49 protein-coding genes, 2 tRNA genes and 1 pseudogene (1 of these 52 cut by a window edge) are annotated in these 57671 nt (G+C 39.9%); 39 read left to right on the top strand and 13 right to left on the bottom strand.

Going from position 1 to position 57671, the window contains the following annotated elements; translation table 11 throughout:
• Positions 1–1901, top strand: the 3' portion of a protein-coding gene (locus tag GA0116959_RS04565; protein ID WP_280513246.1) for an efflux RND transporter permease subunit. It extends 1297 nt beyond the left edge of the window; only the last 1901 of its 3198 coding nucleotides appear in the window; its start codon lies beyond the left edge, outside the window; it ends in the stop codon at positions 1899–1901.
• Positions 1902–1949: 48 nt separating this feature from the next.
• Here GA0116959_RS04565 and GA0116959_RS04560 read toward each other — a convergent pair whose 3' ends face one another.
• Positions 1950–2750, bottom strand: a complete 801-nt coding sequence (locus tag GA0116959_RS04560) for a DUF4198 domain-containing protein (RefSeq protein WP_092718788.1) — start codon at positions 2748–2750, stop codon at positions 1950–1952.
• Between the two features lie 150 nt (positions 2751–2900).
• Between GA0116959_RS04560 and GA0116959_RS04555 the strand changes: the two genes are divergently transcribed.
• The gene (locus tag GA0116959_RS04555) at positions 2901–3866 is read left to right on the top strand and encodes a cation diffusion facilitator family transporter (protein ID WP_092718785.1); all 966 of its coding nucleotides are present in this window, start codon (positions 2901–2903) and stop codon (positions 3864–3866) included.
• Between the two features lie 34 nt (positions 3867–3900).
• On the opposite strand, the gene GA0116959_RS04550 is transcribed toward GA0116959_RS04555, so the two are convergent.
• From GA0116959_RS04550 to GA0116959_RS04530, 5 genes are all read right to left on the bottom strand, one after another.
• Positions 3901–4242 carry a zinc-ribbon domain-containing protein gene (locus tag GA0116959_RS04550; RefSeq protein WP_053579405.1) on the bottom strand — a complete coding sequence of 114 codons (342 nt, stop codon included), beginning with the start codon at positions 4240–4242 and terminating at the stop codon, positions 3901–3903.
• Positions 4243–4378: 136 nt separating this feature from the next.
• Positions 4379–4454 (bottom strand) — tRNA-Glu (locus GA0116959_RS04545).
• 35 nt (positions 4455–4489) lie between these two features.
• A tRNA-Ala gene (locus tag GA0116959_RS04540) sits at positions 4490–4565 on the bottom strand.
• Between the two features lie 57 nt (positions 4566–4622).
• Complete coding sequence (gene gltX, locus GA0116959_RS04535; RefSeq protein ID WP_092718863.1) at positions 4623–6131, bottom strand: glutamate--tRNA ligase; 1509 nt, start codon at positions 6129–6131, stop codon at positions 4623–4625.
• A gap of 125 nt (positions 6132–6256) precedes the next feature.
• Entirely contained in the window at positions 6257–6559 is a 303-nt protein-coding gene (locus GA0116959_RS04530) for a P-loop NTPase family protein (RefSeq protein WP_053579406.1), read from the bottom strand.
• Positions 6560–7065: 506 nt separating this feature from the next.
• Between GA0116959_RS04530 and GA0116959_RS04525 the strand changes: the two genes are divergently transcribed.
• The 9 genes from GA0116959_RS04525 (at position 7066) to GA0116959_RS04485 (ending at position 17530) form a co-directional block, all read left to right on the top strand.
• Positions 7066–8067 (top strand): sulfate ABC transporter substrate-binding protein, encoded by a 1002-nt coding sequence (locus GA0116959_RS04525; RefSeq protein ID WP_092718781.1) that lies wholly within the window; start codon positions 7066–7068, stop codon positions 8065–8067.
• A gap of 234 nt (positions 8068–8301) precedes the next feature.
• Complete coding sequence (locus GA0116959_RS04520; RefSeq protein WP_092718778.1) at positions 8302–9321, top strand: sulfate ABC transporter substrate-binding protein; 1020 nt, start codon at positions 8302–8304, stop codon at positions 9319–9321.
• Positions 9322–9523: 202 nt separating this feature from the next.
• Complete coding sequence (gene rsmH, locus GA0116959_RS04515) at positions 9524–10447, top strand: 16S rRNA (cytosine(1402)-N(4))-methyltransferase RsmH (protein WP_053579409.1); 924 nt, start codon at positions 9524–9526, stop codon at positions 10445–10447.
• Positions 10447–10779: a cell division protein FtsL gene (ftsL, locus tag GA0116959_RS04510; protein WP_053579410.1), complete on the top strand. Its 333-nt coding sequence runs from the start codon at positions 10447–10449 to the stop codon at positions 10777–10779. Before rsmH ends, ftsL begins: the two co-directional genes overlap by 1 nt.
• Positions 10780–10792: 13 nt before the next feature.
• Positions 10793–12616, top strand: coding sequence for a penicillin-binding protein PBP3 (ftsI, locus tag GA0116959_RS04505; protein ID WP_092718775.1), 1824 nt, complete (start codon positions 10793–10795; stop codon positions 12614–12616).
• 10 nt (positions 12617–12626) lie between these two features.
• The gene (locus tag GA0116959_RS04500) at positions 12627–14120 is read left to right on the top strand and encodes a UDP-N-acetylmuramoyl-L-alanyl-D-glutamate--2,6-diaminopimelate ligase (protein WP_092718773.1); all 1494 of its coding nucleotides are present in this window, start codon (positions 12627–12629) and stop codon (positions 14118–14120) included.
• Between the two features lie 12 nt (positions 14121–14132).
• Complete coding sequence (locus tag GA0116959_RS04495; RefSeq protein ID WP_092718771.1) at positions 14133–15539, top strand: UDP-N-acetylmuramoyl-tripeptide--D-alanyl-D-alanine ligase; 1407 nt, start codon at positions 14133–14135, stop codon at positions 15537–15539.
• A complete protein-coding gene (mraY, locus tag GA0116959_RS04490; RefSeq protein WP_053579414.1) occupies positions 15539–16657 on the top strand; it encodes a phospho-N-acetylmuramoyl-pentapeptide-transferase in 1119 nt (372 codons plus the stop codon). The genes GA0116959_RS04495 and mraY overlap by 1 nt, the downstream gene beginning before the upstream one ends.
• A 69-nt stretch (positions 16658–16726) precedes the next feature.
• Positions 16727–17530 (top strand): putative RNA methyltransferase, encoded by an 804-nt coding sequence (locus GA0116959_RS04485; protein ID WP_092718768.1) that lies wholly within the window; start codon positions 16727–16729, stop codon positions 17528–17530.
• A 307-nt stretch (positions 17531–17837) separates the two neighbouring features.
• Here the strand turns inward: GA0116959_RS04485 and ponA are convergent, their stop codons facing one another.
• Complete coding sequence (ponA, locus tag GA0116959_RS04480; RefSeq protein ID WP_092718766.1) at positions 17838–20366, bottom strand: penicillin-binding protein PBP1a; 2529 nt, start codon at positions 20364–20366, stop codon at positions 17838–17840.
• A gap of 165 nt (positions 20367–20531) precedes the next feature.
• Here ponA and GA0116959_RS04475 point away from each other — a divergent pair, with 165 nt between their 5' ends.
• The 17 genes and pseudogenes from GA0116959_RS04475 (at position 20532) to GA0116959_RS04395 (ending at position 41140) form a co-directional block, all read left to right on the top strand.
• Positions 20532–21593: a pilus assembly protein PilM gene (locus GA0116959_RS04475; protein WP_053579417.1), complete on the top strand. Its 1062-nt coding sequence runs from the start codon at positions 20532–20534 to the stop codon at positions 21591–21593.
• Positions 21593–22222, top strand: coding sequence for a PilN domain-containing protein (locus tag GA0116959_RS04470; protein ID WP_053579418.1), 630 nt, complete (start codon positions 21593–21595; stop codon positions 22220–22222). Before GA0116959_RS04475 ends, GA0116959_RS04470 begins: the two co-directional genes overlap by 1 nt.
• Complete coding sequence (locus GA0116959_RS04465; RefSeq protein WP_092718764.1) at positions 22219–22962, top strand: type IV pilus inner membrane component PilO; 744 nt, start codon at positions 22219–22221, stop codon at positions 22960–22962. The genes GA0116959_RS04470 and GA0116959_RS04465 overlap by 4 nt, the downstream gene beginning before the upstream one ends.
• A complete protein-coding gene (locus tag GA0116959_RS04460; protein ID WP_092718761.1) occupies positions 22962–23489 on the top strand; it encodes a pilus assembly protein PilP in 528 nt (175 codons plus the stop codon). Before GA0116959_RS04465 ends, GA0116959_RS04460 begins: the two co-directional genes overlap by 1 nt.
• A gap of 61 nt (positions 23490–23550) precedes the next feature.
• On the top strand, positions 23551–25698 hold the full coding sequence (locus GA0116959_RS04455) for a type IV pilus secretin PilQ (RefSeq protein WP_171256863.1): 2148 nt from the start codon (positions 23551–23553) through the stop codon (positions 25696–25698).
• A 36-nt stretch (positions 25699–25734) separates the two neighbouring features.
• A complete protein-coding gene (gene aroK / locus GA0116959_RS04450) occupies positions 25735–26283 on the top strand; it encodes a shikimate kinase AroK (protein ID WP_053579422.1) in 549 nt (182 codons plus the stop codon).
• A 17-nt stretch (positions 26284–26300) separates the two neighbouring features.
• The gene (gene aroB / locus GA0116959_RS04445) at positions 26301–27386 is read left to right on the top strand and encodes a 3-dehydroquinate synthase (RefSeq protein ID WP_092718757.1); all 1086 of its coding nucleotides are present in this window, start codon (positions 26301–26303) and stop codon (positions 27384–27386) included.
• A gap of 3 nt (positions 27387–27389) precedes the next feature.
• Positions 27390–28259 carry a hypothetical protein gene (locus tag GA0116959_RS04440; RefSeq protein WP_092718753.1) on the top strand — a complete coding sequence of 290 codons (870 nt, stop codon included), beginning with the start codon at positions 27390–27392 and terminating at the stop codon, positions 28257–28259.
• Positions 28260–28698: 439 nt separating this feature from the next.
• Positions 28699–33174, top strand: a complete 4476-nt coding sequence (gene gltB, locus GA0116959_RS04435) for a glutamate synthase large subunit (RefSeq protein WP_171256862.1) — start codon at positions 28699–28701, stop codon at positions 33172–33174.
• Positions 33175–33246: 72 nt separating this feature from the next.
• Positions 33247–34668: an FAD-dependent oxidoreductase gene (locus tag GA0116959_RS04430; protein WP_092718748.1), complete on the top strand. Its 1422-nt coding sequence runs from the start codon at positions 33247–33249 to the stop codon at positions 34666–34668.
• A gap of 276 nt (positions 34669–34944) precedes the next feature.
• On the top strand, positions 34945–35835 hold the full coding sequence (locus tag GA0116959_RS04425; protein WP_244878559.1) for a metal-dependent hydrolase: 891 nt from the start codon (positions 34945–34947) through the stop codon (positions 35833–35835).
• Positions 35836–35980: 145 nt separating this feature from the next.
• Positions 35981–36571, top strand: coding sequence for a LemA family protein (locus GA0116959_RS04420; RefSeq protein ID WP_053579427.1), 591 nt, complete (start codon positions 35981–35983; stop codon positions 36569–36571).
• 28 nt (positions 36572–36599) lie between these two features.
• Positions 36600–37673: a TPM domain-containing protein gene (locus GA0116959_RS04415; protein ID WP_092718743.1), complete on the top strand. Its 1074-nt coding sequence runs from the start codon at positions 36600–36602 to the stop codon at positions 37671–37673.
• On the top strand, positions 37667–38227 hold the full coding sequence (locus GA0116959_RS04410) for a TPM domain-containing protein (protein ID WP_092718742.1): 561 nt from the start codon (positions 37667–37669) through the stop codon (positions 38225–38227). The genes GA0116959_RS04415 and GA0116959_RS04410 overlap by 7 nt, the downstream gene beginning before the upstream one ends.
• A gap of 208 nt (positions 38228–38435) precedes the next feature.
• Complete coding sequence (locus GA0116959_RS04405) at positions 38436–38879, top strand: pilin (protein ID WP_092718737.1); 444 nt, start codon at positions 38436–38438, stop codon at positions 38877–38879.
• A gap of 256 nt (positions 38880–39135) precedes the next feature.
• A pseudogene (locus GA0116959_RS14390) lies at positions 39136–39423 on the top strand (TfpX/TfpZ family type IV pilin accessory protein); the annotation flags it as partial.
• Positions 39424–39493: 70 nt separating this feature from the next.
• Entirely contained in the window at positions 39494–41140 is a 1647-nt protein-coding gene (locus GA0116959_RS04395) for a PglL family O-oligosaccharyltransferase (RefSeq protein ID WP_092718734.1), read from the top strand.
• A 66-nt stretch (positions 41141–41206) separates the two neighbouring features.
• Here GA0116959_RS04395 and bfr read toward each other — a convergent pair whose 3' ends face one another.
• The 6 genes from bfr to gmk form a co-directional block, all read right to left on the bottom strand.
• Positions 41207–41671, bottom strand: coding sequence for a heteropolymeric bacterioferritin subunit Bfr (gene bfr / locus GA0116959_RS04390; RefSeq protein ID WP_092718731.1), 465 nt, complete (start codon positions 41669–41671; stop codon positions 41207–41209).
• Positions 41672–41992: 321 nt separating this feature from the next.
• Positions 41993–42187, bottom strand: a complete 195-nt coding sequence (locus GA0116959_RS04385) for a bacterioferritin-associated ferredoxin (RefSeq protein ID WP_092718728.1) — start codon at positions 42185–42187, stop codon at positions 41993–41995.
• Between the two features lie 354 nt (positions 42188–42541).
• Positions 42542–42928, bottom strand: coding sequence for a RidA family protein (locus GA0116959_RS04380; protein ID WP_092718725.1), 387 nt, complete (start codon positions 42926–42928; stop codon positions 42542–42544).
• Between the two features lie 60 nt (positions 42929–42988).
• A complete protein-coding gene (locus GA0116959_RS04375) occupies positions 42989–45094 on the bottom strand; it encodes a RelA/SpoT family protein (protein WP_092718721.1) in 2106 nt (701 codons plus the stop codon).
• A gap of 232 nt (positions 45095–45326) precedes the next feature.
• Positions 45327–45608 (bottom strand): DNA-directed RNA polymerase subunit omega, encoded by a 282-nt coding sequence (gene rpoZ / locus GA0116959_RS04370; RefSeq protein WP_053579438.1) that lies wholly within the window; start codon positions 45606–45608, stop codon positions 45327–45329.
• 76 nt (positions 45609–45684) lie between these two features.
• Entirely contained in the window at positions 45685–46308 is a 624-nt protein-coding gene (gmk, locus tag GA0116959_RS04365) for a guanylate kinase (RefSeq protein ID WP_092718719.1), read from the bottom strand.
• Between the two features lie 134 nt (positions 46309–46442).
• On the opposite strand from gmk, the gene ispH reads away from it, so the two are divergent.
• From ispH to trmD, 11 genes are all read left to right on the top strand, one after another.
• Complete coding sequence (gene ispH / locus GA0116959_RS04360) at positions 46443–47393, top strand: 4-hydroxy-3-methylbut-2-enyl diphosphate reductase (protein WP_092718716.1); 951 nt, start codon at positions 46443–46445, stop codon at positions 47391–47393.
• Positions 47394–47537: 144 nt separating this feature from the next.
• Positions 47538–48074 (top strand): pilus assembly FimT family protein, encoded by a 537-nt coding sequence (locus GA0116959_RS04355; protein ID WP_244878558.1) that lies wholly within the window; start codon positions 47538–47540, stop codon positions 48072–48074.
• Positions 48074–48616 (top strand): type IV pilus modification protein PilV, encoded by a 543-nt coding sequence (pilV, locus tag GA0116959_RS04350; protein ID WP_092718858.1) that lies wholly within the window; start codon positions 48074–48076, stop codon positions 48614–48616. The genes GA0116959_RS04355 and pilV overlap by 1 nt, the downstream gene beginning before the upstream one ends.
• A gap of 123 nt (positions 48617–48739) precedes the next feature.
• Positions 48740–49672 (top strand): PilW family protein, encoded by a 933-nt coding sequence (locus GA0116959_RS04345; protein WP_244878561.1) that lies wholly within the window; start codon positions 48740–48742, stop codon positions 49670–49672.
• Positions 49672–50508, top strand: a complete 837-nt coding sequence (locus GA0116959_RS04340) for a pilus assembly PilX family protein (RefSeq protein WP_092718712.1) — start codon at positions 49672–49674, stop codon at positions 50506–50508. Before GA0116959_RS04345 ends, GA0116959_RS04340 begins: the two co-directional genes overlap by 1 nt.
• 15 nt (positions 50509–50523) lie before the next feature.
• A complete protein-coding gene (locus GA0116959_RS04335) occupies positions 50524–54666 on the top strand; it encodes a PilC/PilY family type IV pilus protein (RefSeq protein WP_092718709.1) in 4143 nt (1380 codons plus the stop codon).
• Positions 54654–55229, top strand: a complete 576-nt coding sequence (locus GA0116959_RS04330; RefSeq protein ID WP_092718706.1) for a type IV pilin protein — start codon at positions 54654–54656, stop codon at positions 55227–55229. Before GA0116959_RS04335 ends, GA0116959_RS04330 begins: the two co-directional genes overlap by 13 nt.
• Positions 55229–55747, top strand: coding sequence for a type IV pilin protein (locus GA0116959_RS04325; protein ID WP_092718704.1), 519 nt, complete (start codon positions 55229–55231; stop codon positions 55745–55747). Before GA0116959_RS04330 ends, GA0116959_RS04325 begins: the two co-directional genes overlap by 1 nt.
• Before the next feature lie 143 nt (positions 55748–55890).
• Positions 55891–56148: a 30S ribosomal protein S16 gene (rpsP, locus tag GA0116959_RS04320; protein ID WP_004718284.1), complete on the top strand. Its 258-nt coding sequence runs from the start codon at positions 55891–55893 to the stop codon at positions 56146–56148.
• 30 nt (positions 56149–56178) lie between these two features.
• Positions 56179–56727: a ribosome maturation factor RimM gene (gene rimM / locus GA0116959_RS04315; protein WP_092718701.1), complete on the top strand. Its 549-nt coding sequence runs from the start codon at positions 56179–56181 to the stop codon at positions 56725–56727.
• A 57-nt stretch (positions 56728–56784) separates the two neighbouring features.
• Entirely contained in the window at positions 56785–57525 is a 741-nt protein-coding gene (gene trmD, locus GA0116959_RS04310) for a tRNA (guanosine(37)-N1)-methyltransferase TrmD (protein ID WP_092718699.1), read from the top strand.
• The last annotated feature ends 146 nt before the right edge of the window (positions 57526–57671 follow it).

The raw sequence follows: 57671 nt of genomic DNA, 5'->3' as shown, positions 1-57671 counted from the left end.
GTATTATTGTAGATGGTGCCGTGGTTATTGTTGAAAACTGTATTCGTCGCTTGGCTGAAGCACAACATGCGAAAGGTCGCTTATTGACCAAAGCCGAACGTTTTAAAGAAGTCTTTCTCGCGGCCAAACAAGCACGCCGTCCTTTAATTTTCGGGCAGTTAATCATTCTTGTGGTGTATTTGCCTATCTTTGCTTTAACTGGTGTAGAAGCCAAGCTGTTTCATCCTATGGCGATGACAGTGGTGTTGGCCTTGTTCGGTGCAATTATTTTATCTGTAACTTTTGTGCCTGCCGCAGTGGCTTTATTTGTCAATGGTGAAGTCAAAGAAACAGAAAGCCGTTGGATGCTGTGGCTGAAACAAAAATATGAAAAGCTGCTAAATCTGGCCTATGAATTTAAATTTTTCGTGGTCATCTTGGCGCTGTGTATTTTAGTTTTATCAGGTGTGCTTGCCAGCAAAATCGGCAGTGAGTTTTCACCGACCTTAAGTGAAGGTGATTTTGCCGTTCAGCAAATGCGTTCACCCAGTACAGGTTTGGAACAATCTTTACGCATGCAGGAAAATACTGAAAAATTGCTGCTCAAGTCTTTTCCAGAAATTAAAGCGATTTTCGCTCGTACAGGTACAGCAGAAGTGGCGACTGATGTGATGCCCCCCAATATATCTGATGCAGTATTGTTGTTAAAACCGCGTGACCAATGGAACAACCCCAAAGAAACCATTGATGAATTACGTCAGCGTATGATTGCTTTTTTAACCACTTTACCTGGAAACAATAGTGAGTTTTCACAACCCATCGAGCTTCGATTTAATGAACTTATTTCAGGTGTACGAAGTGATGTAGGCGTGAAAATTTTTGGTGATGATATGGTGGTTTTAAATCAACAAGCCACCCGTATTGCACAGCACATTAAAACCATTTCTGGCGCCACTGCTGTCAATGTTGAACAAACCTCAGGTTTGCCCCTGTTAAATATTGAAATAAATAAAGCAGCCGCAGCTCAATATGGTTTATCTGTCAGAGCGATTCAGGATTTGGTTGCCACCAGTGTAGGTGGTCAGAATGTTGGGCAAATTCTGCAAGGCGACCGCCGTTTTGATTTTGTGATTCGTTTGGATGATGCGCAGCGTACTCCTGAATATTTAGCGGTATTGCCGATACAAACGCCAAATGGTGGTCTGATTCAACTTCAAGATGTGGCCAAAGTTGAAAATATTTTAGGCATTAATCAAGTCAGTCGAGAAGATGGTAAGCGTCGTGTGGTGGTCACGGTCAATGTAGAAGGTCGTGATTTGGGTTCATTTGTAACAGAATTACAAACAACCTTGGCAAAACAAGAAATGCCTGCGGGATATTGGTTAGATTATGGGGGGCAGTTTGAAAATCTGAGTTCTGCCAAAGCACGTATGCAGTTGGTGGTGCCTTTGGCGTTAATCACTATTTTTATTTTGCTGATGGCGGTGTTTCATAACATTCAGGAAAGCTTGCTGGTATTCACAGGCGTACCTTTTGCTTTATGTGGGGGCTTGATTGCGCTGTGGCTACGCGATATTCCATTGTCTATGTCCGCAGGAGTGGGTTTTATTGCTTTGTCAGGTGTTGCGGTACTCAACGGTTTGGTGATGCTGACCTTTATTAAAGAGCTACGCCAACAATTGGATGTCTATCAAGCCACATGGCAGGGTGCAATTCTGCGTTTACGTCCAGTCTTGATGACGGCATGTGTGGCATCACTGGGGTTTATTCCCATGGCGATAGCGACAGGTACAGGTGCAGAAGTACAACGACCTTTGGCTACAGTGGTCATCGGTGGAATTGTCTCATCTACTTTACTGACCTTGTTAATTTTACCTGTGATCTATCGTTGGATGAATGAAAAAGTTGGCTTGAAAAATTAAATATTAAGCCGCGCTATACCTGAATATTTTCAGGTATAGCGCATTGGATTAAGATGTTGAATTGTTTACGCCTAAGCTGATGATGGTGTAATACTGATTTTTAGGTACAGCTTTCGGATCTAATTTTTCGCTGACTTCAATTAAATAGCCACCTGCTTGAGGAAACGTGATGGTGCTTGAGCCATTGGCATTGACAGAGATCGATTGTGCTTGTTGATCGGTTGCACCTTGTTTACGCAGTAAAACCTCTGCTTGAACAAGGGGTTTACCTGCTTTGCTCAGTTGAAGTTGGACAGGTTGTCCAACTATGATTTGATTTGGATGGATATTGAAGCTGACTTGAATCGGTGCGGGTGTCGCTGCAACGGGAGAGGTATTTTCTTTACTGAGGTAGCTTTGAATGCTCCACTCACGCACAGTATCTATTTTTTTAGGTAATTTGCCTTTAAAGTCACTTGGAATCACATAATCACGTTCGGCTAATGCGGGTACTTTGTCAGCCGCGACATCTGAAAATATTTTCCACTGTTTATTGTGTTGTACATATTGAATTGGATAAGAAGTTTTGGCATGAAGGGTATACGTCCCTTTTTCAGGCAACTTAAGATCAAATGCCGTGACTGATTCTAAAGTACTTTGCGGTTGAACAGTCACAACAGTTTGATTGGGTTGAATGACATTAAATTGGACATCTTTTAAGGCATATTCACTATTTAAGGCTTCTTCAGCATAACCACTAAATATAGGCATTTGAGTATTTGTGGTGGTGTAATTTAAAGGTGCTATATAAGGTTCATGCGCTTGGCTGTACGAGCAAATGAGTAAAGCAAAAGCTAAATATGGTTTCATCAAGCATGATCCTAAATCAGAGGTTTATATTTTCAAGAAAGAATTACATTGTATAAAAATGAGTATAACGAAGAAATATTTTAATTGATAATAATAATGATTATCAATATTAATTTAAGGCTAAATAGATTGAATAATAAGAGGTAAGTTATGACGCAACATGGACATGATCATAGTCATGCACTGGTCACAGAAGACAATGCAAAAAAACTAACCTTTGCATTGATTTTGACCACATCATTTTTAATTATTGAGGTGATAGCTGGATTTATGACCCAAAGTCTGGCTTTGCTGTCAGATGCTGCACATATGTTTACTGATGCAGCAGCGCTTGCGATTGCTTTGGTTGCAATTAAAATTGGCAAACTACCCGCAGATGATAAGCGCACTTTTGGTTATCAGCGCTTTGAAATTTTGGCCGCATTATTTAATGCTTTGATGTTGTTTTTTGTGGCGATATATATTTTATTTGAAGCTTATCAACGGTTTTCTCATCCACCCGAAATTCAAAGTCTAGGCATGTTAATAGTTGCGTCGATAGGTTTAGTGATTAATCTTATTTCGATGAAAATACTCGTTTCAAGTGCACAAGAGAGTTTAAATATTAAAGGCGCTTATCTAGAAGTCTTGAGTGATGCCTTGGGTTCTGTGGGTGTGATGATTGGTGCAATCGTGATTTATTTTACCCAGTGGTTTTGGGTAGATACCTTAATAGCTGTATTAATTGGGTTTTGGGTATTGCCACGTACTTGGATATTACTCAAACAAAGTATTCATATTTTACTTGAAGGTGTGCCTGAAGAAATTGATATTGAACAACTGCGAAATGATTTGCTGAGTCTAAATGCCGTAGAAAGTATTCATCAACTCAAAGTCTGGGCGATTACTTCAAAAAATGTACATTTAACGGTTCATCTATATGCACCAAATGCCGATCGTAATGCCTTATACCAGCAAGCATGGCAGATGCTCAGTCACTCCCATGGGATTACCGAAATGACACTGCAAATTGAGGAGGAGGAATGTGTGGTACATTCATATCCACATACTGGTCATTGTGAACATGATCATGAACAGTCTTTGCATGATACAAATCAAGATTCACATCAGCACTGACATTATGCACAGTGCTGATGTGAGAGAAGAGTGTTTAAATTTCCCATTCGTGATCACATTCACGACATTTCCATTTCTTTTGTGATTGCATGAAACTTTGCATCGAAATTTTAAAGTCGGGTAGGTCACGCCAAAAAAGAATGCCCGCGACAACACAAATGCTAAAAACAATGACAGTCGCAATTTGTAAATTTTGCCCAGCACCATCTCCAAAGATCCACATGGAAACGCTAATTAAAACCAGCAATAACAGTATAAAAATGGCAGGAATTAAAAAAACCAAGCTTTTGGGTACCACAGGTCGTGGTGCGGGTTGCCCTGTTTGTGCGACGGGCATAATTTTAGGACTTTGGCATTTGGGGCAACGGTATTGCATTACAACTCCAGCATTTTAATTTATGGCTTATTCTAATCTGAATAGAGAAGAAAGCAAAAATACTCAAGTTAAATCCCATGAATAAAAATTCAGGCAATAAAAAAGCCACTAAATAATTTAGTGGCTTTTTTGAATTTGGCGTCCCTACGGGGATTCGAACCCCGGTTACCGCCGTGAAAGGGCGATGTCCTAGGCCTCTAGACGATAGGGACTTATCGAGGCAACACAGGTAAAGCATAAAAAAACTTGGTGGAGTCAAGGAGGATCGAACTCCTGACCTCTACAATGCCATTGTAGCGCTCTACCAACTGAGCTATGACCCCAGTCTGTGTGAGCGCAATATTAGGGGCATTGTGCTTACACGTCAACTATAAATTTAATTATGCATCATCAACTGCATCATTTTTCGGCAATTTTAAGCTTTCATTCAATTTTTCCCACACTTTTGTTTCTTTTTTACTCGGTCCGCCAACAATTTCAAGTGCATGGCGTAAACGAGCAAAGGTTAAATCTGGTCCAAGAGTAACCATCGATTGCATAACAGGCGTTGAACTGGTCGAACCTGCAATGGCAATAAAGAAAGTCGGCATAAAATCACGGAGTTTAATTTCCATTTGGTTGGCTAAATCCATCAGGGTTTGGCTTACCGTGTCGTTATTCCAAGTAAATAAACTTTCTAAACGCCAAATTGCAAATTGTAAACTTTGACGCACTTGTTCTTCGGATAATTTTTTGCTTTCAAATTGTTCTTTGGAAAGTGTCGGAAATTGGTTGAAATAGAAACCTGCCCAATTCACAGCTTCAGACAATAAATTAATTCGTGGTTGAATCGCAGCAGCAATTGCCTCAAGGGTGTTACGATCAGATTTCCAAGCCAAAAGCGTATTGAGTAATTCAGCAGGGGAAAGTGCTTTAATCCACTGACCATTCAACCAATTGAGTTTTTCCACATCAAAAATTGGACCACCAAGTGAGACACGTTGAATGTCGAAATGCTCAATCATGTCGGCCAAAGAGAATTTTTCACTTTCATCAGGCATAGACCAACCCATGCGACCCAAATAATTGAGTAATGCTTCAGGTAATACGCCAATATCCTTGTAGTAATTAATTGAAGTTGGATTTTTACGTTTTGATAATTTTGATTTATCCGGATTGCGAAGCAAAGGCATATGACACAACACTGGCATGTCCCAGCCAAAGTATTGATACAATAATTGATGTTTTGGTGCCGACGGAATCCATTCTTCGCCGCGAATGACATGCGTAATTTGCATCAAATGGTCATCGACCACGTTTGCAAGATGATAGGTTGGCAAGCCGTCTGTTTTTAACAGGATCTGCATATCCACTTGTGCCCATGGAATTTCTACTTCACCACGGAGCAAATCATTAAATTTGCAGCTGCCTTCGGACGGTACTTTCATCCGAATAACATGTGCCTCACCCGCTGCCAAGCGACGTGCTACGTCATCGCTGGATAATTCTAAACCACGTCCATCATAACGCGGGTTTTCACCTCGCGCTTGTTGCTCGACACGCATTTGATCTAATTCTTCTGCACTGGCAAAACAATAGAAAGCATGACCTTTTTCCACTAGATCTAAAGCATATTGTTTGTAAATATCCATACGTTCAGATTGACGATAAGGCGCATGTGGGCCACCAATATCTGGGCCTTCTGACCAATTTAAACCTAACCAACGCAGTGAATCTAAAATCATTTTTTCAGATTCAGGTGTTGAGCGCAGTTGGTCGGTATCCTCAATACGAAGAATAAATTCACCGCCATGTTGTTTGGCAAAACATAAATTGAATAAGGCAATATATGCAGTACCTACATGTGGAAAACCAGTAGGAGAAGGGGCAATACGAGTACGAACAGTCATCATTAATATTTTTCAGAATGTGAATGATGACTATTATAACGAAAAAGCCTAATCACTTAATGCTAAATTCAACATTGGAATGATTAGGCTGAGTTTTAATTTCTAATCATAGAAATTAAATAAATTTATGAGTAATTTTGAGGGAAAAGCGCTTGCACAAAACGGCTAAATTTTTGATTTTGAGCAGCAAAAAAACTTTGTGTTGGTGCTACTTTAATTTCTGTTAGTACTTTTAAATCATTATCTGGACGTAAAGTATTTGCACCTTGCTTTTGTTGCTGTAACACTTTTTCAATCAGGGATGAGCGTTCAGGACTCAGCGTTACTTTGGTATCTGCAGTTTTAATAGCAGCAGTATGGCTTAGTTGGGTCATGAATCCGACCGTCAAACTTAAACTTAATACTTTAACAAACGACATATACTTCATTTTCCACATCCCCCTTTTGGTACTGAAACTGCTAAATATTGTTTTTCTATGCTTACACTACTATTTAACCACATAAAAAAATACAAAAGTAGAATTGAGTCACACTCTTTTACAAAACGATAAAAAAGTAATTTAATTGATAGGCTTTGTACCAGAAGAATATGTAGATAGCGTGAAGATTAAAGAGGGCTAAGATGAATTTTTATAGACAAAATTGCAAAATCAGACGTTGTAATCTGTTCTAAATAAAAAGAATACATCTAAAATATTTACCTAACCAATTGTAATTTAAAGTTTTATTGATTTTATTTCAGTGATTGTATATTTATCGAGGTATTTTATAGAGCGATGGTATCTAAGTGTTTAGATAAAAAAGTGTAAATTTTAGTACTTTAATGAATATCTTTAAAACTGATGAAGAATAAATAAAATAATATAACTATATGATTGTTAAAATAATTTTGTATAAATATAGTGGCATTATTATGACGATAGAGTTGATACAAATGAAAAAAATAATCGCTTCTGGTTTTTTGCTTTTATTGGGGAGTGTGACTTCAGCGAGTTTAGCTGCAAAAGATTTTTTAAATGTTTCCTATGATCCAACGCGTGAATTTTATCAAGAATATAATCAGGCCTTTGGCACTTTCTGGAAACAAAAAACGGGACAAGAAGTGAATTTTAAACAATCACATGGCGGATCTGGAAAACAAGCCCGTTCTGTCATTGATGGTTTACAGGCAGATGTTGTGACTTTGGCTTTGGCCAATGATATTGAAGAAATTGTAAATGCAGGTCTAATTCATAAAAATTGGCAAAAACAATTTCCCAATAATTCTGCACCTTATACTTCAACAGTCGTATTTTTAGTACGTAAGGGTAATCCTAAAAATATTAAAGATTGGAATGATTTAACCAAATCTGGGGTAGAAATTATTACGCCTAATCCAAAAACAGGCGGTGCGCCACGCTGGATTTATCTTTCTGCTTGGGGATATGCGCTTAAACAACCCGGTGGCAATGATGCGAAAGCACGTGAGTTGGTCAAAAAACTTTACGGTAATGTGAAAGTACTCGATTCTGGCGCACGTGGTTCTTTAACCACTTTTGCTGAACGAGGCATAGGCGATGTATTGCTTTCTTGGGAAAATGAAGCTTTGTTGGCAACTCAAGGTTTAGGAAAAGACAAATTTCAGATTATTTATCCTTCTATTTCAATCTTGGCAGAACCATCGGTGGCTATTGTCGATAAAAATGTGGATAAAGATGGTAATCGCAATTTAGCTAAAGGGTATTTGAATTATTTATATTCGCCTAAAGGACAAGATTTAGCGGCACAATATTTTTTCCGTCCTCGTAATGCGCAAATTGCAGCAAAATATGCAGCACAATTTCCAAAAATAAAATTGTTTAGCATTGGTGATGTATTTGGTGGCTGGGCAAAAGCACAGAAAACTCATTTCGTGAATGGTGCCGTATTTGATCAGATTTATGCTGAAAAGAAATAGTACATTGATGAAGTATAAATAAAGGAAGAAATGAATAGCTGATCATCTATTCATTTATTAGACTAAAAATGCTGATCCTCATTGAAATTATTGAAGTATTTCAACCGTATTTTTTCAAAATAAAACAAAGAAAAGATACATGAATTTGAAATTAAACAATTAAAAATGGATGAATTGCGATTTTTAACTTTATTTCATATAGTTAGCTACATGAAATAAAAAGTAGACCTTGTGATGAAAATTCAATTTAAAGCTTTAATCAGTGCAGTGTTACTGACCGGTAGTGTTGCTTTTACTGCGACCACTACCCAAGCGGCTGACCGTGATTTCTTAAATGTGTCCTATGATGCTACCCGTGAATTTTATGATGAATTCAATCAATCTTTTGGTGCATATTGGAAGCAACGTACTGGAAATACAGTAAAGTTTAAACAGTCGCATGGGGGGTCGGGTAAACAAGCGCGTTCTGTGGTCGATGGTTTAAAAGGCGATGTCGTGACTTTGGCTTTAGCCAATGATATTGAGGAAATTGTAAAATCTGGGCAAATTCAGTCTGGTTGGCAAAAAGAATTTCCAAATAATTCAGCGCCATATACATCGACTATCGTGTTTATGGTGCGTAAGGGTAATCCAAAACAGATTAAAGACTGGTCTGATTTAACCAAGCCAGGCGTACAAATTATTACCCCAAATCCTAAAACAGGGGGGTTGCCACGTTGGGTATATTTATCTGCATGGGGATATGCGTTAAAACAGCCGAATGGAAGTGAGGCTAAAGCGCAGGATTTCGTCGGTAAACTGTATCGTAATGTAAAAGTCATGGACTCAGCAGCACGTGCTTCAATGACCACCTTTGCGGAACGTGGTATCGGTGATGTTTTGCTGACGTGGGAAAATGAAGCTTTAGTGACACAAAAAACTTTGGGTAAAAACAAGTTCGATATTATTTATCCATCTATTTCAATTTTAACTGAACCTTCAGTCGCAATTGTTGATAGAACGGTAGAGAAAAATGGTAATAAATGGTTAGCCAAAGGATATATCAACTATTTATATTCACCTTTAGGTCAAGAAATGGCAGCAAAACATTTCTATCGTCCACGTAATCCACAAGTGTTGGCGCAGTATTCTGCCCAATTCCCTAAAATTAAAACCTTTACCATTGACGAGGTATTTGGTGGATGGGCTAAAGCACAGAAAACACATTTTGTGAATGGGGCGATTTTTGATCAGATTTATAATACGCGTAAATAATGCGAGTCCAATACTTTAACAAGCTTTCAATCCGTTAATGCCAGTCAATGCACACATTGACTGGCATTTTTATGCTTTTATAAAAAGTTAAAACGTATTTCCCTATCGAAAGTAATATTTTCCAACAAAAAGTCGTTTGGAGCTTTGTTAAAACAAGGTAATAATGTGCAGTTACATTTTCCATAGTTTTGATTGAACCCTTATGTCGCACATTTCTGTATTACTTCACGAAACTGTTGATGCCTTGTTGGCAGGTCGCAATACAGGAATTTATATAGATGGCACGTTTGGACGTGGTGGGCATACCCGTTTACTGTTATCTAAACTGGATGAAAATGCACGGGTTTATGGGTTTGATAAAGACCCTCAAGCTTTAGAAACGGCAGCAATATTAGAACAAGAAGATTCACGCTTTAAAATTATTCATGCCAGCTTTGCCGATTTAAAACAAGAACTTGAAGCGCGTGATATTGGTTTGGTTGATGGCGTAATGGCAGACTTAGGCGTGTCTTCTCCACAATTGGATCAAGCTGAACGTGGTTTTAGCTTTATGAGAAATGGTCCACTCGATATGCGGATGGATAATTCACAAGGGCCGACTGCAGCTGAATGGTTGGTTCAAATTGAAGAAGAAGCTTTGGCCAATGCTATTTTTCAATATGGTGAAGAACGTTATAGTCGCCGCATCGCAAAAGCCATTAAAGCTGCGGGCTATATTGAAACCACTGCACAATTAGCAGAAATTGTGAAAGTTGCCCATCCGAAATGGGAAAAAAATAAACATGCAGCGACACGAACTTTTCAAGGAATTCGTATTGCCATTAATAAAGAATTAGAAGATATTGAAGCTTTCTTGCCGCAAGCAATAGATGTACTCAAAACAGACGGTCGTTTAGCGGTCATTAGTTTCCATTCGTTAGAAGATCGTTTAATTAAACAATTTATTCAAAAAGAATCTACTTTAGCGGAAGATACCAGTTGGGGCATGCCACAAGAACGGGAAGATACCCGTCGTTTAAAGAAAATTTCCCGAGTACGTGCCAGTGAAGAAGAGATCAAAGCCAATTTTCGTTCACGTAGTGCATGGCTCAGAGTTGCAGAACGCTTAGCTTTAAAAGGCGAATAATGAAAACTGAAGTTGTTGCAAAGAAAACAGAAAAAAAAGCGATGAAAAAAATCATCACTTATATCGTTTTATTGATATTGGTCTTTGTGAGCGCCATTATGGTGGTTTTTCAAGTCTTTGAATACCGTCATGATTACCGTGAACTGAGTTCTTTTACCCGAGAAAAAGATGACTTAAATGCAGAGTGGGGGCGTTTGCTCATCGAGCAACAAACCTTTGGTGCAACAGCGCAAATTGGAACACGTGCTGTGACCCAATTGCGGATGTATTCGCCGCCTGCAGGGCAAACGGTGGTCATTTCTTTACCAATAACTTCAGAAGATAAAAAATAAGGCTAGCGGTCATATGTTGGACAACAGAAATAAACAGCTGCGAAAAAAGCAGCCGTCTACTAGCAACAAAAATACACTGACCCTAGATCGGTGGCGTTTTTATCTGATGTGGAGTGTGGTTTTACTGTGCTTTCTGGCTTTAGTGGGACGGGCATTTTACGTCCAAATTATTAATAAAGATTTTTTACAAAACAAAGCCAATGCCAATATTCTAAGAACTGAAAAAGTTAAAGCGATGCGTGGCGTCATTTATGACCGTCATGGTGTGCCTTTAGCCATTAGTACACCCGTGATGAAAGTTGTGATTGATCCACGGGACTATTTTGATGCGAAAAAACAGTTTGAGGAAATCAGCGCAGAACTGGTGAAAGATCCCAATAACCGTAAGCTTAAACGTCAATTACCCGATAAAAATTTAAATTTAGATGAACTCGCCGATGCCGTTGGCATAGACCGTGCCGATCTGAAAAAGAAAATGAACGACCGTCCGCGCTCACGCTATTTAGTGTTGCAAAAAGAAATACCACCTCAGCAAGCGGACCTCATTGCAAAGCGTGAATTTCAGGGGGTTTATACCGAAAAAAACTATAAGCGTTATTATCCACAGCCTCAACCGAATGCACAAATTATTGGTTTGACCAATAGTGAAGGAATCGGCATTGAAGGCTTGGAAATGCAAATGAATTCGGCATTGGCAGGCAATGATGGTGAACAACAGATTGTTCGAGATAAAAAAGGCAATCGTTTTAAAGACCCTGAAGTGATTAAAGAGGTTGAAGCCGGAGAAAATATTACGTTAAGTATCGACTCTCGTTTGCAGTACATCATGTATCGCGAATTAACAGCGGCAGGGGTGGCCAATAATGCACGTTCAGCAACTGCGATTGCGGTAGATGTGAAGACTGGTGAAATTTTGGCAATGGCCAGTTGGCCGTCTTATAACCCAAATGACAAAAAAAGTTTAAATAATAAAGATGCGATGCGTAACCGTGGTGCGGTTGATTCATTTGAACCTGGTTCCACCATGAAACCTTTGACCATTGCCATGGCATTGGAGAGTGGCAAATATATGCCTAACTCGGTGGTCAATACTTCACCAGGAAGTATGCGGGTGGGTAATCATACCATTCGAGATACCCATAATTATGGTGCATTGACCTTAGGCGGTATTATCCAGAAGTCTTCTAACGTTGGGGTTGCGAAACTGGCTTTGTCTTTGCCTTATGCCACACTACCAACATTCTATAAACGGGTCGGCTTTGGGCAGCGTTCAGCAGTCAAATTCCCAGGTGAAAGTGGTGGTTTAATTTTGCCACCAAGTAAATGGAATGTTTCAGAAGTCGCTACCATGGCCTATGGTTATGGTTTAAATGCGACGGTATTGCAGATGGCAGATGCCTATGCGATGTTGGCGAATAAAGGCTTAAAAATGCCTTTAAGTCTATACAAATTAGAACAGCCACCCAAAGGTGAACAACTGATTGATGCTAAAATTGCTGATCAGGTACTCTTAATGATGGAAACTGCCACTTTACCTGGCGGAACGGCAACACGTGCCACGATTCCAGGTTATCGGGTTGCAGGAAAAACAGGAACAGCGCATAAACTACGTGCAGATCGTAAAGGCTATTCACAAAGTGATTACCGCGCACTCTTTGCAGGGGTTGCACCTGTAAGTGACCCACAACTGGCTATGGTGGTGGTGGTTGAAAATCCAAAAGGCTCCTACTACGGCGGCACAGTGTCTGCACCTGTATTTGCCCGTGTGATGCAAGAATCATTACGTTTAATGAATGTTCCTTTAGATAAACCCTTAGATGCTCCCAAAATTCAGTAATAGGTGATGAATGTCCATGACATTTCAAGATTTTTACCCAGTTGAGCAAGTGGCGAAATGGATGACTTTGCCATTCAGTGGCTTTTGTTTGGACAGCCGTAAAGTTAAAGCAGGGCAAATTTATATTGCCCTGAATAGTTTTTCACAACCTGAAAAAACGATGCAGTTTGCACTGTCAGCTTTGACCAAAGGTGCTTTAGCGGTGGTCAGTGAGGTTGATTTAGGTCTTGATCACAGTGTGGTTGTACCGAATCTTCGTCATTTAATGGGGCAGTGGCAAAAACAATATTTACAGGAAACCGCACCTGTTCAGGCAGCACGGATACTGGCAGTCACAGGCACCAATGGAAAAACCACGATTTCGCGTCTGGTGGCCGAGTTACTGACTTTGCAACAGCAAAAATGTGCGGTCATGGGCACTACAGGTAACGGTATTTTACCGAATTTAGAAACTTCATCGCATACGACGTTAGATGCTTTACATTTACAAACGGCTTTACATGAATATGGCCAACAAGGGGCGCAATTTGTGGCGCTTGAAGCCAGTTCTCATGGTTTGGAGCAAGGTCGTTTAAAAGGCTGTGATATTGAAATTGCAGCCTATAGCAATTTAAGTCGCGATCATTTGGATTATCATGGCACGCTAGACGCTTATGCAGAAGCGAAGTCAGATTTGTTTAAATTTCCAAGTTTAAAAGTGGCGATCATTAATCTAGATGACGAATATGCATCGTTGATGATAAACACTGCTCAAAATAATCCTGCCCAACTTAAAATACTCACTTATTCCACGACACAATCCGCAGATTATCAAGTGTCTAACATTAAATATGGTTTAAGTGGGGCGCAGTTTAAATTAACCGCCGCACACAGTGAGTTTGAGGTGCATAGCCCATTATTGGGGCATTTTAATATTGAAAACTTAGTTGCAAGTTTAGTCAGTGCAGAGCAAGCGGGCTTTGGACTAGTGGATTTAATTGCAACGGTGCCACAATTAAAAGGTGCACCTGGACGTATGCAGGTTATTCCTGATGGCGAGCGTTTGTTTGTGGTCGATTATGCACATACACCTGATGCCTTAATTCAAGTGTTACAGACCTTAAAACGTCATGTCGCCAAAAATTTATGGGCCGTTTTTGGCTGCGGTGGTGATCGTGATCGTGGCAAGCGCCCACTCATGACACAAGCAGCATTAGAGCATGCAGATATTGCCCTAATCACCTCCGATAATCCACGCTCTGAAAATCCAGAACAGATTTTTGCTGACATGAAAGCGGGATTAGATGTTTCCAGTCAGCGTGTGCATGAAATTCATGATCGTCGAGAAGCGATTAAATTTGCTGTTCAAAATGCTCAAGCTGGCGATATTGTGGTGATTGCGGGCAAAGGACATGAGAACTATCAAGAAATTGAAGGAGTGCGACATTGGTTTGATGATGTGATTGAAGTCCAATCCGCTATAGATGCGCAGCATCACAACACAAATTCAGCGTATCAGGCTTAATAGGAAATCATTATGCATACTTCCACCACCAGTACAGCGCCTTTAATGCCATGGACCCTAGAGCAATTACAACAAGCGACTCAAGGCTATTGGCATAACAATAAAATACCTTTAGGTGAAATTAAACGAATTTTGACTGATTCGCGTCATGCCGAACAAGGCGATGCTTTTTTAGCGCTGCAAGGCGAACGTTTTGATGCGCATGATTTTGTGGCACAAGTGGCAATACAGGGTTGTGAAATTGCGATTGTGAGTCATCCTGTGGATGCTGATATTTATCAGTTGGTCGTTGCGGATACACGCTTGGCTTTGGGGCATTTGGGGGCTTATCGCCGTGCTCAAAATTCACAATTAAAAGTGATCGCGCTTACAGGCAGTAGTGGTAAAACCACTACCAAAGAAATGCTGGGCAGCATTTTATCTCGTCTTGCACCGACCTTGATTACGCGTGGCAACTTAAATAATGATTTAGGCGTACCGATGATGTTGCTAGAGCTGCGTGCTGAACATCAATATGCCGTCATGGAATTGGGTGCCAGTCATCAGGGTGAAATTGATTACACCTCGAATTTAGTTCAACCGCATGTGGCAGGCATTATTAATATTGGCACAGCACATTTGGGTGAATTTGGTGGACGCGATGGGATTTGCCGAGCCAAATCTGAAATTTATGCTCATATTGCAAAAAAGGGTATTTCGATTGTTCCTGCAGCTGATGATTTTGCAGAAGTTATTGTAAAAGCGGTACAGACTGAACGAGTTTTAAGTTTTGGAGTAAATGGAGATATTTTCGCCACAGAAATTGAATTGCATCCGCAATCCTCAAGCTTTAATTTAAATACACCAGTAGGCCTGCGTCTGCTAAATTTGCCTTTTGCAGGTGATCATAATATCCAAAATGCTTTGGCTACCACTGCTTTTGCACTCGCGATTGGTGTTGCTCTGGATGACATCGTCACTGGTTTGGAGCAAGCTCAAGGTGCAAAAGGCCGTTTGAATTTTATTCAACAGGATAAATACCTATTCATTGATGATACTTATAATGCCAACCCAACTTCAATGCGAGCAGCAGCAGAAGTACTTGCTCAGCAAGAAGGGATAAAAGTGATGGTCATCGGGGACATCGGAGAGTTGGGTGCAAGTGCGGCGCAGCAACATTATATGTTGGGTCGAGATTTGGTTGCGACAGAGGTTAATTTTGTTGTCGCGGTAGGTGAATTTGCACCAGCGACACAAGAAGGGGCACGTAGTACCCAATATGGTAAAAAAATGCAGGCTTTTTTGACACAAGCACAAGCGCTGCCATTTTTACTGAGTTTAATTGAAACACATCAACCTCAATCCATGAGTTTCCTGTTTAAAGGTTCTCGTTATACCCACATGGAAACATTGATGGCTGATTTGATGGAGAAAATTTAATGCTGTTATGGTTATTTGAACAACTGGCAGGCTATAACAGCTCGTTCCAAGTGGTTCGTTATTTAACATTACGTGCTTTGCTGAGTGTTTTAACAGCTTTGACGATTGGCTTGGTGTTGGGCCCAGTCATGATCCGTAAGTTGCAGGCACTCAAATATGGTCAAGCGGTCAGTTCATTTGCACCTGAAAATCATGCAAAAAAAATGGGCACACCGACCATGGGCGGGATTTTAATTCTACTCTCGATTGGAATTTCAACCTTGCTCTGGGCAGATCTATCCAATCCCTATGTTTGGATTGTGCTAGCAGTGATGGTGATTTTTGGTGCGGTGGGCTGGGCGGATGACTGGATTAAAGTCCGCTATAAAGACAATGCGGGTTTACCGGCCAAGAAGAAATTCTTTTGGACTTCGGTTGCATCGCTAGGTGCGGGTATTGCACTGTATGTGATTGCGACACAACAAACGAATCCTATCCATACCGCGAATATGCTGGATTTATTAATTCCATTCTTTAAGAATTTGAGCATTCCACTTTCCGCGATTCCGCTCGGCATTGGTTTTATCATTTTTACCTATTTGGTGATTAATGGTGCATCGAATGCAGTCAACTTAACCGATGGTTTAGATGGTTTAGCCATTATGCCTGTTGTCTTGGTTGCAGCAGGGTTAGGTGTATTTGCTTATCTTGCAGGTGATGTTCGTTTTGCTGATTATTTGCATATGCCCTATGTTAAATATGCCTCTGAGTTGGTGGTGATTTGTGCAGCTATGATTGGGGCAGGCTTAGCATTCCTTTGGTACAACGCCCATCCAGCACAAGTCTTTATGGGCGATGTTGGCGCATTATCTTTAGGTGCGATGTTGGGGACCATTGCAGTAATGGTTCGTCAAGAAATTGTTTTTGCAATTATGGGCGGAGTATTTGTGGTCGAAGCTATTTCGGTATTTTTGCAAATTGGTTCATTACGGATGCGCAATAAACGAGTCTTCTTGATGGCGCCTTTGCATCATCATTATGAGAAAAAGGGTTGGCGTGAGACTCAAGTGGTCATTCGTTTCTGGATTATTACAATTATGCTGGTAGTTTTAGGCTTATTGACCTTAAAATTGCGTTAAGCAAATATTTTTAAAAAAACTGACATTTGTTTGATCAAATGTCAGTTTTTTTATGTCTGGGAGAAAATGATGAATCTGCTCATATGTCCGGTGTGTCGTGAGGAATTACTCTTAACTGATCAAACATGGCGGTGTGCAAATCAGCATAGTTATGATGTGGCAAAACAGGGTTATGTAAATTTACACGTTGTTCAGCATAAACACAGCAAAAACCCTGGAGATACACCGGAATCAGTACAAGCACGCCGCGCTTTTTTAAGTGCTGGTTTTTATGCACCGCTGCAACAGGCTGTGGTTGAGAAAATTCGTGAGCTTGGTGTAGACCATCTGCTCGATATTGGTTGTGGTGAAGGTTACTATACTCATGCTATGCAGGCTGAAGTGAAACAATGCGTAGGTGTCGATATTGCCAAAAATGCGGTACAGATTGCAGCTAAACTGAACAAGCATATCACTTGGGTCGTCGGTACAGGTGCTACTTTGCCTGTACTTGATGCATCGATTGATTTATGTACCAGCTTATTTAGTCCAATTCCAAAACAAGAAATATTGCGTGTACTCAAACCGAATGCTTATTTAATGGTGGTGACACCTGCAATTGAGCATTTATATGCAATGCGTGAAGTACTTTTTGAAGAAGTTAATCCACATGAGTCACATAAGTTTGTGGAACAACTGCAAAATGAATTTGAATTGCTTGAAGAATATGTGATTGATGCGCCTTTTGTTTTACAACAGGCTGACTTAAAGAACTTGATTGCAATGACGCCGTATGCTTACAAGGCGAAACCAGAACGCCGTCAGGCTCTAGAGCAAAATCAAAAGTTTGCGTTAAAAGGGCAATTTCAAATCTATTTATTCAAAAAGAAATGAGACCAATAGCAATGCCTATCAAATTAATTTAGAGCATTGTTATTAATTTATTTTTAGGCGCTCAAAAATCAGAAACTTAGAAATATATTATAAGTTCTGAAGATTATTCTTCAGTTTTCTGTTTTTTCTCATAATTGTAAAAATGATGCTTGAATTTCTTGATTGCCACACTACCAACACTTCAAATAGTGCTGAGTGATATTTCTGAATATTAACCAATCAAATCAGTTTTAACATAAAAATGCCAGTCTATTTTTAAATGGACTGGCATGATTACAGATGCTGACTTGAATAGACCTGATTTGATTTATAAAACTTGATCAATCAGGTTCTGAAGTGCGTCTGGCTTGTTAGTTGGTGCTTTTTGCATTATTGGAGGTGCAGCATCATTTGGCAGCAAAATTTCCTCTCCGGGTAAGTCATCAAAGTCACGTTCAGGTGCTCGTGTCGGTGCAACAGGAGCAGGACGATAAAGAGGGCGAGCTAAAGGTGGAGATGAGCGATCTTCTGCAACATATTCACCTGTGGTTTCCGTTCGGCGATTGGTCGGTGCTTTGGCATTTTTATCAAAATGTACCCAAGCTGCAGGTGTGCCTTTCAAAGCCTGACCCATAAAATTAGTCCAAATCGGCAAAGCGGCTACGCCACCATATTCACGGCGACCAAGCGTAGTGGGTTGGTCAAATCCAACCCATGTTATGGTGACGAGTTTGCCATTAAAACCAGCAAACCATGCATCTTTAGCATCATTGGTCGTTCCTGTTTTACCACCAATGTCACCACGACCAATTTTAAGTGCAGCTCGACCTGTACCATGTTGAATCACATCACGCAAAATATTTGCCATATCATAGGCAGAACTTGATTTTAAAATACGCTGAGCTTGACGATATTGGCTTTTAGATTCATCCACTTTAATGGGTGCTAATTCTTTTTCAGTTGTTAGGGTAGTGTTGGTTACTTCAAAGACTTCATCGTCTGGTGTTACTGCTTCAGCAGATTCAGGATCTTCATCTTTTTGATTGATACAGGCAATACAGGCATAGTCTGGATTACTTTGATAAATTACTTTGCCATATGCATCTTCAATACGATCAATAAAATGAGGTTGAATGCGATAACCACCATTGGCAAAAGTAGCGTAGCCTGTTGCCATTTGAATAGGCAGAACCTGCGGTGTACCCAATGCAATGGTGAAGTTACGTGGAATCTGATTTTCCTGTAAACCAAAATCCATAAATAATTGACGCGTTCGTTCAATACCGACCGTTTGTAGTAGGCGCACAGAAACAGTGTTACGGGACAAATACAAAGCACGACGTAATGGAATCACTCCCAAATAACGCCCATCCGAGTTTCTTGGTGACCATTTTCCAATGGTAATCGGACTGTCATTGACCATGCTATAAGGTGTCATGCCACGTTCAAGTGCTAAGGCATAGACAAAAGGCTTGATGGTAGAGCCGGGTTGACGCCAGCCCTGTAAGGCACGGTTAAATTTAGATTGATAAAAATTATAACCACCCACAATGGCTTCAATTGCTCCATTATTAGGATTGATCGCAATCAATTGACCTTGAACTTTAGGGACTTGAATCAGTGCCCAAGAGGTTTTATTGTCATTTGGACGTAAGCGAATAATATCTTTGACTTTCACAATTTGAGAGGCACGGCTAGGAGCTCCTCCCACACTGTTTGCATTTCTATATGGGCGGGCCCAAGACATTCCTGACCATGGAACCGTCACGGTAGAGCCATCTTGCATTACGGCTTCAAAAGAGGTGTTATTGACTTTAACCACTTTGGCAGGATAAGTATTGGCATATGCCCCAAATTCATTTAAGGGTTTATCATGCGCTTCAGCCCCTCGCCAGCCGTGGCGACGGTCATAAGCTTCTAAACCCTCTTGAACCGACTGCTCGGCATAGGCTTGGCGTTTGCTATCCACTGTGGTGTAAACTTTATAACCTGAATCGATCGCTTGTTGCCCAAATTTTTCAACCAGTTCTGAACGAACCATTTCTCCAACATAAGGAAATTTATTACTAATTCCTCGGTCGGGCATATCTAGATTAACAGGTTCAGCAATCGCTTTTTGATATTGGCTTTGGTTGATGTACCCCAATTGCAACATACGACCCAAAATCCAGTTACGACGTTCCAAAGCACGCGTGGGATTAACCACGGGGTTGTATTTTGACGGTGCTTTAGGAAGACCAGAAATCATTGCCATTTGAGCAATACTCAGCTCATCTAAGCTTTTGTTGTAATAAATTTTAGCAGCAGCTGCAATGCCATAGGCATTTTTACCCAAGAAAATTTTATTGACATATAAAGTTAAAATTTCTTCTTTACTTAAATTCTGCTCAATTTTTCGTGCCAGAAAGATTTCAGTTAGTTTTCGTTTTAGAGTTCGCTCTGGGCTTAAATAATAATTTTTGGCTACCTGCATCGTAATGGTCGAGCCACCCGTTTGCACACTTGACCCTGTAATCGTTTCGCTGACTGCTCTGCCCAAGCCCTTAAAGCTGATGCCGCTGTGCTCAAAAAAAGAAGAATCTTCAGCAGCTAAAAATGCAGAAATAAAAGGTTTTGGAATTTGTTGATAGTCTACAGGAACCGATAATTTGCCTCCATATTCGGAAATCAACATATTGTCGGCACTATAGACTTGTAAGGGCTTTAATAATGGCGCCTTTTTTAAAGTCGTCATTTTAGGTAACGATGGGGCAATATAGAGATACATGCCATAAAAGCCCATCGGAATTGAGACTAAAATTATAATTATGACCAAAAAAAAGGGGTGAACATGGCCTGAACGAGATAGCTTTTTCATAACAAGTAAGTTTTAATAAGAGCTAATGGCAAACTAATTGACGATCAGTATAGCCTTTACACATACAGATTGTTAGATGAGTTATTGTATCTGTAGAAAATTATAGACCGACAAGGATTAGTAAGTTACTTTTGTTGGGGATAAAAAAATAATAGGAATTATATTGTGCTCAGGTTATATCGTAAGCCAAATAAGGGGTTAGTGGGGGTAGATATTAGTTCTACTTCTGTTAAGTTGCTGGAACTTTCTGTTAAAAGCGGTAACAGGTATTGGGTAGAAAGCTATGCTTTAGTCCCTTTGCCTGAAGGCAGTGTGGTCGAAAAAAATATATTAAATCCAGAGGCGGTTGGAGAAGCATTAGAGCGAGCAATCAATCTTGCCAATATTCAATCAAAATCTGCTGCTATAGCCATTCCTACGTCTATGGTGATTACCAAAACGATTGAAATGGATGCAGATATGACAGATGATGAACGTGAAGTTCAGATTCGTATGGATGCAGAACAATATATTCCTTTTCCTTTAGATGAAGCGAGTCTTGATTTCGAGGTTCTGCCTGAGCGTTTAGCCAACCCAAACCGTGTAAATGTTCTGTTGGTTGCAACGCGTCTTGAAAATGTAGAAGCGCGTTCTGAAGTGTTGGAACTTGCCAATTTAAGTCCAAAAATTGCGGATATAGAAAGCTTTGCAATAGAAAATGCGTATCAAGTATTTTCTGATACTTTGCCTATGGGTGTGAATACAGTAGGCATCTTAGATATTGGTCATACCATGACTACACTGTCTGTGATGCGAAATAATAAAATTATTTATACTCGCGAACAAGTCTTTGGCGGTAAACAGTTAACGCAGGAAATTCAGAATCGTTATGGATTGTCTTTTGAAGAAGCTGGTCGTGCTAAAAAAAGTCGTTCACTTCCCGATGATTATGATGTTGAAGTACTAGAGCCTTATCTTGAAGCAGTAGTTCAACAAGCTGCAAGATCATTACAATTCTTTTTCTCATCTTCACAATTTAACGAAATTGATCATATCTTATTGGCAGGCGGGAATGCGAATATTCCTGGGCTAGCGAAACTTTTACAACAAAAACTGGGATATCGTGTTACCACTGCTAATCCATTCTTGCAAATGGGCTTTTCTCCACAAATTGATATTAAAAAAATAGAAAATGATGCTTCATCGCTGATGGTAGCATGTGGTTTGGCATTGAGGAGTTTTGATTAATGGCAAGAATTAACTTACTCCCTTGGCGCGATGAGCTAAGAGAGAAACGAAAAAAAGAATTTATAGCGATTTGTATTGGGGCAGCTTTAATTGGGGCATTCATCGTTGCATTAACATGGTTTTTCTACAATCATAAACTTGAAGATCAGGAACAAGCCAATCAACTGATTAGCAGTACCAATCAAAATCTTGATGTACAGTTAAAGTCTTTAGAAGGTTTGGAAGCTCAACGTAATGCCATTATCGAGCGTATGAAGCTTATTCAGGGATTACAAAGCCAAAGACCCATTGCAGTGCGCTTAATTGATGAGATGGCACGCGTAACACCAAGTAATTTATATATTACTAAGTTTGTCCGTGTAGGCGATAAATTTACCATTGAAGGTAAAGCTGAAAGTCCGAATACAGTAGCAGAATTTTTACGTAATCTTGAAGCCTCTGCTTGGTATCGTAATGCATTTATGAATTCGTTTTTAGCAGTAGAAGAGAAAAAGGATAAAGCACCAAGTTCTGTGGTGCCACGTGTTGAAGAAAGTTATGGTTCATTTGTTGTAACGGCTGATCTAGATGAAATTGCATCACCTTCAGAACCAGAAGCACCACAAACTACAGTGGAGGCGGCACAATGAGTCTCGATGAATTTGATGAATTAAATTCCCAAGAAAATGTAAGTCCTAAGAAAAAGATGACACTGGATAAATTTTTCCAGCAGTTTAATACTTTGGACATGAATAACTATGGTAGTTGGCCGTTATCCGTTAAAATTACCTGTTGGATTTTAATTATTTTAATGATCGCTTTGCTGGGTTATTTCTTGGCGATTAAAAGCAAATTAGAAAATATTTCTAATGCACAGACACAAGAACAAAATTTACTGAATGAATTTCGTGAAAAAGATTCAAAACTGCGTAATTTGCAGCAGTTGCAAGCTCAATTACAAGAAATGGAAGCAAATTTTAATCAACAATTAGAGCAATTGCCTAAAGAAACTGAAATTCCTGGCTTGGTTGAAGACATCAACGTCAGTGGCGTAAATTCAGGTTTAAAATTTAAGAATATTCGTTTGGAAAATGAAATTAAACAAGAGTTTTTCATTGAACAACCGATTTCTATTGAGGCAACAGGCGACTATCATGCTTTTGGTTCATTTGTGAGTGGTATTGCTGCACTTCCGCGTATTGTGACTTTACATGATTTCGATATTTCAGCAACAGAAAATAAAGAGAAAAAAACAGACATTCCTCAAGTGACTTATAACGTTAAAGCAAAAACATATCGTTATATTGGTATAACAGAGGCTGCAACTAATAATCAACCATCAGTAAATACTGCTGCTAACCCAGTTGCTCAAGCTGGAGGGACACAGTAATGAAATTAGAAAAAATTACACTAAGTCTGTTATTGAGTATGTTGTTGGTCGGATGTGACTCTCGAATTGATGCAGTGAATGAGCAAATGGCGAATATTCGTAATCAGCCCCCTTTGCCAATCGAACCGGCACCTATTTTTTCTCCAGTGCCAACGTTTAACTATTCAGCTCATCAGCTCAAAAGTCCTTTCTTGCCAAGTTCACTGGCTGCAGAGTTAAGGGTGATGGCAGGTAAGCGAGTCTATCCGAATTTGTCGCGTCAGCTGCAACCTTTAGAAAGTTATGCGATTGAATCGCTGAATATGAAAGGCAGCATGCGTAGTCAGGCTGGGCAAATTGTGGCCTTGATTCAAACACCAGACGGTGAAATTGAACGAATACAACGCGGCAGTTATATAGGTGTCAATCACGGACGTGTGGTGAATATCACACCAACTCAAATTGATCTTGTCGAGATTATTCCAGATGGAAGAGATGGATATGTGGAACGTCCAAGAAGTTTGGTATTAATTGGGCCAGCACCTTAAGTTTAAAGGAATAAAAATGAATAACAGTGTTAAAGATTTTATATTTGGGGATGGCAATACAATGAACCATTTGTTCCGTCAATTTTCTATGGGTGCTGTTGCAATTGCAGTCATGCAGGTTGCCAATGCTCAAGTCAGTATTACTAATATTGTTCCTATGCAAGTGGCAGGGCAAGGTACAGAAATACGTGTTATGTTCAATGGTATACCACCGCAGCCACAAGCCTATCAGCTTGAACAACCTTCACGTTTAATATTGGATTTTGATAAAGCACAGCAAAATTTAAAACAAAGTACGATTGCTGTGGCGACGAAAGAAGCCAATTCTGTTGATGTGAGTTCTGATGCGCAGCGCTCACGTTTAACAGTTAATTTAGCTGATGCGGGTGCATTTACCACGCGTATGGAAGGCAATACTTTTATTTTAAAAATTAATACAGTTGGGAATAATAATTTTAGTACTCAACAGGTGGTTGCCCAGAATCCAACACAAGGCATTTCAAATATTGGCTTTCAGCGTGGTAGTCAAGGTGAAGGTCAAGTCGTTATTGATTTGCTGGGCAGCAATACGCCTGTCGATGTGCAACAACAAGGCAGTAAAGTAGTAATACGCACATTAGGAAATAAAGTGCCGACACATTTGGCACGTCGTTTAAATGTGAATGATTTTGCCACGCCGGTTTCAGTTGTAGATGCAAAGAATGACGGTGGTAATGGTGTTATAACCATTCAAACTGAGGGTAGCTATGAATATATGGCCTACCAAACGGATAATAAACTCACCATTAGTTTGAAGCGTCCAGAAGATAAAAACCCCTTCAAACCTAAAGCTGCTAATAGTTATGCAGGTAAAAAGATTTCTTTAGATTTTCAAGATATTGAAGTACGTCGTGTACTACAGTTATTGGCGGATTTTACTGAAATCAATATGGTGACTGCTGATACAGTACAAGGCAATATTACCCTGCGTTTAAAGGATGTTCCTTGGGATCAAGCCTTGGATATCATTTTAAAAACCAAGAACTTGGATAAACGACGTAATGGAAATGTGATTTGGATTGCACCTGTCACAGAATTGATTAAATCAGAAGAAGAAGAAGCAAAAGCGATTGCGCAAAGCGTTAAACTTGCGCCTTTACAAACAGAATATATTCAACTCAGTTATGCTAAAGCGGTTGATATTGAGAAACTGATTACCGAAGGTAAAAACTCTTCAAATGGATCAAATGGATCAAATGGATCGAATCGCTCTAGTGGTTCTGGAGCAGATCCTTTGGGAGATAGTGTAGGAAGTTTACTCAGTCCACGAGGGACAATTTCAACTGATCCGCGGACCAATACGATTATTGTAAATGATACTTCGGTAAAAATTGATCAAATCCGTAAAATGATTGACTTGTTGGATGTGTCAGTAAAACAAGTGATGGTTGAGGCACGTATTGTGCGTGCTTCTACTGAGTTTAGTAAGCAGATGGGGGTGAAGTGGGGAATTTTATCCCAAGGCATTAACCAAAATAGTGATTTATTAGTGGGTGGTAGTGATACGACTTTATGGGATTTAAAAACACCAGATGATGATGGTAAATATACCATTCAACGTCCAGATAATTTAAATGTCGACTTGGGGGTAACAGCACCTGGTGCCAGTAAAATTGCCTTTGGTCTCATTAGTTTATCTGACTTTATGTTGGATTTAGAGCTTTCAGCACTGCAAGCTGATGGTTATGGGGAAGTCATTTCAACGCCAAAAGTGCTCACTGCAGATAAACAAGCTGCCAAAGTTGCTTCAGGTACACAAATTCCTTATCAGTCTGCAGAAGGCGGTGGTGCAAATGCAGTGTCTACCACAGAATTTGTTGATGCAACGTTAAGTCTGGATGTCACTCCAAGTATTACTCCAGATGGCAAAATTCAAATGATGTTGCAGATTAAAAATGACTCTGTGGGTAATCCAACACCAACAGGTCAATTTACGATTAATAAAAATGAAATTAACACCAATGTCTTGGTGGATAATGGAGAAACTGTAGTGTTAGGGGGAATTTTTGAACAGATGACCAATAACACGCAAACCAAAGTCCCGTTTTTGGGAGACTTGCCTTATATTGGGCGTTTATTCCGTAAAGATGTAAAATCTGATAATAAGAGTGAGCTCTTGATTTTTGTGACACCACGAATTGTTAATGACAGTGTTTCAAGAAATCATTAATATATTTTTAATTTAACGAAATAAATAGGTGACTCCTTGCCAAGCAATGAGTTTGAAACCCTACCAAATATTTATTTGGTAGGGCCAATGGGGGCTGGGAAAACAACTGTTGGTCGACATTTAGCGGAACTATTAGGACGTGAGTTTCTTGATAGTGATCATGAAATTGAGCGTAAAACAGGAGCGACTATACCTTGGATTTTTGAAAAAGAAGGTGAAAAAGGATTTCGTCATCGTGAGACCATGGTGATTAATGAGCTTACAGCACGCACAGAATTGGTTCTCGCTACAGGAGGTGGGGCAGTCACTCAATCTCCTAATCGTGAATTTTTAAAACAACGTGGTATTGTTGTTTATCTTTATACTCCTGTCGAAATTCAATTACAGCGTACTTATCGGGATAAGAACCGTCCTTTATTACAAGTTGAAAATCCTGAACAAAAGTTACGTGATTTATTGACACTTCGTGATCCATTATATCGAGAAGTTGCACACTATATTATTGAAACCAATCAGGGTGCTGCGCGTGATTTGGCGCAAAAAATTCTTCATTTAATTATGGCTCAAGAAGCAGATTTAATTTAATTAACGGTTTTAATTTCATGCAAACTTTACATGTTGAACTTGGCGATCGACGCTATCCTATTTTTATTGGTAGTGATTTAAACCCACGTAATTTACTTGAACCTTATATTCATGGTCAGCAAGTGATGATTGTGAGCAATACTACAGTGGCTCCTTTGTACTTAACCACTTATGTTGCTGCGCTTGAAGCGCTAGGTAAAAAAGTGGCAACATGTATTTTGCCTGATGGTGAAAAATATAAAAATATTGAATATTTAAACTTAATTTTTGATGCTTTGCTTGAAGCAGGATTTAACCGTGATGCCACCGTTTTAGCTTTAGGCGGTGGTGTGATTGGTGATATGGCTGGTTTTGCTTCGGCCTGTTTCCAACGTGGCGTTTATTTTATTCAAGTCCCTACAACGCTTTTGTCTCAAGTCGATTCGAGTGTGGGAGGCAAAACAGGAATTAATCATCCTTTGGGTAAAAATATGATTGGTGCTTTTCAGCAGCCACAAGTGGTCCTTGCAGATATGGCACAGCTGGTAACTTTGCCTACTCGTGAATTATCCGCAGGTTTGGCAGAGGTCATTAAATATGCCTTACTGGGTGATGTCGATTTTTTAGACTGGCTAGAAGGTCATATAGATGATTTAGTGGGGCGTGATCCTGAACGTTTAGCAGAGGCAGTTTATCGTTCATGTGCACACAAAGCACGGATTGTGGCGAGTGATGAGAAAGAACAGGGCGAACGGGCTTTGCTTAATCTTGGACATACTTTTGGACATGCGATTGAATCGTATATGGGCTATGGGGTATGGCTGCATGGAGAAGCAGTTGCTGTGGGTATGGTCATGGCTGCAGATCTGTCGCAGCGTTTGGGTTGGATTTCCACTGATGATTTAGAGCGTACAAAAAAAATCATTCAACGTGCGCATTTACCCGTAAAATGCCCAGCTATTCCATTAGATGAATTCCTTGGTTTTATGGCGCATGATAAAAAAGTACTGAATGGACAGTTACGACTGGTCCTGATGAGCACTTTAGGAAAAGCAATCATTACCAAAGATTTTGATGTGGAATTGATGAAACAGGCGATTTTAGCGAATCAAGAAAAGGCATAAATCATGACAACTCTGCGTACACCATGGCAGCATATTCAACATTATATTTGGCTTGTGTGTGGCGTAGTCTGCCTGTTTGCAGCGATTGTTTTTTGGGCAATTACGGATACAGATTCGTTAGTAGAAGTTGAAAAGTCAGCTGAAACAGAATCTGAATTGCAAATTCAACCTGAAAAAGTGGCTGCAACCAATTTGCTCGGTGCGCTTCAGGATGAAGTTCATCCTTTAGAAATGATGACGCGTACAGTGACTACGGAAAATTATGAACCTGAGTTTCGGGGGAGTAAGTTTGTCAGTGAAAATAAAAATGACACCACTATTGAACTATTTCGTACCACGAAGAACGATATTATTCAGAGCTTTTTAAAAAAGCAGGCAGATCGTCAGAATTTTTTCTATCTGCGTCTTAGCGGTGAAGACCAGATTGAGCAGTATGTTTTAGTCTATGGCCTATATAAAAATAGCAATGAAGCAAAAAGAATACTTCAGCAATTACCTTTTAAGTTTCCAAAATCTGTTTTACCTCAAGTCGTAGAGATGAAAAACTATTTACCTTTGGTCAATGATATGGGCGCAGAGGAAATGGGCACGAATCATAAGTTATATGCTGTACAATTGAAGTCTGCGCCATTGCCTCGCGTAGATGAGAGTTTACTGGCTTTTCCAACTCCAAAAGCTCAATCTCAAGCCAATCAGTCTGTTGAGCACAAGGCTGCAACCACCAGTACAACTGTGACACGTCGTGATGAGCAAGGTAATATTGTTGATGTACAACAATCACGTTCTAGCGTTGAAACTGCGCCTAAAAATACGATGCCAAATGCTGAGCCAAACAAAATACCTGAAAAAGAAATAAATGATCCATTTAACTAAAAATAGAGTTCTAAAATAGAGCAAAGTAGGTTATAAAAATATTTATATGCACAAAACTGGTGCGAATAATGTTTTTAAAAAAATACACTATAGCTAATCAAACTGAATTCCTTCTACATTTAAAAGATTTAGATGCTTGTTTTTTTAATTGGCATAATTTTTGCTTTATTGGTGCATGAATTGAGTTCTTGTCCCTATTTTGGCGCGAAAAGATTCAAGGATGAGATTAAATATTTGGTTTTTCTTGCTTTAAAACAGTGCGAAACTTCAATTTAACCTGTGGTTTTATGGGTTAAATCGGATGAGCTGAAAGCATGTGAAAAATAGTTTGATCTCATTTTGATCTGAGTGTGCATAAATTGGACTAAATCGCAAAAAGATATTTGATTGTTAGATGCCCATTTTAAGGGCCATGTTGAAAGAAGGGTACGCTATGCACATGCCATCGCCTAATACTGTAGCTCCCACTCAAGGGTTGTATCAACCAGATGAGTTTAAAGATAACTGTGGTTTCGGTTTAATCGCCCATATGCAGGGTGATGCAAGTCATGATTTGGTCAAGACCGCGATTCATAGTTTAAGTTGTATGACCCACCGTGGTGGTATTGCTGCAGATGGCAAGACCGGAGATGGGTGTGGTTTATTGTTGGCCATGCCAAAAGCATTTTTCCGCGAAGAAGCGAAAAAACTGAGTGATATTACTTTAAGTGAAGTTTTTGCAGTCGGAACTATATTTTTAAATCTTGACCCTGCGCTTGCAGCACATTCAAAACAAGTACTGACCAAAGAAGTTGAATCTGAAGGCCTAAAAGTATTGGCTTGGCGTGTTATTCCCACCAATGTCGCGGCTTTGGGTGAAATTGCACTTCAGTCGATGCCGGCTTTTGAGCAAATTATTGTTAATTGTCCTATGGGCGTAACAGAAGTTGAATTTAACCGTAAGTTGTTTTTGGCGCGTCGTCGTGCTGAACAGTTATTGGTGAATGATTCTTCATTCTATGTCACGACATTATGTTCAACAGTGATTACCTATAAAGGTTTGATGATGCCTGCAGCGATTGCAGATTTCTATACCGACCTTGCTGATCCGCGTTTGGAATCACATATTGTGGTCTTCCATCAGCGCTTTTCTACCAATACCTTACCGCGTTGGCCTTTGGCACAGCCGTTCCGTTATCTTGCGCATAATGGTGAAATTAACACGATTACTGCGAACCGTAACTGGGCTTTGGCACGTGTTCCTAAATTTGAAAATCCATTGCTTCCGGGTTTAACTGAACTTCATCCGATTGTAAACCGTACTGGTTCTGACTCTTCAAGCCTCGATAATATGTTAGAGATTCTGGTCGGTGGGGGGATGGATTTATTCCGTGCACTGCGTATGTTGGTACCACCTGCATGGCAAAATGTCGAAACACTTGATGCAGATTTACGTGCTTTCTATGAATTTAATTCTAAACACATGGAAGCATGGGATGGTCCAGCAGGTCTGGTGATTCAAGATGGTCGTCATGCGATTTGTATGCTGGATCGTAATGGTTTACGTCCTGCACGTTGGGTCATTACCAAAAATGGTTATATTACACTGGCATCAGAAATTGGGGTGTGGGGTTATCAGCCTGAAGATGTGATTTCCAAAGGGCGTGTTGGTCCAGGTCAAATTTTAGTGATTGATACCTTCACAGGTAAAATGCTAGATACGCAAGATGTCAGCAAACATTTAAAAAATATGCGTCCATACCGTGAATGGTTACGCGAAAACTCAGTGCGCTTACAAGGTAGCCCAGAGCTTGAAGAATATTTATGTGATCAAGGCTTAAAAAGCGATGCGCTAAAAGCTGCACAAAAAATGTTCATGGTGACGTTTGAAGAACGTGACCAGTTATTACGTCCAATCGCTGAAAGTGGTCAGGAAGCGGTGGGATCCATGGGTGATGATACGCCAATGGCTGTTTTGTCACGACAAGTGCGTCATGTTTCGGATTTCTTCCGTCAACAGTTTGCACAAGTGACCAATCCACCAATTGATCCACTGCGTGAATCGATTGTGATGTCACTAGAAACCTGTTTTGGCCGTGAGCAAAATGTATTTGAACAAGGCCCTGAACATGCAGATCGCTTGATCGTATCGAGTCCAGTACTTTCTAATTCAAAAATGCATCAAATCCGTACATTGGGTCGTAAAGGCTATGAAATTGCCGATATCGATTTGAACTATGCGGAAGCTGAAGGCTTACAAGCTGCGATTACGCGTATTTGTATCGAGGCTGCACAAGCAATTAGTGATGGCAAAACGTTGTTGGTACTTTCAGATAAAAAAATTCGTGAAGGTTATTTACCTGCCAATGCTTTAATGGCGACAGGTGCAGTACACCATCACTTGATTCAAGTGGGTTTACGTACTGATGCCAATATCATTGTAGAAACAGGATTGGCACGTGATCCACACCAATTTGCCGTTATTCTAGGATTTGGCGCAACTGCGATTTATCCATATTTAGCGTATGACGTGATCAATGATTTAGTGGCGAAAGGTGAGTTATTGGGTGATCCAATCCAAGCTCAAGCCAACTTCCGTAAAGGCATTGAGAAAGGCTTGCTGAAAGTTCTGTCTAAAATGGGTATTTCAACCGTTGCCTCTTATCGTGGTGGTCAGTTGTTTGAAGCAGTTGGTTTATCCAATGAAGTAGTGGATCAATGCTTTACAGGTGTTCCAAGTCGTATTCAGGGTGCAACATTTACTGACCTTGAAAATGATTTGAAAAAATTGGCGGAGAATGCGTGGAAGTCGCGTAAGCCAATTGATCAAGGTGGTTTATTAAAATTCGTTTTTGATAAGGAATATCATGCATTTAATCCTGATGTGATTAATGCTTTGCATAAATCAGTACGTTCAGGCAATTATGCAGATTTTAAAGAATATGCAGAATTGGTTAATAATCGTCCAATTGCCACGATTCGTGATTTATTTAAGCTCAAAACAGACAATTCGATCGCTTTAGAGCAAGTTGAATCAATTAAAGAGATTCTGCCACGTTTTGACTCGGCCGGAATGTCGCTTGGTGCATTGTCGCCAGAAGCGCATGAAGCCATTGCGATTGCGATGAATACGATTGGCGGCCGTTCAAATTCGGGTGAGGGTGGTGAAGATCCTGCACGTTATGGCACGATTCGTAATTCTAAAATTAAACAGATTGCTTCAGGCCGTTTCGGTGTTACACCTGCCTATTTAACCTCTGCTGAAGTATTGCAGATTAAAGTGGCGCAAGGTGCCAAACCAGGTGAAGGTGGTCAGTTACCAGGTGGTAAAGTAAATGGCTTAATTGCACGTTTACGTTATTCAGTACCGGGAGTAACGCTGATCTCACCACCACCGCATCATGATATTTATTCAATTGAAGATTTATCGCAATTGATCTTTGACTTAAAACAAGTCAATCCTCAAGCGATGGTTTCAGTGAAATTAGTGTCTGAACCGGGTGTAGGTACGATTGCAGCAGGTGTTGCGAAAGCCTATGCCGATTTCATCACTATTTCGGGTTATGACGGTGGTACAGCAGCCTCACCATTGTCTTCTATCCACCATGCAGGTTCACCGTGGGAGTTAGGTTTAGCAGAAGCGCATCAGGCACTCCGTGTGAATGATTTACGTGGCAAAGTCCGTGTTCAAACTGATGGTGGTTTGAAAACTGGTCTAGATGTGGTAAAAGCCGCCATTCTAGGAGCCGAAAGTTTTGGTTTTGGTTCAACACCAATGATTGCATTGGGTTGTAAGTACTTGCGTATTTGTCACCTCAACAACTGTGCGACGGGTGTAGCGACGCAACAAGATCATTTACGTCAAGAGCATTATATTGGCGAGCCAGAAATGCTGATTAATTTCTTCCACTTTATTGCAGAAGAAACACGTGAATGGTTAGCCGCATTAGGTGTTTCAAGTCTTAAAGATTTGATTGGCCGTACTGATTTGCTCGAAGTATTACCTGGTGATACCGACAAACATGCCCACTTAGATTTAAGTGCTTTGTTAACCTCACATCCTTCTGCGGAAGGTAAGGCACAGTACTGCCAAGTTCAAGGTAATGCGCCTTTTGATAAAGGCTTACTGGCTGAGAAAATGGTGGTTGAAATGCTTCCGACGATTGAAGCAGGACAAAGTGCTGAGTTTAACTACAATGTAGTCAACTGTGACCGTTCAATTGGTGCTCGTATTTCTGGTGAAATTGCACGTCGTTATGGCAATTTAGGTATGGAAAACCATCCTGTTGTCATGAACTTAAAAGGCACAGCTGGACAGTCATTGGGTGTTTGGAACGCAGGCGGCTTACATATTAAACTTGAAGGTGATGCCAACGATTACGTGGGTAAAGGTATGGCAGGTGGTCGTATTTCGATTTTCCCACCAAAAGGTTCACCATTCCAAACTCAAAATACCGCGATTATTGGAAATACCTGTTTATACGGAGCTACTGGCGGTAAAGTATTTGCTGCGGGTACCGCAGGTGAGCGTTTTGCAGTACGTAACTCAGGTGCATTTGCAGTGATTGAAGGTGCGGGCGACCATTGTTGTGAATACATGACCGGTGGTATTGTGACTGTACTGGGTAAAGTTGGCCATAACTTTGGTGCAGGTATGACTGGTGGATTTGCCTATGTACTTGACCTCGATAATGACTTCGTTGACCACTACAACCATGAGTTGATTGAATTAAATCGTATCTCTACAGAAGCGATGGAAGAACATCAAGAATTCTTAAGCCGTATTTTAGATGAACACATTCAAGAGACTGGTAGTGCGTGGGCGTATAAGATCCGTAATGAGTTTGATTTTTACAGCCGTAAATTCTGGCTTGTAAAACCAAAAGCTGCTAATTTGCAAACGCTTTTGAAAACGACTAAAGCCGATCCACAATAATTCCACTACTGCAGATTGATAGGCAGGTGTAGCGGATAAATAAACCAACTACACCTACCCACGGAGAGAGACATGGCAGAGCGCCTAAACAATGACTTTCAATTTCTGGATGTTGCACGCCAAGATCCAGAGAAAAAAGATCTCACTGTCCGCAAAGCAGAGTTTGTGGAAATTTATAAACCGTACACAGCGGAAATTGCGGCCAATCAAACGCATCGTTGTCTCGGTTGTGGTAACCCATATTGCGAATGGAAATGTCCAGTACATAACTACATTCCAAATTGGCTTAAACTCATTGCTGAAGGTCGTATTTTTCAAGCAGCTGAACTGTGTCATCAAACCAATACTTTGCCAGAAGTCTGTGGTCGTGTTTGTCCGCAAGATCGTTTGTGTGAAGGTGCCTGTACCCTCAATGATGGTTTTGGTGCGGTAACGATTGGTAATGCTGAAAAATATATTAACGATACAGCGTTTGCTTTGGGCTGGCGTCCAGATATGTCCAATGTAAAATGGACAAACAAGAAGGTTGCTATTATTGGTGCAGGTCCTGCAGGCTTGGGCTGTGCTGACATCTTGGTACGTAATGGAGTCAAACCTATTGTGTTTGATAAACGTCCTGAAATTGGTGGCTTGCTGACTTTTGGTATTCCAGAATTTAAAATGGAAAAAGATGTCATGAAGCGTCGCCGTGAAATTTTCACAGGCATGGGCGTGGAATTCCGTCTAAATACGGAAATTGGCACTGACATCACTATCGAGCAATTACTTGCAGATTATGATGCTGTATTTATGGGTATGGGAACCTATACTTATATGAAAGGCGGTTTTGCAGGTGAAGAATTTGAAGGCGTCTATGATGCGTTAGATTTCTTGATTGCGAATGTCAACCGTACACAAGGTTGGGAAAAAGACGCTTCTGAATATATTAGTGTTGAAAGCAAGAAAGTGATTGTTCTCGGTGGTGGTGATACTGCAATGGACTGTAACCGAACTTCGATTCGTCAAGGTGCTGAATCTGTAGTATGTGCTTATCGCCGTGATGAAGAGAATATGCCAGGCTCACGCCGTGAAGTGAAAAATGCGCGTGAAGAAGGCGTAGAATTCATGTTTAATCGTCAGCCGATTGAAATTGTTGGGGAAAACGGTAAAGTCACAGGTGTTAAAGTCGTGACAACTCAATTGGGTGAAGCAGACAGTCGTGGTCGTCGTAGTCCAGAACCTGTTCCAGGCTCAGAAGAAATTTTGCCGGCAGATGCTGTGCTCTTGGCTTTTGGTTTCCGTGCGAGCCCAGCAGATTGGTTTGCAGGTGCAAATATTGGTTTAGATGGTTCAGGTCGTGTGGTTGCTGCTGAAAAGCAACAATACCGTTTTCAAACTTCGAATCCGAAAATTTTTGCTGGCGGCGATATGGTCCGTGGTTCAGACCTTGTCGTGACTGCTATTTGGGAAGGTCGAGAAGCTGCTGAAGGTATACTCGATTACTTAGATATCTAAGCTCAACATTCAGTTTTAAAAATTCATATAAAAAAGCCTACATTCTTGTAGGCTTTTTCATGAGTTTTCTATTGTTCTAAATGATGAAAATTAAATTTTTTTTTATAGATATTTAATGATTGTGTATTGGATTTAAATTGATCTCGCATTTCATAACGAGTACATTTCGATTTATTTGAGCATTTTGGTCAAGTTTGCGAGTGTTTTTGCAATATACAACTGTATATTATCTGTCAATATGAGATGAATTATTCATTTTTAGATGGGGCTGCCCACGTGAAAAAAGCTGAATTTACTGCCGAAAAATCATATTTACAGCGTCCCAAAGCCATCGGGATTACAGTGCGACGCTTACACTTTAAGCCTCAATCCATCCGTCGACATTATTTTGCCAACTCGCCTATCATGTCTCACTTACTCACCGCACTCTCATCAACCTTTCCAATTGGCGAGCAATTTTTTGTACATAGTGTGCGAAATGTACGTGACCAAGTGAAGGATGAAACTTTACAGGCGCAGATCGCTGCATTTATTGGTCAGGAAGCGATGCATTCCAAAGCTCATACAGAATTTAATGCAGCGTGGCGAACTGAACAATATAATTTAGATCGTTTTCAGGCATGGTTGGAGCGCAAAAATCATCATGTCAAAAAATTGCATCCTAAAATTCAATTGGCGATTACCTGTGCATTTGAACATTTCACCGCTTTATTGGGGGGATATCTGTTGAAACATCCAGAAATTCTGAGCACTTTAGATGATGAAGCAGCCAAGTTATGGATTTGGCATGCGATTGAAGAAATTGAACATCGTGCAGTGGCATTCGATGTCTATCAGCATATCTATGGTGATGATCGAGTTCGTCGTATGATCATGCGTAGTGTCACCACAGGCTTTGCCAGTTTGACCTTTTATTCTGCAACACGCTTGTTTTTGCAAGACAGGAAAAAAAGTTTAGCGAAAGTGGGAGGGAATATTTTTGGGCTTTATCTCCTTATGAAAATGTTTGTCCAACTTGCTCCAGAATATTTATCTTATTTTAAAAAAGATTTTCATCCTTCAAGTCATGATTACAGCACCATTGTAGAGGTCTGGAAAACACGTTTGGCTAATGAGTATCAGTTGGAAAGTTTTCAACAGGAATTAAAACCCATGTTACTCAATTAATGCATAAAAGCAAAAAAGGTGAATAGAGATATTCACCTTTTTTTATAGATTATGAAGAATACTGAAATTAAACAGAACTGACTTGAAATACCGCTACAATAAAAATATTTAAATAAATACAAACAAATATAGAGGATATAAATTAATGAATCCAATAAAGAAAAGTTTAGTCGCGATTGCGCTTGTCAGTACCTTAACATTATCGGGTTGTGGCTATAACACTTTACAAGTCAAAGATGAAGCTGTGACCGCGTCATGGTCGGAAGTACAAAATCAATATCAACGTCGTGCCGATTTGGTGCCCAATTTAGTCAATGTGGTCAAAGGCTATGCCAAACATGAAGAACAAGTACTGACTGAAGTCACTCAAGCACGTGCCAATGTGGCGGGTTTAAAAGTTGATCGAGAAGTACTCGAAGACCCAGCATTGTTTGAAAAATATCAACAAGCTCAGGCACAGATGACCAGTGCTTTATCCCGACTGATTGCTGTGTCTGAAAACTATCCTGATTTAAAAGCCAATGAGCAATTTCGTGACTTACAAGTACAACTTGAAGGCACTGAAAACAGAATTGCGGTGGCACGTAATCGTTATATTACGACAGTACAAGACTTCAATGGTTATGCACGCCAGTTTCCACAAGCGATGACTGCTAAAGTCATTGGTATGGACACGAAGCCGAACTTCAGTGCAGACCAAAGCGCGCAAAATGCACCGAAAGTCTCTTTTGAGTAAGTCATGCGTGATTGAATAAGGATTGCCGATGTCGGATTTTGATAAAAACTATTTTTTCAGCCTAAAAATTCTACCAATGTTCATTTTGTGCTTTGGCATGTTATTCAGTGTATTGACATGGGCAGAAACTGCGACTGCGACCGATGAGACCAGTGAAGCAGTGGTGGTTGGAAAAATAATCAAAGATCAGCAACAAACAGCGCAAAATTTAAACACAACACCTACTGCTCCTGAAAGCAAGATTCAGGCATCAGCGGTGGCCAATGATATGGCAGAGGGCGAATCTATTCGCGGATTGCCGACTTTAAATGAACCTGTAGTCGATCAGGCCAACCTCTTAAATGCCAATCAGAAGCAAGAAATTAGTCAACGTATTCTGGCTTTGCATGAGGAAGGCAAAGCGCAAATAGGCGTGGTGATTGTACCGACCACAGGTCAGGAAGATATTTTTGATTTTGCCATGCGAATTGCGGAAAAATGGCAACTGGGTTCGGCCAAACAGGACAATGGTTTGCTCATGGCAATAGCCATAAATGACCGTCGTATTCAAATTTTGACAGGATACGGTCTGGAAGGCGTGATTCCAGATATTGTCGCCAGTCGGATTATTCGAAATCAAATCACGCCTTATTTTAAACAGGCTCAATATGCACAAGGTATTGATGCGGGGCTGGTAGAAATAGAACGTATTTTAAATATGGACCCTGAGCTGGCACAAAAAGCAGCACAGGAACTCAAAGAACGTCAACAACAAGCCTTGCATGAACAACAAGCCAAACAAAAAACCTTGAGCACGGCCTTATTTATTTTAATTGCAGGTATTGTCGGTTCTTTTGTGGTGGGAAAACGCTTAAGTGCTTCAACGGCTGCAGTTGCAGGAACCGTTGCAGGACTGGTCAATGGTGCAGGTTTAATCACCAGTTTATTGATTGGTGGCGGAATTTTTGTATTACTGATTACGGCTATAGCACAAACCATTTTCCAACTGTTTTTGGCGGGTGGCGGTGGTCGTGGTGGTCGAGGCGGTGGTGGTTTTGGGGGCGGTGGATTTAGTGGTGGTGGCGGTGGTTTTGGCGGGGGAGGCGCATCAGGCTCATGGTAACAACAACAGATACAACAGAAATACTGACACAACCGAAAATAGAACAGCTGAATCAGCCCAGCATTAAGCGTTGGTTTAAGCACTTTTTATATATGCCTGCAACCAAGCGTTATTTTTCAAAAGCTGACCAGCATGCCATTGCGCAAGCCGTAAGCGAGGCAGAACATGGGCATATTGGGGAAATACAGGTGGTGATTGAAGGTTGTCTTCCTTCTCATCAAGCCTATCAACAAAATACGTGTATGCGTGCACGGCAACTGTTTGCTGAACTGGGCGTATGGGACACTGAATACAACAGTGGGGTACTGCTGTATTTAAACTTGTGTGAGCGTAAAGTTGAAATTGTGATTGACCGTGGCATTGAAAAAGCCACTGAGCAAGGGGTATGGGATGAGATATGTGCAACGATGATTGCTACATTGGCTCGTCAGCAATATCGTGAAGCTTTAGTTACAGGTATTTTTCAGATAGGCGAGATACTAAACCAGTTTTATGAACATTCAATACCTGATCAGACTAACGAATTGAGCAATGAACCGATTATTTTGGGTTAGCAAATAGGTGTAAAACTGACAAAAAGTGTCAACTAGTTACTTAAAAAAATATAAATACGACGAAATAACAATTTTATTTTTTTAAAGTGCTGTTTTTTTTATTCATTTTATTATAATCAAGATTGGCACATTAAGTGCTACATAGAAAAGAAGCTAAATTAAGTTGATAAAGCTTATAAATAAACAATAAACATTTGTGGAGAATGTTATGAATGCACAAAAGGGTTTTACCTTAATTGAATTAATGATCGTTATTGCGATTATCGGTATTTTGGCGGCAATTGCGATTCCTTCGTACCAAAATTATATTAAAAAAGCGGCTTATTCTGAAATTCCTTTAGCAATGTCATCAATTCGTACTGCAGTTGATACGTGTTATGGTATTGAAAAAGATTTAACCAAGTGTGATAGCGATACTGAAATTGGTGAAACATTACCAACAGGTTTAACAAATAAAGCATTAGCTGGGATTACGCTAACAGCAGCTACTTTACCTGGAGTCGCGGCAAATATGATTACAGCAACACCGAATGCCTATAAAGGTATTGATGCAGCGGATACTTGTATATTAACACCAGTTCCGGATGCGTCCGATCGTTTAGTGTGGACATATTCTGGTGGTTGTTTAACTAAAGGTTATGTTAAAAACTAATTAGTTTTCTATATAAAAAACGCATCGTAAGATGCGTTTTTTATTCAATATTTAAATGAAAATAGAGCAAGTTATATTTGTTGAAGCTTTAATTTTATAATAATTCGGCACACAACAATCAAAAATAATTTTTTAAAAAAGATTATGGATCAGGAAAAATAATTTATTTCAAAAATAATAAAATTTAACCTGAATTAGAATTAAATTATAGTAAAACTAATAAATTACTATCACAGTTAATTCCGTAAATAATATTAAACAACGTAATAATGATATGTTTGCAGAAGTGTTGGGTGGTATATCACTTGCACAAAGAACATAACGTTATGTTGACTTTGCTCAAACCAAAGAACACATACAAAAACGTGCACAATCACTCGAATTATTACCGCAATACAATGATAAAGCTGTAGTAGAAAAAACCTTAGTAAAATATCCAAAAGCCACTGCATTTTTACCTATCAAAGCAAGTGCTGTAGATATGACGGTACTTATAAATGATAAAGGTGAAGTGGTTAAAATCGTTGATTTAAGACCGTGGCAGTACACTAAAAATACTGCGCTAAAACGTAATTTTCACTATCATAGCGCCAGTCTATTTTGTCGCTTTAAATATGAAATTTTTTCTATTGCTTCTCGCCAGTGTTTTTATCGCATTGGCTTGGCTTTTGCCCATTCATTACCGTCCTTGGGTCACCTATACAGGCGAATTGTTTGCTTTTTTATCGCTCTTTGCCTTGGGTGCATTGTATTTAAAAGACAAAATAAAGCTGCCGATGATGAGCTTGCCTTTATTGTTTTTGGCAGGTGTGCCACTCGTACAGTATTTTTCTGGGTCGTTATTTTTCTTTGATAAAGCTTTGCTGAGTAGCTTATTCGTTTTAGGCTTCTGGTTCAGCATGGTGATTGGTTACAATCTTTCGATAGAACCCATAGAGCGTAAACAGATCTTTACTGGTCTCAGCGGAGTGTTGCTGCTTACAGGCACTGCTACTGCAATGATTGCCATCTGTCAGTGGTTAACCCTAGACGCCTATATTCCGGGTATGGTGAATATGCAACATGCAGTTCGTCCCTATGCCAATTTTGCCCAACCGAATAATATGGCGACTTTTTTAGTCATGTCACTCATGGCTTGTCTTTACTTATATGAAACTCAAAAACTTAAAACATGGGTGCTGAGCCTTTGTGCCGTGATGATTATTTTTGCGATTGCTTTAAGTCAGTCACGTACTTCATGGGTAGCTTGCCTGTGTATTCTGCTTTATGGCGCATATCAGCAATATAAAGGGTTTATTCGCTTAAAGTGGTTTTATAGCTTGACTTGGTTGGGGTTATTTATTGCTTTTATTTTATTACTGCCTTTGGCTACACAGTTGGTTGCACAACTTACCGATGCAAATATTGCTCAAACCAAAGATGTGATTGCACGTGCGACAGGGGATATGTCACGTTTAGCCATTTGGGAGCAAATGCTACATGCGATTGCTGACCGACCTTGGTTTGGCTATGGCTGGAATCAAACCAGTGTTGCTTATGCTTTGGTGAGTGAGCATTTTCAAGGGCCGGTTTGGATTCGCAGCGCCCATAATTTTATTATCGATTTTGTGCTTTGGAATGGCTTAATCATAGCGCTTCCATTTCTTGCGTATTTTGGCTATTGGGGCTATCAACTGCATAAACAGATCAATTCAGTTGAATCTGTCATTGGTATTTTAATGATCGGTGCGGTACTGGTACACGCCATGTTGGAATTTCCACAATATTATGCCTATTTCTTACTACCTGTTGGTTTTATATTGGGCTTGGTTCAATCACAAAATACAAACACCAAGGCGCTGACTTTATCACCGAATTTTATGCGTGTTGGTTATGTAGGCGCTGTTCTACTCTGTATTTTGATTGTGCGGGATTATGCAGTCATGGTACCTAAATTGAATCAGTCGATGCGTTATGAAAATACACCCGAAAAAATAACCAACCAAGATCAAGTTTATCTGTTGGAAGAGTTTAACCGACGAATTACATGGATTCGTATGAATCCTTACAGCAAGGCTAATCATCAGCAATTGCAGGAGATTCAAGAAATGGTGTTAAATTATCCGACACAATACGATTTGGTTAAATACGCCAAAATACTGGCTTTTAATGGATATGAAGCTGAAGCACGACATCAACTGGAGTTACTTAAAAAAATACGTAAAGTTGATTATGATTATGCCTCTTTAGCACAATCAAATACTGAAAATGAAAAAGATTAAAAAGAACAGGATAATAGCAAAAAAGCCAGTCTCTTCGACTGGCTTTTCACTCTTTATTAAACGATATTAAATTTGGCTTTGAATATAATTTTCCAGACCCACTTTTTCAACCAGATCGAGTTGAGTTGTCGTCCAGTCCCAATATTCTTCCTCTTTTTCCAAAATTTCTTGCACAAGATCACGGGTAACATAATCCAATTCTTGTTCTGCAATACTGACTGCCTGTTGTAAGGTTTCAATATTTTCTTTGACTTTACGCACATCACAATGAATTACTTCAATGGTATGTTGCCCAATATACAACTTACCTAAATGTTGAAGATTCGGTAAACCTTCTAAAAATAGAATACGTTCAATAATTTTATCAGCATGCTTCATTTGATGAATAGATTCTTTATATTCTGCTGAACCCAATTGCTCAATTCCCCAATCATTAAACATACGCGAATGGAGGAAATACTGATTAATGGCGGTTAAATGGTGATAAAGCACCTGATTTAACTGATTAATTACATCACGGTTGCCTTTCATACCCAATACTCCATTTCATCTTTTCTTTTCAGCCTGTATGAATATTCAGGCGCTCAAAAACATCATTCTTTCAATGATATTAAACAACTCCCCGCAGAATGGCGAGTAATTTATGGAACGGCAAATGAAAATCGCAATCAAGAACAATTAAAGGTTGAGTGGATATGGGTAAAAATAAAAAACCCGCTTAGAGTCATAAGCGGGGGAGGAGTGATCTTTCGATCATCAAAACTTGAACAAAAAATATATAAAAACTAATGAGTATCTAAATAAAATTAAAATAATGAAAAATACAGTCGAAAGAGTGGCGAAAATTAAACGTTATGCAGCAATTGAGATACGGGCAGCAATCTCTGAGAGTTCATCACTGATGATTGCGCGTGCTTCAGGTACACAGCGACCACAACAAGTCCCTAAGTCAAGTAAATCGCGAACTTCGCGATAGCTTTCAGCGCCATTTTCTACAGTATCTTTAATATCTTGATCTGTAATACCACGACATAAACAAACGTACATTTCGTCTCGCCACAAGAGTGAAATAGGATAAGTAATATTATTGATAATTATTATCGTTTGTCAATGAAATTCATTTAAAAAAGGATGAATCATGATTGGGTTTTTGAATAAAAAAACAGCAATTTATTGGGTATATATAATCTTATTTTATAAGTAATTAATTTTTATAAATTTATTTAAAATCAAAAATAAAAGTATTGAGGAGGGCAAATGATCATTTTTATTGAAGAGGATGTGTATTAATACTGATGACAATGTAGCAGAATTTTTATTCTATAAAAAAGCTGACTTTGACTCAACAAAATCAGCTTAAATAAGTTGTCTTCATACTCATTGAAAAGTGAATGCAATTACTTATTGAGAGTTGATAATGACAATACCATCCATTTCAACCAAAGCATCTTTAGGTAAACTTGCAACGCCTAAAGCTGCACGTGCAGGATAAGGTTGTGCAAAGTATTCACCCATAATTTGATTGACCAGTTGGAAATGAGAGAGGTCAGTCAGAAAAATATTTAACTTGGCGATATCTGCCAAAGAACCGCCTGCTGCTTCGCAAACTGCTTTTAAATTATCAAATACACGGCGAATTTGAGCTTCAATTCCTTCAACCAATTCCATACTGTACGGATCTAAACCGATTTGACCTGAAAGATACAGCGTATTCTCGACTAAAATCGCTTGAGAATACGTACCAATTGCTGCAGGTGCATTTTCCGTATGAATGACTTGGCGGGACATTGATTTCTCCTTAAATGGGCATGAGGCATGATAGCGCAAATAAAAGTGATGATGCTAAATTTAACTGGCTTTAGACGTCTCAGAAATATTGATGGGTTGACCCAGGCGCGCAATACGCGGAAAACCAAAATGCATACGTAAATCACGAATAATTTGAGCAATTTGTTTGCGGTTATGAACCACAATATTTACGTAGGTTTTTCCGTCATGATTGTGCACCATTTCTACCCCAGTTTTTTCTTTACGGCATTGGTAAATCAGGTCAGAAATTTGCTCGTCGTTCATTGACAGGTCAATACTTAAATATGCATTGAAGCTAATATCTTCAATATCTTCAGAACTCCATTGCAACGGCATAATATTTTCTGGATGCAAATGCTGCTCATGCAAAAGATTATGACAACGTGCACGATGTACAATCAAACCACGACGTGATAAATGACCCTGTATTGGATCACCCAATACAGGGTTGCAACAATGTGCATATTTAACATCCACCCCTTCAGTGCCTTGAATTAAACGGGTAGAGAATTGAATTTCGATATTTTGGTCATGTGCAAATAAATGATTCGCGACCAACTGTGGCAGTAAATCACCGACAGCAATTTGTTCAAATAATTGTTCTTTGGTTTCGACATGTCGCCATTGCAGGATATCAATCCAATCTGCTTCAGTTAAATCTTTACTGGAGCGATTAAACAGTTTAAGGGCGCGATTTAAGGCTTGTTGTCCCACTAATTGCTGTTCTTCAATATCTTGTTCACGCAAAATATTTTGCAAGGCTCGGCGTGCCTTTTGAGTATTCACAAAACTCAGCCAGTCTGGATTAGGTGTCGCTAAGACATCAGTAATAATTTCAATTACTTGACCACTAATCAATGGGGTGGACAGTGGTTTGGTTTCTCCATTTATCTTTGCACCCACCGCATGATTACCTAAAAAGAGACTGGCAGAATAGGCAAAATCGACTGCTGTAGCTCCTTGAGGTAGCTCGTGTAAATGACCATGAGGCGTATAGACCCAGATTTTTTCTTGATGTAAATAATCGAGCAAATCACTAAATGTTGTTTTTGCACATGCCCCATCAATTAATACATTTAAATTTTGCATTGAGGCCTGAATGGCAGAGCGACAGGCTTGTGGCGCATTTTCACCCAAAACCACTCCGAAGCGCGCAGCTTTACGCATTAACTCGGTTTGTAGCGTTAAAGATAAAGTCGTTTTTTCGCCTTTTAAGCGCATCATTAAAGATTGATTACCACCCGGTAGGGGGCGGCGAATATGATCTTCATAATGTAAAATTTGAAAATTTTCACGTAGAATTTCAGCCAGTCGATCACAGTCAGCAATGCTGTGCAAGATAATTTCAAAGGCATGACTATGAGTAAGTTCTTGTAAATTAATGTCATTTTTAACAAAATGACGCAGTAATTCAATATTGTTGTTTTTCTTTTTAATTCGACCGGATATTTGATGTTGTTGTAATAGGTCGGTTAGATTTTTTTCCCACAAACTTTGGTAATCACAGCGTTTCGGTTTGGTTTGCAACAAGGCTTCTTGGATATTGTTATACATATCGAGATCAAGATTTTGATAACACAGATGCTCTAGATTGTCGGCCATTTCGTTCATGCCGACAATTCGTGCCATCGGTACAAATATATCAAACGTTTCTTGCGCAATACGTCTGCGTTTATCTGGGCGTAACGACCCCAAAGTCGTCATATTATGATAGCGATCTGCGAGTTTAATGATGATGACACGTGGGTCTTGCAGGGTTGCTTGTAAAATTTTTCTGAATGAAGCAGCCTTGTTATATTCTTTATCACTTGAATGGCTGAGTTTCGTCACACCATCTACCAGTTCTGCAACAGTATGTCCGAAATTTTTGCTTATATCGTCTTTATTGAATTCGGTGTCTTCAATCACATCGTGTAAAAGTGCTGCCATCAATGTTTCGGCATCCAAACGCATATGGGAAAGTATACTGCTTACTGCAATAGGGTGCAGAATATAAGGTTCACCACTCTTACGTGTTACGCCATCATGCGCAATATCTGCATAATCGCAAGCCAGAAGTACACGCTCGACTTCGCTTACACTGAGATAAGCATCGATAATAATTTTGAGCTGCTGTCTGGCTTGGCTGACCTGTGGGCCTGGCATATAACACCTTTTACTACTGAATTAACGACAATTTAAACCGTTTAGCCTTCCATAAAAAATAGGACACAAGGTGTGTATTTTTTATGCATGAGGCAAAAGAGGGTATAGAGATCGAAGGTTATCCTCTTCTATGCGATCTTTCATCTTATGTTATAACGGTTATTGAGCAAATATAAAAGTTATCCAATAAAAAAGCCTAGTTAAAAACTAGGCTTTTTGAAGATTTTTTTTCTTATTGGAAAGAAAAGCCATCTAAATTTAAGTTATTTGCAGAAAGAGCAAGATCAAGACTAGATGTTTGATAGTCTTGATCGCGTTGTTTCAAGATGTCTTTAGACACATGACCCATTGCAATTTCACGTAAAGCGACTACGGTTGGTTTATCGTTATCCCACTCTACAGTCGGTTCGATACCTTGACGTGCCAATTGACGCGCGCGCTTGCTTGCCACTAGTACAAGCTCAAAGCGGTTGTCTACATGGTCTAAACAATCTTCAACGGTTACGCGTGCCATAAGAATTCTCGTTTGAATAGTAAATCTGAACAGACTGAGCAGTATAAAAGGCTTTGTCCGAAGACTCAAGTTTTAATCACTCTTCATCAAGTGTTATTAATTTTTGAATGAGTTCACCATGACGTGCAGCCTGCTGCGATAACACTAAGCGATTGGCAATAATGACACATTCTAAATCATGTAAGGCTTTGTTAAAGTCATCATTAATAATCAGATATTCAAAATTAAGATAATGCTGCATATCTTCAACTGCACAACCTAAACGGTGTTCAATCACTTCAACTGAATCTGTCCCCCGATTGGACAAGCGTTGACGTAAATCATATTGGCTCGGTGGCAAAATAAAAATTTGTTTTGATTCAGGAAAAAGTTTGCGTACTTGCTCAGCACCTTGCCAGTCTATTTCAAGTAATACATCATGACCTTTGGCCAGTTGTTGTTTAACGGTGGCTTGCGCTGTGCCGTAATAGTTACCGAAGACTTCGGCATATTCAATAAATCCGTCTTGTTTAACGAGCGTGAGAAAATCTTCTTTTTGTGAAAAGTGATAATGCACACCATCGAGTTCACCAGGACGTTGACCACGAGTTGTATGAGAAACAGAAACATGTAAATTATTCACACGCTCAAGTAGGGCTTTAACGAGAGATGTTTTGCCTGTTCCCGATGCAGCAGAAACGACAAACAAGAGACCCGACATGATATTTTTCCTGATATGATAAAATATCTTCTCTATTTTAGAGTAGAGCATCATCAAACTAAAGAGCTGATCGTAGTTTGTTTGCATTTATTTCAAAATATTCAATTTAAATTCAAGTGAGCATTGAGGGTCCTATGGAAATTGTATTGGCCAATCCACGTGGTTTTTGTGCAGGTGTCGACCGAGCAATTGCGATCGTTAATCGAGCACTTGAGTGTTTTCATCCACCTATTTATGTCCGCCATGAGGTGGTTCATAACAAATTTGTCGTAGATGATTTACGTCAGCGTGGCGCAATTTTTGTTGATGAGCTAGATGAAGTACCAGACGATAATATTGTTATTTTTAGCGCGCATGGGGTGTCTAAAGCGGTACAAATTGAGGCGGAGCGTCGTGGATTAAAAGTATTTGATGCGACCTGTCCTTTAGTGACGAAAGTTCATATTGAAGTGACCAAATATGCACGTGAAGGAATCGAGGCGATTCTCATTGGACATGAAGGCCATCCAGAAGTTGAAGGCACGATGGGGCAATATGACCTGAAAAAGGGTGGCTCTATTTACTTGGTTGAAGATGAAGAGGATGTTGCACAGCTTGAAGTGATAAATCCTGAAAAAGTCGCATTTGTGACTCAAACTACATTATCCATTGATGATACTGCCAAAGTCATTGATGCCTTGCGAGCCAAATTTCCACACATTCAGGGGCCGCGTAAAGATGACATTTGCTATGCGACCCAAAACCGCCAAGATGCAGTTCGAGATTTGGCGATTCAATGTGATGTCGTGTTAGTGGTCGGTTCTCCGAACTCGTCTAACTCAAATCGTTTGCGTGAGCTTGCTGAGCGTATGGGTAAACAGGCGTATTTGGTTGATAACGCAGAGCAGCTTGATCAAAACTGGTTTAATGAAAACACGAAAATTGGGGTAACTGCAGGCGCATCTGCACCTGAAATTTTGATTAAACAGGTGATTCAGCGTTTACAAGATTGGGGCGCTCATGCACCAGAAGAACTAGAAGGATGTGAAGAAAATATTACTTTTAGTTTGCCAAAAGAGTTAAGAATACAAATTACAGAAGTTTAAATTCAAGTCGCATACTTTAAACAGACAACTGCTTTTCAGTTGTCTGTTTTTTTATGCCATTTATCTATGTTGTATTGGTTTTGTAAAAAAATAAGTTATGATTTTAAATAGGGTAATTTTTTATTATCCCGTCTGGGAGGGTGTATGCAGCAAATAAAAATAAATCATGGTTTTACCTTAATAGAGTTAATGGTGACCATTGCTGTGATGGCGATTATTGCGACGATAGCTGCACCTTCTTTCGGGGATATGATAGCGCGACAAAAATTAAACACATCAACGCGAGACTTAATGATGGCGATCAATCAGGCAAAATCACAAGCTGCATTAATGAAAACAACAGTAGCTCTATGTTTAAGTAGAACAAATTCTGATGATGATTTTACTAAAGAGGAATGTGCAGCAGCAGTTATCCCTGAGTATACGGCAACTAATCCAGGGCCTCCTGTAGTACCTGTTTTGACAGAATTAAAAAAAGAAGAAGTAGTAAAAACGCGTGTGATTTCAGTAAAAATAAATTCTGATGTGGTAATTAGTTCAACAAGTGCTTCAACACTCTTATTTACTGATGTTGGTAGTGCAAACTCTTCTGAAACATTTAGCTTTTGTAAGTCAGGTTTGCAGAAAAGTGTTTCTGTAACTCGATTAGGAATTATGAGTCAAACATCGGGGACATGTTAATGAAAACTCGTCAACATCAGAAAGGTGTGGGACTTATTGAAGTATTGGTTGCACTTTTGCTATTAGCAGTTGGTGTATTGGGGTACAGCATTTTACAGATTCGTGCGGTAGATGCATCAAGTGAAGCCTTAGCACGTTCGCAAGGCATGTTGATTTTACGTTCTTTGGCTGAGAATATGCGTGCCAACCCTGCTGCGCAAACCAGTTATCCAGCTGCAGTACGTGGCTTTACAAATATTACTTCATTGCCAACCATGCCAACGCCTTCTTGTTCAAATCCATCATCTGCATGCACGCCAGTGCAAATGGCAAATTTTGATGCCTATATGGCAGCAAGATCTGCTTTTGTAATCGGAATGAATATCACAATGGCAAGTTGCCCGGGCGTTGGTTCTGCCCCAATCCAAAGACAATGTTTGTTTGCAGCATGGGGAAATACTGCTTTAAGTGCAACAAACACGACTGCTGATGTAACGAATTGCATGAGTACTGCGGGCGTATACATTAATGGTTCAAATTGTTTGATGATGGAGGCTTATTAAATGAAAAATAAATATAGCTATCCTCATTTTTTAAATGATTATTCTAATTCCAGCTTTAAGTCTTTTATTCAAAAGAAACAGCGATTTTCTAATGCTTCTGCTGGCTTTACGCTTGTAGAACTCATGGTGGCTTTGACTTTAGGTCTACTGATTAGTGCTGCAGCTATACAGCTTTTCCTTGGCGGTTTGATGACCTCTCGAATGCAAGAGGCAAATGCGGAATTGCAAAATAGTGGTGTATTTGGATTGGATTATGTTGCTAGAGACTTAAGATTAGCAAATTATATTAATACTGATTCTCCTAATTTAAATGAACAAACGCCTTGGGGTGGTATTGTTCTGACCGCTCGAACAGCAACTGTAACTGATGCAAATCTCCCAATTCCAGCTGCGGCTCCTTTTATCTCATCGGGATTGTTGAGTCATAGTGTAGGTGCGGGGGAAGCATTGAGTTCGACTTTAAATGAATGGCGAGGCTTGTCAAATGTAAGTGTTGCTAGTGATCAACTTACGATTCAATTTGTCGCGCCAAATGCAATGGTAAATTGTGAAGGCCAAAATGTGCAATCGGGTGATTATGTTATTCAGCGTTATTTTATAAGACGTGCAAATGCAACAGCGACAACTGGCACAGATTATGGCTTGGCATGCGATGCAAATGAACCAACAGCAGCAACAGCTGCGCCTGTTGCAGAGCCAACGACTATTTCAGGATTTGGTGGGGCGGGTGAACTGATAATGCCGCGAGTCGATCATTTTACTGTTCAACTGGGAACAAAAAATGCAGCAGGTAATATGGCATATTACACAATTAATCAATATCGTACGGTTGCTACAACAGCTCGTGCGGCTTCAACACAACCACCTCGTATCGTTTCAGTTAAATTGGCAGTGTTAGTGCGCTCAACTGATAATACGCGAAATAATGATATTGATTTAACACAAAGCATTAATATCTTAAATCAAAATGTCACCTTAACGGATACCACGTCCCGATTTGCACGTCGTGCTTATAGCACAGCAGTGACCTTTAGAAACGGTTTGGGGGAAAAGTAATGAAAATAAAAAAAACATTCCAACGCCAACAACGAGGTGCAACTTTGATTGTTGTTTTGATTATGTTGCTTGTGATTACTTTAGTGGGTGTTTTAGCGATACGCGTGGCGATGACGTCATTAAACATTGCAACCAACAGTCAAATTAGTCAATTGCTTTTACAAACTGGCGATACCCCAACCAATCTATTATTAAATCGGACTAGCTATAAAAATTTAACGTCGGTCATGAGTGTAGTGGGTAAAGCGATTGATGATCAAAAAGATCCATTAAAACATGGCCGTGAATATATCTTTTGCTACCGCCCTACATCTGCATTGCAAGTCAATAGTATTTTGGATATGACCGTACTTATTCCACCCATTGCTACTGCTACAAATGATACAAAGGCAACCGTGGACACAACCGAATCAAATCGTAGTGGTTTTTGTGATTTAGAAAGCGATTTTGGTAGTTCACGTGAGGCAGTTGTAACCCAAGTCGCGGTGAAATATATTTCAGAAACAGATCCTGATGCTGCGCCAGGAGCAGATTTAGATCGTGGAACAGATGCAAGTAAAGACTCTATTATCCAGCAAGGTAAAGTTGATGGACGTGTACGTATTACTGCAACAGCAATATTGCCAAACTATTCGAGTGCTAATTTAGCGACTGTTCAGGCAGCGTGTATTGGTGATGGTAGTACAGCTGGTTTTATCAATGATGATAGGGATACAGGGTTGCGCACAAAAAAAACCATGGCAGATTGCTTGGCCGAATATGGCATACCTGTAAATACACAAATTCAAGAGATTGATTTGAAAACACGTTTTGTTCAGGTCACTGCACCGATATAAATGGGGAGAATTGCAATGAAAAATCAAAGACAGCAATTTGGTCTACAAAAATATACTCACCATTTAAAATATGGTGCATCATTTTTTTGGGCATTTACAGCAACCATATTAGTTGCTTCATCTGTCGCACAAGCCAGTGATATGCAGATTTATGCCGTACCAACTGCAGGCAAAAAAACTATTATAATGATGTTGGATACGTCGGGTTCGATGGCATTTACTGACACTGGACAAACAGGTACACGTCTAGCACGTTTAAAGACAGGGATGAACAACTTCTTAGATAGTTCGAATACTAGTTTACCTAATGTACGTGTAGGATTGGGACATTACTCGGTAGGAGGGAGTGGTAGGTCGGGTAGGGTTCTCGTAGCGGCCGAGCCTTTAGGAGCAGTCGGGTCTGCACAACGTACTGCTTTAAAAAATGCAGTAGCTGGTTTGTCTGCAACGGGAGGAACTCCTACATCACATGCTTATGCAGAAGCAGCAGCATATTTGATGGGAACATCAACTCGAAGTGAAGCAGAAATTCAAAAAGATTTATATAAAAAAGTTACAACGCAAGTCTTTGAAAGGTATGAATGTCAAAATAATACTCGTCCTTATTTAAATCCAAGTAATAATACTTGTTATCAATATAATAATTTATTTTCTGGCACCTATGAAGCAGCTGGTTATGTATGTCCACCTTCTGGTTATCCTACATATAAAAATATAGGAACGAGTAATTCAACGAATAGACAAAGATGTTATATAGATGGTCGTGTTGATAATAATGGTAGTTCAAATTACTATCGTTCAGCAGATAGAGGATGTTTAAATACTAATTATCCTTACTTCAGTTCCTCCAATAATAGATGTTATCAATCCAATAATGGCTTTGGAGGTAATACTGCTACACCAACAACAATTACTCGGCCAGTAGATACCTATTATCAATGTGTCAGTTGGCGATCTACCGATTTTTCTAACGGTGTTCAATATTGTGGTACTGGAAATACAAGCCAACGTACCAGTACTAATGCTGCTTACTGGACAAATTTAGGAACGACAGAGCCTGCGGGTTTTTCTGGAGACGGTACAGAAATCGTTTCAGGTGTTGAATATTCATATACTCTAGAGATGCAGTTAGGTCCAAATGCTGATAGTGGTTTTGATAATTCTGACGACACTGTAAAAAATGGCTTGAATTATATCTCTCCCTTACCTGCAGCAGCTGACCGTGTAAGTTGTGATGGGCAGGGGGTGTATATTTTGTCAGATGGTGCTGCCAATGGTACAACCACTGCAAGATCTACATCTATTATGTCAGCAGCCTTGGGCACTAGTGGAGGGGGGTTTAATTGCTCTGGTGGTTTAGCGGATGCAAATGATCCTGATGGTAATCCAGGGGGATGGCACTGTATGGGAGAGTTTGCTAAAAAATTATTTGATAAAACAAGAAATCCAACAGGTGTTTCGATCCAGACTGCTTTTGTAGGGTTTGGTAATGATATGAATAGCTTAAATGCGGCATATGTGAAGAGAGCTTGTGCTTTGAGTTCTCGCACACAAAGTGATCGAACAGGTGATGACTCTTGTTCTCCTAATCAAGGAGCAAACGCTATAGCAAACCCTGGTTATGGAAATGGTGGTTTTTTCACAACACAAAGTCCGCAAGGTGTTACCGATAGTGTGATTGCCTTTATTAATAATCTAGGCCAAGCACCTCTAGCCCCCTTAACCACTGGTGGTATTTCTGTACCTGCAGATGCATTAAGTCCATCTGGTTTACAACCTTATGGCTATCTACGTGCGTTAGAACCCGATCCACAAAGTGGTAAATTGGCATGGGCGGGGAACTTGAAACGTTATAAAGTATTGACTACGGGAGCCAATGCAGGTGCTTTTGCAGGAGCAAATGGCAGTACCTTGGTTTATAATGCAGATGGTTCGTTTAAAGCTACAACGAAAGATTTATGGAATAGTAATAGTGTTTATAACAATAAAAGTTATAACGATGGTGGCATTATTGGTCTAGGGGGAGCCTACTCTCGTGTACCTATGCCAATCAGTGGGCAAACCGAAAATTTAGCAGTTACCCCTCTACAATATGAATATGCTGCAAATTCAAATCGTCTACGTAAACTCTTTACTGATGTGGCTGCAACAGGTGGTTCAGCTTTAACGGGTGCAAGTAATGGTGCAAGTTTATTACGTATACCTGAATGGCCTGCGACTACACCTTCAAATGTTGCTACCTATGTGCTCGGTAAGTTTAGTACGCAAACTACATTGCAAGATATGCCGTTATTGGTGAAGCAAAAGCTGTTGAATTATTTAGGTTATAGCGTACCGTTAGATACAGCAGCAACAGCGTTACCAACAACCTTATCTATTTCTGCAACACCACATTTAGCTATGGGAGGAAGTATCCATTCCTTTCCAGTTCAGATGACCTACTCAGGTACTTTAGATACTTCGGGGAATTTAACATCAACTCGTAGTCAATCTATTCTCTACGGTACCATGGAAGGCGGATTACATATTGTTGATAGTAGTACAGGTGTGGAACAAATGGTATTTGTACCTGCCGAGTTGCTTCGCAATAACACAGCTTCAAAAGCTTTAGTTAAAGGCGAGACTGATCCAACTGCGCCACAAGGAGGATTAGATGGTGCTTGGGTTGCTGACTCCTTATATGCTGCGCAAAAAGCACCTGCATCTGGTGGAGATAATTTAGTCAAAGCAAGCCGAATGAATATTTATGGTGGTTTGCGAATGGGTGGGGAAAGTTACTACGGTTTAAATGTTCTAGATCCAACTGCACCTAAGTTTTTATTTAGGGTAGGGCGAGATCAAACTAACTTTAATCGTATGGGACAGTCTTGGTCGAAGCCTGTAATTGCGAACATTCGTTATAACAATGCAATTAGACGTGTCATGATTGTAGGTGGTGGTTATGATGTGTGTTATGAAAATCCTACATTTACATTAGCAGGTTCTGGTGATAATTCATCATGTACAACAAAAACTAAAGCTCAGGGTAATGCAGTTTATATCATTGATGCAACGACAGGTGCGCGTCTGTGGTGGGCAAGTGATACTGGATCAGATACAAATAACGCTAATATGAAGCATAGCATTGTAAGTCGTATTAGTGCGATTGACCGTAATAGTGATGGTTTAGTTGATCATCTATATTTTGGTGATCTAGGTGGTCAGGTTTTTCGTGCAGATTTGAATAACACAGTAGGCACGACAACCGCGAATTTCGGTAAACGCGTTGTTCGTTTGGCAAATTTGGCAACTGGTACTACTGGTACCGCGTTGACTGTAGGTAAGAATCCACGTTTTTATGAGGCGCCAACAGTAACGATTCATGATGAAGGTGCAACTACTTTTATGTTGGTTGGGATTGCGTCAGGAAACAGAAGCACTCCACTAGACGTTTTCCCTTTGGTTGGTCGTGATGGGATGTCTCCAGCAACTGCATTAAATGATCGTTTGGTTAATAATGTATACGGTGTTATTGATCGTGATTTTATTAAAAGAGATTTGATTACTGGGACTCCAACTCTTTCTACTCAAGATATAGATTTAAGAACCTTGCAAAAAGATCCTCAAAAATTATCAGGTAATATTTCAAGTGTATTTGTTGGAACCTCTGCAACTAAAAATGGTTGGTATCGTTCGCTTTCGAGTAGTAGTGCCGGGATTGAGCGAGCAGATAATAGTTTCCGTATAACTGGTGGTATGAAAGCCTTTGAAGAGCCGATTGCATTAACTGGCAATCTAATCGTTCCTGTTTATGATCCACAAGGTACAGGGATTGCACCTCAGAATCCATGTTTGCCTCGTGTGGTAGGTGAAACCAACCGACAACGCTATTGTTTACCATTTGGAGCGTGTCTAAATACAGATGGGACATTGAACAGTGGTAATGAATTAGATACTGGTTTTAAAACGAAAACTACAGGTTGTCCTGCTGGTGTAAGTGAATGTAATGATAATGTCCTTGGTGCCGGTATAGTAGGGGTTACACCTGCTCCAATAACAGAAACGACAGATGGTTCATGTCCTGATTTTACCATTGTGGGTAATGAGAAAGGCATTGGAAAGTGGCAATGTATTCCGACCATTAATCCAACGCGGTGGTATGAACGATGGAAAAAATAAGTCAGCAATATTCTAGTAAAGTAACTTCTCCAATCGCTTGTAATAGCGATTGGAGAAGGGGTGCTGTACGAGGATTTACTTTAATTGAATTAATGATTGTGGTGGTCATTATTGCGATTCTTACGGCAATTGCATTACCAAGTTACCAATCTTATGCGCGACGTGCAGCTATGTCTTTAGCACAACAAGAAATGCAAAAAATTGCAGAACAATTAGAGCGGCATAAAGCAAAAAACTTTACCTATAGAGGTTTCGATCCCAACTATATATATAGTCAAACTGGAGCCATGACTTCAGTGACATTACCACGAGGTGCGACAGGCTCATCTATTAAATATACAATAACGATTCGAGATGCAGAAGACACGACCAAATTATTGACAGATGCGACAGTGCCTTCCGTGATTAGAGCACGTGGTTGGGCAATGAAAGCTGTTCCTGCGGATTCAGCAAACTATAGTTTATTAATGACCAATGCAGGATTACGTTGTAAAAATAAGTCAGCAACTCTAGTTACATATGTAGATTGTGCAACTCAAGCTAATGGAAGTGAGGGCTGGTGATGAATAAATACATCTCGACTTTAAATTTTCAATCTGCAAGGCAATTTAATACTATTCGTCCCAATCCAAATTCAGGATTCACTTTAATTGAACTCATGATTGTAGTAGCGATAATTGGCATATTGGCAGCAATCGCATACCCAGCCTATGGACAATATAAAATTAGAGTCAATCGTACAGAAACTCAAACAGAAATGATGACAATCGCGCATCGTTTAACGACTTTCAAAATGGCAAATCAAACTTTTGCTGGACGAACTGCTGCGAATATCTATGGAGCAACAACGATACCAAGGACTCAGCCGTTATATGATATTTCTTTGACTGATGCAGGTGCGGTTGCATTAACCGATACAACTGCAAACGTAAGAACATGGCTACTTATAGCAACACCCAAGGCTGGCACTGTTCAAGCAGGCAATGGTGTCATTTGCTTAAATGATCAAGGTCAAAAATTTTGGGCTAAAGAAGCAACAGTTTGTGCCTTATCTACCACCTCTAACTGGGATGGTCGCTAAATAAATTCAAACTGTCGATAACCTAAAATTTGATCTTTCATTCAAAGTAAATTTAACGTAAAATACCGCCCTCTATGAAAGGGGTTTGAAATGTTCCGGTGGTCGGTTCATGGATAATCCGTAAAAACTATAAGGTTGTTATCATGGTCGTAATTCGTCTAGCACGCGGTGGTGCTAAAAAACGTCCGTTCTATCAAGTTATCGTAACTGATAGCCGCAATGCGCGTGACGGTCGTTTCATCGAACGTATTGGTTTCTTTAACCCGACAGCTCAAGGTAAAGCAGAAAAACTTCGTTTAGATGCTGACCGTTTTGCTCATTGGGTTGCTCAAGGCGCTCAACCGTCTGAACGTGTTGCTTCTTTAGCTGCTCAAGCTAAAAAAGCTGCAGCTACTGCATAATTTTTTTGCAAATTAAGCCGTAGGTAGCCCATGACACCAACACAGAATGTTCCCGAAGATCGTATTCAGATTGGACAGTTACGTTCAGCATATGGATTAAATGGGTGGCTCTGGGTCTATTCCAATACAGAACCCATGAGCAACATCTTTGACTATCTGCCTTGGTACATTGAAACCAAAGCAGGTTGGCAAACAGTAGATGTAAAACGTTGGAAGCCACATGGCAAAGGCTTGGTTGTTTCGTTAAAAGATGTGAGCGATCGCACTGCAGCGGATAACTTGGTTGGCGTCAATGTTTGGATTTCAAAATCGCAACTTCCGAAAGCAGGCATGGATGAGTTTTACTGGACAGATTTGAAGGGCTTAACTGTGTTAGGTTTGGATGATGCTGAACAAGAAGTAAACCTTGGTAAAATCCATGAAATGTTTGAGACTGGTGCTAATGATGTGATGGTCGTTCATGCAACGCCAGACAGCATTGACAGTGAAGAGCGTATGATTCCATGGCATAAAGATGTGGTGCAACAAGTTGATCTAGACGCTGGTCGTATCTACGTGAATTGGGGCGTAGATTACTAAATATTTAAAAGCTTGTCCTTTAAGGATGAACGCAGCAGGAAAATAGAGGAGTCTGCGATGTTTTTTGCAGTCATTACGCTTTTTCCTGAAATGTTTGAAGCGATTACAGCGTATGGAATTAGCGGGCGTGCAGCAAAACGTGAAATAATACAAGTGACTTGTATTAATCCACGCGATTTTGCAACGGGCAACTATAAAAGAGTGGATGAACGTCCATTTGGTGGTGGTCCGGGAATGGTGATGATGGCTGAGCCTTTGTCTCAAGCGATTAGCCATGCCAAAGTGCTTGCTGCCCAAGCAGGATGCGTCCAAGTTCCTGTGGTGTATATGTCGCCACAAGGGAAAACCTTAAACGAAACAGCAGTACAAAGTTTTGTCGAATATGACGGACTCATTGTACTTTGCGGACGTTACGAAGGTGTCGATGAGCGTTTGATCCAGCAATATGTTGATCAGGAATGGTCAATTGGTGATTATGTTTTATCGGGTGGCGAATTGCCTGCGATGGTTTTATTGGACAGTATTATTCGACGTTTGCCGAATGTCATGTCTGATGAACAGTCTGCAATACAAGATTCATTTGTAGATGGTCTATTAGATTGTCCACAATATACCAAGCCAGATCATTTTCAAGGTTTGGATGTGCCCGAAGTTTTAAAATCAGGACATCATGCAAATATTGAAAAATGGCGTTTTTTGCAGCGCTATCAACGTACTTTAGAACGCCGACCTGAGTTGGTGGAGAAAGTTGAGTTGAGTAAGCAGCAAAAAAAATGGCTTCAAGATTTGAATACTTAGAATATTTTGAGTATTTACAACTAGGCTCTTTATTGATTTAAGTTTTGACTTAAACCATAAAGGGAAAGATAAACGGGTCGATATGCGCTTTAGCCTCTGTCCCCAGCGGTAACAGACCTCTTCTGTCCCGCACATTGGAGATTCCC

The sequence above is a fragment of the Acinetobacter albensis genome, assembly GCF_900095025.1.
In the GTDB taxonomy this organism is placed as follows: Bacteria; Pseudomonadota; Gammaproteobacteria; order Pseudomonadales; family Moraxellaceae; genus Acinetobacter; species Acinetobacter albensis.
This window is presented reverse-complemented; position numbering and strand designations above follow the sequence as displayed.

Bases quoted from the DNA above. Each gene is read 5' to 3' on its own strand.
- GA0116959_RS04560 (WP_092718788.1), bottom strand. From the start codon at position 2,750: ATGAAACCATATTTAGCTTTTGCTTTACTCATTTGCTCGTACAGCCAA.
- GA0116959_RS04555 (WP_092718785.1), top strand. From the start codon at position 2,901: ATGACGCAACATGGACATGATCATAGTCATGCACTGGTCACAGAAGAC.
- GA0116959_RS04550 (WP_053579405.1), bottom strand. From the start codon at position 4,242: ATGCAATACCGTTGCCCCAAATGCCAAAGTCCTAAAATTATGCCCGTC.
- gltX (WP_092718863.1), bottom strand. From the start codon at position 6,131: ATGACTGTTCGTACTCGTATTGCCCCTTCTCCTACTGGTTTTCCACAT.
- GA0116959_RS04530 (WP_053579406.1), bottom strand. From the start codon at position 6,559: ATGAAGTATATGTCGTTTGTTAAAGTATTAAGTTTAAGTTTGACGGTC.
- GA0116959_RS04525 (WP_092718781.1), top strand. From the start codon at position 7,066: ATGAAAAAAATAATCGCTTCTGGTTTTTTGCTTTTATTGGGGAGTGTG.
- GA0116959_RS04520 (WP_092718778.1), top strand. From the start codon at position 8,302: ATGAAAATTCAATTTAAAGCTTTAATCAGTGCAGTGTTACTGACCGGT.
- rsmH (WP_053579409.1), top strand. From the start codon at position 9,524: ATGTCGCACATTTCTGTATTACTTCACGAAACTGTTGATGCCTTGTTG.
- ftsL (WP_053579410.1), top strand. From the start codon at position 10,447: ATGAAAACTGAAGTTGTTGCAAAGAAAACAGAAAAAAAAGCGATGAAA.
- ftsI (WP_092718775.1), top strand. From the start codon at position 10,793: ATGTTGGACAACAGAAATAAACAGCTGCGAAAAAAGCAGCCGTCTACT.
- GA0116959_RS04500 (WP_092718773.1), top strand. From the start codon at position 12,627: ATGTCCATGACATTTCAAGATTTTTACCCAGTTGAGCAAGTGGCGAAA.
- GA0116959_RS04495 (WP_092718771.1), top strand. From the start codon at position 14,133: ATGCATACTTCCACCACCAGTACAGCGCCTTTAATGCCATGGACCCTA.
- mraY (WP_053579414.1), top strand. From the start codon at position 15,539: ATGCTGTTATGGTTATTTGAACAACTGGCAGGCTATAACAGCTCGTTC.
- GA0116959_RS04485 (WP_092718768.1), top strand. From the start codon at position 16,727: ATGAATCTGCTCATATGTCCGGTGTGTCGTGAGGAATTACTCTTAACT.
- ponA (WP_092718766.1), bottom strand. From the start codon at position 20,366: ATGAAAAAGCTATCTCGTTCAGGCCATGTTCACCCCTTTTTTTTGGTC.
- GA0116959_RS04470 (WP_053579418.1), top strand. From the start codon at position 21,593: ATGGCAAGAATTAACTTACTCCCTTGGCGCGATGAGCTAAGAGAGAAA.
- GA0116959_RS04465 (WP_092718764.1), top strand. From the start codon at position 22,219: ATGAGTCTCGATGAATTTGATGAATTAAATTCCCAAGAAAATGTAAGT.
- GA0116959_RS04460 (WP_092718761.1), top strand. From the start codon at position 22,962: ATGAAATTAGAAAAAATTACACTAAGTCTGTTATTGAGTATGTTGTTG.
- GA0116959_RS04455 (WP_171256863.1), top strand. From the start codon at position 23,551: ATGAACCATTTGTTCCGTCAATTTTCTATGGGTGCTGTTGCAATTGCA.
- aroB (WP_092718757.1), top strand. From the start codon at position 26,301: ATGCAAACTTTACATGTTGAACTTGGCGATCGACGCTATCCTATTTTT.
- GA0116959_RS04440 (WP_092718753.1), top strand. From the start codon at position 27,390: ATGACAACTCTGCGTACACCATGGCAGCATATTCAACATTATATTTGG.
- gltB (WP_171256862.1), top strand. From the start codon at position 28,699: ATGCCATCGCCTAATACTGTAGCTCCCACTCAAGGGTTGTATCAACCA.
- GA0116959_RS04430 (WP_092718748.1), top strand. From the start codon at position 33,247: ATGGCAGAGCGCCTAAACAATGACTTTCAATTTCTGGATGTTGCACGC.
- GA0116959_RS04420 (WP_053579427.1), top strand. From the start codon at position 35,981: ATGAATCCAATAAAGAAAAGTTTAGTCGCGATTGCGCTTGTCAGTACC.
- GA0116959_RS04415 (WP_092718743.1), top strand. From the start codon at position 36,600: ATGTCGGATTTTGATAAAAACTATTTTTTCAGCCTAAAAATTCTACCA.
- GA0116959_RS04410 (WP_092718742.1), top strand. From the start codon at position 37,667: ATGGTAACAACAACAGATACAACAGAAATACTGACACAACCGAAAATA.
- GA0116959_RS04405 (WP_092718737.1), top strand. From the start codon at position 38,436: ATGAATGCACAAAAGGGTTTTACCTTAATTGAATTAATGATCGTTATT.
- GA0116959_RS04395 (WP_092718734.1), top strand. From the start codon at position 39,494: ATGAAATTTTTTCTATTGCTTCTCGCCAGTGTTTTTATCGCATTGGCT.
- bfr (WP_092718731.1), bottom strand. From the start codon at position 41,671: ATGAAAGGCAACCGTGATGTAATTAATCAGTTAAATCAGGTGCTTTAT.
- GA0116959_RS04385 (WP_092718728.1), bottom strand. From the start codon at position 42,187: ATGTACGTTTGTTTATGTCGTGGTATTACAGATCAAGATATTAAAGAT.
- GA0116959_RS04380 (WP_092718725.1), bottom strand. From the start codon at position 42,928: ATGTCCCGCCAAGTCATTCATACGGAAAATGCACCTGCAGCAATTGGT.
- GA0116959_RS04375 (WP_092718721.1), bottom strand. From the start codon at position 45,094: ATGCCAGGCCCACAGGTCAGCCAAGCCAGACAGCAGCTCAAAATTATT.
- rpoZ (WP_053579438.1), bottom strand. From the start codon at position 45,608: ATGGCACGCGTAACCGTTGAAGATTGTTTAGACCATGTAGACAACCGC.
- gmk (WP_092718719.1), bottom strand. From the start codon at position 46,308: ATGTCGGGTCTCTTGTTTGTCGTTTCTGCTGCATCGGGAACAGGCAAA.
- ispH (WP_092718716.1), top strand. From the start codon at position 46,443: ATGGAAATTGTATTGGCCAATCCACGTGGTTTTTGTGCAGGTGTCGAC.
- GA0116959_RS04355 (WP_244878558.1), top strand. From the start codon at position 47,538: ATGCAGCAAATAAAAATAAATCATGGTTTTACCTTAATAGAGTTAATG.
- pilV (WP_092718858.1), top strand. From the start codon at position 48,074: ATGAAAACTCGTCAACATCAGAAAGGTGTGGGACTTATTGAAGTATTG.
- GA0116959_RS04345 (WP_244878561.1), top strand. From the start codon at position 48,740: ATGGTGGCTTTGACTTTAGGTCTACTGATTAGTGCTGCAGCTATACAG.
- GA0116959_RS04340 (WP_092718712.1), top strand. From the start codon at position 49,672: ATGAAAATAAAAAAAACATTCCAACGCCAACAACGAGGTGCAACTTTG.
- GA0116959_RS04335 (WP_092718709.1), top strand. From the start codon at position 50,524: ATGAAAAATCAAAGACAGCAATTTGGTCTACAAAAATATACTCACCAT.
- GA0116959_RS04330 (WP_092718706.1), top strand. From the start codon at position 54,654: ATGGAAAAAATAAGTCAGCAATATTCTAGTAAAGTAACTTCTCCAATC.
- GA0116959_RS04325 (WP_092718704.1), top strand. From the start codon at position 55,229: ATGAATAAATACATCTCGACTTTAAATTTTCAATCTGCAAGGCAATTT.
- rpsP (WP_004718284.1), top strand. From the start codon at position 55,891: ATGGTCGTAATTCGTCTAGCACGCGGTGGTGCTAAAAAACGTCCGTTC.
- rimM (WP_092718701.1), top strand. From the start codon at position 56,179: ATGACACCAACACAGAATGTTCCCGAAGATCGTATTCAGATTGGACAG.
- trmD (WP_092718699.1), top strand. From the start codon at position 56,785: ATGTTTTTTGCAGTCATTACGCTTTTTCCTGAAATGTTTGAAGCGATT.